Raw genomic sequence first — 57,671 nt, forward strand, 5'->3', positions numbered from 1 at the left:
CGCTGGCGAGTGGACCGCCCTGCCCGAATTCGAGCCCGCTTCGTGGTGGCAGCGTGAAGGCAGGTTGCCCGGCACCGACCCGGTCAGCGCCGCCGAGCCGGATGTTCCCGAACTGCCCTGGGCGCAGGCGCCACGCTTCACCATTGAAGAAGTGGCCTTTCGTGGACCGGAAGAGCTGACCGTACCGGAGTCGGCGCCGCCGGTGGAGGGCGTCGGCTACTACCGTATCCTGGGTCGTGGTACCGGCCGCCAGGCCGGTCTCGTCGCCGTCACCGAAGCCATTGTCGCCCGGCCATGGGTCGCGGGTACCGCACAATCGGAGCCGACCGACTGGGCCGCCTTCTGCGCACCGTTCCAACCCTGGTACGACTGTGGCGGGATGGCCTGGCGGGCGCGCCGCTGATGCCAGGACCGGGCTGGAAAGGTGCGGCGGGAATGAGCCTCATTGAACTGGTTATCGCCACCGGGCTGTTGGCCGTGCTGCTGGGTCTGGCCGTTCCCGGCTACCAGCGTCAGGCCCTGCGGGCTCAGCGTGCAGCCATTATCGAACGCCTGATTGAAGCTGCACACTGCCAGGAACGGATTCGCTCCCGCACCTTTCACTTCGATACCACGCGGTGCCTGCCGGCGAACATCGGGCGGCAGTACAGGATTCGATTCGAGCCTGAAAACACGGTTGCCGCAACGGCCTTCAACGTGATTGCCGAACCGCGCGGCCGGCAGCGGGCGGATCCGTGCGGGAGTCTGAGTCTGCACTCGACCGGGAATCGATCCATCAGCGGGCCGGACGAACTGCGGCGACGTTGCTGGGCGGGACGCTGATTCAACCAGTGGCCTGCCCGGGGCGAAAGCCCGGCAACCGTGGGGTTGGAGGTCCGGGGTGGCGTCAGGCGGAGTTGCGTACCCGGATGCGCAGTTCGCGCGGCAGGGCGAAGCGCATGTTCTCTTCGATGCCGTCGAGTTCGCGCACACTGGTGCCGCCTTCCTGGCGCAGACGCTCGATGACTTCGGCGACCAGGCTTTCCGGTGCCGAGGCGCCGGCCGTGACCCCGACGGATTCGATTCCGTCCAGCCAGTCGCGGTGGATGTCGTCGGCCCCGTCGATCAGGTAGGCCGGAACGCCCTGCTTCTCGGCCAGCTCACGCAGGCGATTCGAATTGGAACTGTTGACCGACCCGACCACCAGCAGCAGTTGCACCCGCGCGGCCAATTCCTTGACGGCATCCTGACGGTTCTGGGTGGCGTAGCAGATGTCGTCATGCTTCGGGCCGACAATCGCGGGGTAACGACGCCGTAATGCGGCGATGACGCCCTGGGTGTCATCGACCGACAGAGTGGTCTGGGTGACGTAGGCGATGTCGTCGGGATAGCCGACTTCCAGCCCGGCGACGTCCTCGACTGTTTCCACCAGGTAAATCCGGTTGTCGCGCGGCGGCTGATTCAGCCACTGCCCCAGGGTGCCCTCTACTTCGGGGTGGCCGGCATGACCGATCAGGATCACGTCGCGTCCGGCCTTGCAGTGCCGCGCGACTTCCATGTGCACCTTGGTCACCAACGGGCAGGTGGCGTCGAAAACGGTGAGTTCACGCTCGCCGCCGTCGCGGCGCACGGCCTTGGAAACTCCGTGTGCACTGAAAATAACGGTCGCGCCGTCCGGCACTTCGGTCAATTCGTCGACAAAGACGGCACCTTCCCGGCTCAGGCGGTCGACCACGTTGCGGTTGTGCACCACTTCGTGGCGAACGTAGATCGGTGAGCCGAACAGGTCCAGCGCCCGTTCGACGATGTCGATTGCCCGGTCGACGCCGGCGCAGAATCCGCGCGGGTTGGCGAGCAGGATGTTCATGATTTCAATTTCCGGTGCCGCAGCGTTTGCAGCAATGCGTCCAGCAGCAAGAGTATCACGCCTCCGGTAATCGCCGAGTCGGCCACGTTGAACGCCGGCCAGTGCCAACCGGCGTAATGCACGTCGATGAAATCGACCACGTAGCCGTACTGGATCCGGTCGACCAGGTTGCCAATGGCGCCTCCGATCACCAGTGCCAGGGCCAACCCGGTGCGCCACTCGCGGCGCGGCAGACGCAGCACCCAGACAATCAGTGCCAGGCTGATCACCGAAGCGAGAACGGTAAAGAACCAGCGCTGCCAGCCACCGGCGTCGCTGAGAAAACTGAAAGCGGCGCCGTAGTTGTGTGCCAGGGTCAGGTTGAGCCAGTCGTACACGGCGCGCGGCCGGTACAGGGTAAGCACCTCGCTGGCCCACTCCTTGGTCACCATGTCGGCCCACACCACCGCCGCGGACACGAACAACCACACCCAGGAATATGGCGCGGGTGGCTCTCGCGACGGAGGGCTGGCCTGGTCGCCCGGTTCGTTCATCGGCTCACGCGGCCCGGCGCCGCTCGCCGGCGCCCGTCACATTTTCTACACAGCGCCCGCACAGCTCCGGGTGCTCGGCGTGGCTGCCGACGTCCGACCGGTAATGCCAGCAACGCACACACTTTTCGTGTTCGGTCGGGGTCACCCGGATGGCCAGCTCACCGTGCGGCAACTGCACCCGCTCGGCTTCCGCCGGCGCGGAATCCAGCGCGTGCGCGCGGGCATCCGAGGTAATCAGAACAAAACGCAACTCGTCACCGAGCCAGTCGATCTCGCCTTTCAGCTCGTCGCTCACCCACAGGTCGACTTCCACCGCCAGTGAGGAGCCGGCACGACCCGACCGACGAACCTCCTCGGTCACTTTGCTCACCGCTTCACGCACTTCCAGGATGCGTTCCCAGCGACCGCGTTCGGTGTCCGGATCGGCAAACGTGAACAGGCCGCGGTACCAGGTTTCGAACAATACGCTGTCCGACCGGTCGCCCGGCACGTGGGCATGGATTTCCTCCGCGGTGAAGCTCAACACGGGCGCGATCCAGCGTAACAGGGCCTCGAGGATGTGATACATGGCGGTCTGCGCGGAACGCCGTGGATGGCTGTCGCGCCCGGTGGTGTACAGCCGGTCCTTGATCACATCGAGGTAGAACGCGCCCATGTCGAAGGCGCAGAAATGATGCACCTTCTGGTAAACCTGCAGGAAATGGTAGTTGTCGTAGGCCCGCTCGACCTCGGCCTGCAGCAGGCTGGCCCGGTCGACCGCCCAGCGGTCGAGCGGCAGCAGTTCGTCCGCCGGCAGCGCATCACCGGGCTCGAATCCGTCGAGATTGCCGAGCAGGAAACGGGCCGTGTTGCGGATGCGGCGATAGGCATCGGACACGCGTTTGAGAATCTCGTCGGACACGGACATCTCGCCGCGGTAATCGGCGGCCGCCACCCACAGGCGCATCACGTCGGCGCCCAGGGTGTTCATGATCTTGATCGGCGACAGCACGTTACCCAGCGACTTGGACATCTTGCGGCCCTCGGCATCGACCACGAAGCCGTGGGTCAACACCTGGCGGTACGGCGCCTCGCCGTGCATCGCCACCGAGGTCAACAGGGAACTGTGGAACCAGCCGCGATGCTGGTCCGAGCCCTCCAGGTAGAGTTCGGCCGGCCGGCGCAGTTCCGCGCGCTCGTCCAGCACGCAACGGTGCGAGACGCCGGAATCGAACCACACGTCGAGGATGTCGGTGACCCGCTGCCACGCCTCGGGGTCCACGCCCAGGCGCTCGTAAATGTCGTCGCGGTACCAGCAGTCCACGCCTTCGCGCTCGACCAGGTCGGCCGCGCGTTGCATCAGGTCCGGTGTGTCGGGGTGCAGTTTTTCACCCGCGTGGTCGATAAACAGCGTGATCGGCACGCCCCAGGTACGCTGGCGCGAAATGCACCAGTCCGGCCGGTTCTGCACCATGCCGCGGATGCGCTCCTCACCCCATTCCGGCACCCAGCGCACGCCGCCGATGGCGGCCACGGCATTTTCGCGCAAGCCGGCCTGGTCCATGCTGATGAACCACTGCGGGGTCACGCGGAACGCGGTTGGCGATTTATGCCGCCAACAGTGGGGATAACTGTGTTCGAAGGCCTCGTTGTGCAGCAGCACGCCGTTTTCCGCCAGCACCGCGATAATGCTGTCGTTGGCTTTCCACACATTCTCGCCGCCGAAGCGCTCGGTGTCTTCGAGGTAGCGCCCGTTGCCGCCTACCGGGTTGGTAATCGGCAGGTCGTACTTGCGACCGACCGCGAAGTCCTCCTCACCATGACCGGGCGCCGTGTGCACGGCGCCTGTTCCTGCCTCGGTGGTGACGTGGTCGCCCAGAATCACCGGCACACTGCGGTCGTAAAACGGATGACGCAGTTGCAGGTGCTCCAGCGCGGCCCCGGCCACCGTCCCCAGCACCCGGGGCGATTCCAGCCCCAGTCGTTCAGCGACGGCATCCAGCAGGTCGGCGGCGATCACCAGCGCCAGCGGGTTGCCGTTCTGAGCGGCCGCGACCAGCACATAGTCCAGTTCGGCGTGCAAGGCCACGGCCTGGTTGGCGGGCAGGGTCCAGGGCGTGGTGGTCCAGATCGGGATGCCGACCGCTCCGCCCGGGTCCTCGACGCCGAAAGCGGCGAGGAGGGCGTCGCGGTCGACCGCCGGAAACAGCACGTCGATGGCCGGCGAGGTCTTGTCGCGGTATTCGATTTCGGCCTCGGCCAGCGCCGAGCCACAGTCGAAGCACCAGTGCACCGGTTTGGCACCCTGGGTCAGGTGACCCGCGTCGACGATGGCGGCAAGCGCCCGGATCATGTCGGCCTCGTAACGGCGCGCGCGAGTCTCGTACGGATGGTCCCAGTCGCCGACTACTCCCATGCGCCGGAACCCGGTCTTCTGCAATTCGATCTGCTTGCCGGCGTATTCCCGGCATTTGGCACGGAACTCGGCGGCATCGAGCTTTTTGCCGACCTTGCCGTGCTTTTTTTCAACCTGCAGTTCAATCGGCAGACCGTGGCAGTCCCAGCCCGGTACGTACGGCGAACGAAAACCGGCCATCAGGCGCGACTTGACCACGATGTCCTTGAGGATTTTGTTCACCGCGTGACCCATGTGGATGTCGCCGTTGGCGTAGGGCGGGCCGTCGTGCAGAATCCAGGTCGGCCGATCGGCGGTCACTTCCTGCAGGCGGGCGTAGAGACCCGCCTCCTCCCACGACGCGATCATCCCGGGTTCCCGGTTGGCGAGATTGGCCTTCATCGGGAACGCCGTTCGGGGCAGGTTGATGGTGTCCTTGTAGTCCATGCGTGTCGTTGTTCCGTTCATTCAATCGTTGTTCGAGTCGCTGCCGGGCTCTTGCCGCGCCAGAATAGCGCGCGCCGCCGCGTCGTCGGCGCGCATTTGATCGACCAGCGCGTCCAGGGTGTCGAATCGCGCTTCCTCCCGTAACTTTGCCACAAATTCCACTTCGAGACGGCGGCCGTACAGATCGCCGTCGAAGTCGAACAGGTGCACTTCCAGCAACGGTTCACGGCCGCCGACGGTCGGGCGGATGCCAATGCTGGAAACACCTCCGAGCCAGCGTCCCGGCGATGCGCCCTCATGGACCCGGGCCCGAACGGCGAAAATGCCGCTCAACGGACTCGGCCGCGCCCGGATTCTGAGGTTTGCCGTGGGATAGCCCAGGTCACGGCCCAGCCGTTCGCCGGCAATGACATGACCTTCCATGCGGAATGGCCGCCCGAGCATGTCTTCGGCGGCCGCAAAATCACCCGCGGCCAGCGCGGCCCGAATAGCCGTGCTGGATATCCGGCCGTCCGGTCCGCTGACCGGCGGCTCGACGGTGACCCCGAAGCCCAATTCGACGCCGAGGGCAGTCAGGCGTTCAACATCACCTTCGCGGCGGTGGCCAAAACGAAAATCCCCGCCCACCACGACTTCGCTTGCGCCCAGGGTGTCCGCCAGCACCCGGCGGGCGAAATCCACCGCGGAAAGGGTGGCGAATTGGTGGTCGAAACGCATGAGCCAGCACAGATCGACACCGGCGTCGCGCAACAAAGCCAGTTTCTGGTGCACGGTCGACAGACGGGCAGGCGGTTGCTCGGGCCGGAAAAACGCCTGCGGCAACGGTTCGAAAGTCACCGCGGCGACCTGCGCCTCAGCGCCGGCCAGGGCGCGGCAGCGGCGCAGCAGGGCCTGGTGCCCCCGATGGACGCCGTCCAGGTTGCCGATGGTAACCACACAAGGGCCGTGATGCCCCGCGCCGGTCGCGGCCGGCCTGTCCCGCATGACGCGCACGTTGCCCTCGATTTCCGTAGTGAAAGTCCGTTCAGGAACCGCCACACAGGGCGGCCATGGATGCTGGCTCAAAAGCAGCGGATTATACCGCACCTTTCTCCAGGTGACGGGGCCTCAGACCGGCGCCGAACAGCACCCCGAAATACACCAGGGCGCCGCCCGCGATCAGGATCGCCAGCCGGGTGACCCGCTGCGATGCCCCGGCGGCCGCCCAGCTTTCATCCACACCCGCCTGCCAGGCCAGCACGCCAGCCATGACCACGCACGCCACTATGGCGGCCCCGGCCACCCGCGACCAGCCCGGTTCGGGCTGGTAGGCCTGCTGGGCACGCAACCCGCGGTACAGCAATCCGGCATTGACGTAGGCGGCCAGCGAACTGGCCAGCGCCAGTCCGGTATGTGGCCCGGCGAAGCCAATCGCGACCAGGGTGCCCACGAACAGGAAATTGAGAACCATGTTGGTGACCATCGCGGTGATCGCGTACCGCACCGGGGTGGCCGTGTCCTGGCGCGCGTAATAGCCCGGCGCCAGTACTTTAACGGCAATGAAGGCCGGCAGCCCCAGCGCGTAAGCGGACAGGCTCAGAGCCGTCATCTCCACATCGCTCATTTCGAACGCCCGGTACTGGAACAGCGTGACCAGCACCGGGGTGGCCAGAACCACCAGCGCCACCGCGGCCGGCAATGTGATGACCACGGCGAGGCGCAAGGCCCAGTCGAGGGTGACCGAAAATGCCTGCGGGCTCTTCTGCGCGAACTTGCGTGACAGATTGGGCAGGATCACTGTCGACAACGCCACGCCGAAAACACCCAGCGGGAACTCCATCAGCCGATCGGAGTAATACAGCCAGGTCACACTGCCACTGACCAGGAAGGTGGCCAGAATGCTGTCGATCAGCAGATTCACCTGGGCGACGGAGGAGCCGATCAGGGTCGGCACCATCAATTTCAGCACGCGGCGAACGCCACTGTGGCGCCAGCCCCAACGCGGCCTCGGCAGCAGTCCCAGCCGCATCAGGGCCGGAATCTGCAGCAGCAATTGGGCGAAACCGGCCGCCAGCACCCCCCAGGCCAGCGCTTTCACCGGCACTTCCATGCGCCCCGACAGCAGAACGGCGGCCGCGATCAGCGATACGTTCAGCAACACCGGGGTCAGCGCCGGCACCAGAAAGCGATCGAAGGTGTTGAGAATGCCGCCGGACAGGGCCGTCAGCGAAATCAGAAGGATGTACGGAAACGTGACCCGCAGCATGTCGGCCGACAGGGCGAATTCCGGCCGGCCCTCGATCAGCCAGCCCGGCGCGAAGATTGCCAGAACCGCCGGCGCGGCGAAAATCCCGATGGCGGTGAGCACCAGCAAGATCGCCAGCAAGGTGCCGGCGACGTGGTCGACCAGGTCGCGCAGTGCGGCCTGGTCGCCGGTGGCCCGAACCTCGGACAGCACCGGTACGAAAGCGAGTGAAAACGAGCCCTCGGCGAACAGCCGGCGCATGAAGTTGGGGATTTTGAAGGCCAGGAAAAAGGCGTCGGTTGCGCCGCTGGCACCGAAGTATCGCGCGAATATGACGTCGCGAACAAAGCCGAGCAGGCGCGAGACGATGGTGGCCATGCCAACCGTCAGGGTGGACCTGAACAGTTTCAACGGACTTCGATCCCCTGCCCGGGAGCCGGCGGACCCGGCTCAAACGTTGACCCGACCGGCGAAAAATAAGAGAATAGCCGGCTCGATTTTCGAAACATTTGCTTGGAGAGTACCTTGGCCAACAGTTTATCAGCTCGCAAACGGGCACGTCAGGCGGAAGCGCACCGTCGCCACAACGCCAGTCAGCGTTCGCACGTGCGCACGACCATCAAGAACGTGCACAAAGCCATCGCCGCCGGCGACAAGTCCGCCGCCCAGACCGCGTACAAGGCTGCCGTTCCCGCGATCGACCGCTCGGTGTCCAAGGGCCTGATGGCCAAGAACAAGGCAGCGCGGCATAAATCGCGCCTGAATGCCCACATCAAGGCCATGTCCTGAGGGATCACCCCTCCGGGCCATGCCCGTGGCACCACAGTGTGCCGATGCAATATGCAAGAACCCCGCCGATGGCGGGGTTTTTTCGTGACGGCTAATCGTGTTCGTCGCCATGGGCGCCGGAATCCTCTTCGAGGTCAGCCCGCGCCTCCGCGGCTTCATCGACCGGCGGTGCCGCGGCCGCCGCTACCTCGTCCATCTCGATCAGCGCATCCGAAACCCGCTGCATCAATTCCCGCGTTCCCACTCCGGTCACCGATGACACCAGCGCCCAGGGCGCCTGCCAACCGAGTTCGTCGATTACTTCCCGGGCCCTGGCCTCCGCCTCGGCGGATTCCATCAAGTCGCCCTTGGTGAACACCAGCCAGCGGGGCTTGTCCAGCAAACCGGGATCGAAACGCTCCATCTCCGTTTCCAGCTGCCGTACCTGGTTCGCACAGTCGGTTTCCAACGCCACCGGCCCCAGATCCACCAGGTGCAATAGCAGCCGGGTGCGCTGCAGGTGTTTGAGAAACTGGATGCCCAGGCCCGTGCCCTGCGCCGCGCCCTCGATCAGGCCCGGAATGTCGGCAATCACGAAACTCCGCTCGGTGTCGATGCGCACCACGCCCAGGTTGGGGTAGAGGGTGGTAAACGGATAATCCGCCACCTTGGGCCGGGCCGCAGAGACCGCGCGAATCAGGGTCGACTTGCCGGCATTGGGAAAGCCCAGCAGACCCACGTCGGCCAGTACCTTGAGTTCCATGTGCAGTTCAAGCTTCTCGCCCGCGGTGCCGGGCACGGTCTTGCGCGGCGCGCGATTGGTCGAGCTCTTGAAGTGCACGTTACCCAGCCCCCCGCGGCCACCCTTCGCCACCAACAAACGCTCGCCGTGTTCGGTGACGTCACCCAACGCATCGCCGGTCTCCGCATCGGTCACCACGGTGCCCAGGGGTACCCGGATCACGATATCCTCGCCGCTCTTACCGGTCATCTGCCGGCCCGCACCAGACTGTCCGTTCTGCGCCTTGTACTGGCGCTGATGGCGGAAATCGACCAGGGTGTTGAGTCCGGAGTCGCCCTCGAGGAACACACTGCCGCCCCGCCCGCCGTCACCGCCGTCGGGACCGCCGAAGGGAATGTATTTTTCCCGCCGGAACGAGCCGGAACCATCGCCACCCTTGCCGGCGGTTACGGTGATGGTTGCCTCGTCAACGAACTTCATCTTGGGTTCTCTGTATGTGAGGGGGTTGTCGTGAAATAGTACTGCCTTCTTGCGCCTTTGGCGCAAACCGGCAGCACGATTTCACTCCTGTCCCAGCGGCTTTACTTCTTCCGGCGGGGCAGATTCTTTACGCGTGGTGCGGTGGCCAACTTTTGCACAAGGCGCAAACCGGCAGCACGATTTCACTCCTGTCCCAGCGGCTTTACTTCTTCCGGCGGGGCAGATTCTTTACGTGTGGTGCAGTGGCCGTCTTTTGCCCAAGGCGCAAACCGGCAGCATCCTTTGGCTCTTGGCCCGGGGTGAAACTAAAAAACCCCGCCGGGGCGGGGTTTTTTCAGTCGTTGGCGTTGGGTCTCAGGCGGACTTGACGCTGACGAACTGGCGTTTGGGTTTGCCCCGCTTTTCGAATTCCACTTTGCCGTCGGACAGCGCGAACAGGGTGTGGTCGCGGCCGACACCGACGTTGTCTCCGGCGTGGAACCGGGTGCCGCGCTGGCGGACCAGGATGTTGCCGGCGATAACGGCTTCACCGCCGTAGCGCTTCACACCCAGGTACTTGGGATTCGAATCGCGGCCATTGCGTGTACTGCCGCCCGCTTTCTTATGAGCCATGAGTCAATTCTCCTTGCCCGGCCGACTCAGGCGTCGATACCGGTGATTTCCAGCCGCGTGAAGTACTGCCGGTGACCGGCACGCTTCATGTGGTGCTTGCGGCGCTTGAATTTGATGATGCGGACCTTGTCGCCCCGGCCATGCTCGACCACTTTGGCCGTAACCTTGCCACCGTCGAGATAGGGCGAACCGATTTTGACGTCCTCACCTTCGCCGACCATCAGCACCTGGTCGAGTTCGACCGTCGCGCCCGTTTCGGCATCGATTTTTTCTACTTTGATTGTGTCACCGGCAGCGGCACGGTACTGCTTGCCACCAGTCTTGAATACAGCGTACATGGGAATCCAGCTCCGGTTTGAGAACGGCCCTACAAAAGGGCGAGAATGTTAGCGGTTTTGACCCCCGGGGTCAAGCCGCGCGGGCCGCTCCCAGCGGGGCTTTGGCATGCTCACTCAGGGCTGGCACCACAACCGCATCAGGTTGTTGTACACCTTGTTGGCCAGGCGTTCCTGCGGGGTGTCCGCCGCGACGTCCTGCACCCAGCGGGTGATTTGGGACACATCGCTGAACAGTTCGCGCCGGGTGACGTCCTGGATCCGGCTCTCGGCCACCGTCACGGCGGCCAGGCGCGAGCCGCGGGTTACCGGGTTCACCCGGTGCAGGGTTCCGGCCGGGTAGCACACAGCATGGCCCGGCGGCAGCTTGAAGGTCCGGGGTTCTCCGGACTGGCTGTTGACCACCAGTTCCCCGCCCTCGTATTCATCCGGCGCGCTGAAGAACACGGTCGTCGACACGTCGCCCCGGGCCGGCGGATCGCCCGCCAGCAAGGGGTGGTCCATGTGATCACCGTAGAACATGCCCTCATCGTAGCGGTTGATGGTCATGGGCCGGACGATGCGCGGCACCGCCAGAATCCGATACTGGGGATGGCCGGTGAGGCGTTCGTGCACCTGCCGCTGCACCTGCTGGATGCGCTCGTCCGACGGGTCGCCCTGCAGGTTGTTCTTGACGTTGCGCGAACCGGGGCCGGCCGTCTGGCGGCCATCGGAGAAGCGGGCCTCCGCGAGCAGCGTGCGGATTTCCCTGAGCTGTGCCGTATCGAGCAAATCGGGGATGATGAACATCGAAAGTGTATTCCCTGCGGTGGTCAGGTTCGAAGCCAGCCGGTAATCGCATAGCGGGCCCCGGTCGCGAAGGGCGCCACCAGCGACACGCAGTGGTCGGCGGGCACCCGGAACAGCGCCAGTGAGTTGTAGCGTGGCATCAGGGTGCGGGTGACCTCACCCTCCCCGTCCAGAAACTGCAACAGCCCGCCCCAGTCCGCCTGCCAGTCACGGGTGAGGTTGATCACGTAAGCGCACAGCCGGTCGTTTTCGTCGTTTTCGTCGTTGTGCCGGCGCAGGAAATGCCCCGCCACGTAACGGGTGGCCTGGGCGTCCGCGCGCCGGATTCGGGCGTAACCGGTTATCTGCCGCATGGCTTCGAGCCAGCCGCGGCTGTTGATCTGCTCGATGACACGGTGCAGAACCAGCTCCGGATGCCGTTTTTCCTTGTAGGCGGTTACCATCATGAAACTGTCGTAGCGAAACTGGAACGATTCCCGCGCGATGTCGATGATGTCTTCATCCAGCCGCGCGCGCTCCGCAGCGTCCAGTTCGGCCAGTTCCTCGGCCCACAGCTTGCGCGGTCCCTCGGCGTCGCGAAAGGCCAGCGACCAGGGCACCTGCCCGGCCAGGCAGTCGTGCAATGCATCCGCCACTGCGGGGCGCAGCGCGTCTTCGACCTGCAGCACGCCGTTTGCGGCGAATTCGACGGCCAGCGCAGACAAATCGAGATCCGGATTCACCAGTCCGCCACGCACCAGCGCATGGGCCGGCGATTCCGGCGCGGCGGCCGTTTTCGGGGCGTTTCGGACCTCTGCGGACATCATCGTCCAAGAATATCAGAATGGGGGAATATCGGTTTCCAAATGGCTTTTGCGGGCACCTCCGAACGAGGAGTATAGTTACCTGTTTGCTTCCGTATTTGGCGACCTATGGACAAGATTCTGATTCGGGGTGCGCGCACCCACAATCTCGACAATATCGACCTCGACCTGCCGCGCGATCAATTGATCGTGATCACCGGCATTTCCGGGTCGGGTAAATCTTCGCTGGCCTTCGACACCATCTACGCCGAGGGTCAGCGGCGCTATGTCGAGTCACTGTCGGCTTACGCGCGGCAGTTTCTGTCCATGATGGAAAAGCCGGACGTCGACCACATCGAGGGCCTGAGCCCGGCAATTTCCATCGAACAAAAATCGACGTCGCACAACCCCCGCTCCACGGTGGGCACGATCACCGAAATCTATGACTACCTGCGCCTGCTGTTCGCGCGGGTCGGCACGCCCTGCTGTCCGGAGCACGACATACCGCTCGAAGCCCAGACCATCAGCCAGATGGTGGATCACGCCCTGGCCCTGCCCGAGGACAGCAAGCTGATGCTGCTGGCGCCGGTGGTACGCAACCGCAAGGGCGAGCACCTGCAACTGTTCGACGAGCTGCGCGCCCAGGGTTTCGTGCGGGCGCGCGTGGACGGCGTGGTCTGCGACCTGGACGATGCGCCCGAACTGGAGCTCCGCAAGAAGCATTCCATCGAAGTGGTGATCGACCGTTTCCGGGTGCGCGAGGAGATGAAGCAGCGCCTGGCCGAATCCTTCGAAACCGCCGTGACCCTGTCCGACGGCCTGGCCCTGCTGGCCCCGATGGACGAAGACAGCGAACTCGAGGAAAAACTGTTCAGCGCGCGTTATTCGTGCCCGTTCTGCGATTACAGCCTGCAGGAACTCGAGCCGCGCATGTTCTCGTTCAACAACCCCAACGGCGCATGCCCGGAATGCGACGGTCTGGGCATCAGCCAGTTCTTCGATCCGGAACGGGTGGTCAGCAATACCCAGCTCAGCCTGGCCGGGGGCGCCGTGCGTGGCTGGGACCGGCGCAACGCATATTATTTTCAGATCATTCAGGCGCTGGCAAAACACTACGATTTCGATGTCGACACGCCATTTGCGAAACTGCCGAAGAAAATCCGCGATATCGTCCTGTTTGGCAGTGGCGACGAGGTTATCGAATTCCAGTATCTCGGCGAGAACGGCTCGCGCAAACGCCGCCACACCTTCGCCGGCATCATTCCCAACCTGGAGCGGCGTTACCGCGAGACGGATTCCCGCATCGTGCGCGAGGAACTGTCCAAGTACATCAGCCAGAAACCCTGCGGCCTGTGCGAAGGTCAGCGCCTGAACCGGGAAGCACGGCACGTTTTCGTGGCGGATACGAATCTGCCGAGCATCACGGCCTGGCCGATCTCCCGCTGCCTGGAATTCTTCGACGAACTCGACCTGGAAGGCCGGCGCGGCCGGATTGCGAATAAAATCGTCAAGGAAGTCCACGAGCGCCTGCAATTCCTGGTCAACGTGGGGCTCGACTATCTGACCCTGGATCGCAAGGCCGACTCGCTGTCCGGCGGCGAAGCGCAGCGCATCCGCCTGGCCAGCCAGATCGGAGCCGGCCTGGTCGGCGTGATGTACATCCTCGACGAACCCTCCATCGGCCTGCACCAGCGCGACAATGCGCGGCTGCTGGCGACCCTGACCCGGCTGCGTGATCTGGGCAATACCGTCATCGTGGTCGAACATGACGAGGAAGCCATTCGCGAGGCCGATTACGTGGTCGATATCGGTCCCGGCGCCGGCGTGCACGGCGGTCATATCGTGTTCAACGGCACGCCGGCGGAGTTGATGGCGGATCCCGATTCGCTGACCGGGCAGTTTCTTGTCGGAACCCGCAAAATCGACATTCCCGACAAACGCACCGCTGCCGATCCCGAGAAGGTGCTGAAGGTCGTCGGCGCCAGCGGCAACAACCTCAAGGCGGTCAACCTGGAGGTTCCCGCCGGCCTGTTCGTGTGCGTGACCGGCGTGTCGGGCTCGGGCAAGTCGACGCTGATCAACGACACCCTGCACCGCCTGGCCGCCCGTGAACTGTACGGCAGCACCGCGCAACCCGCCCCGTTCGAGTCGGTTGAAAACCTGGACCTGTTCGACAAGGTGGTGGATATCGACCAGTCGCCGATCGGCCGCACACCACGCTCGAACCCGGCGACCTACACCGGCCTGTTCACGCCGATCCGCGACCTGTTCGCCGGCACCCAGGAAGCCCGGGCGCGCGGCTACAAACCCGGCCGCTTCAGTTTCAACGTCAAGGGCGGCCGCTGCGAAGCCTGCCAGGGGGACGGATTGATCCGGGTGGAAATGCACTTCCTGCCGGATATCTACGTGCCCTGCGACGTCTGCCACGGCAAGCGGTACAACCGGGAAACCCTGACGGTTACCTACAAGGGCAAAAACATCCACGAAGTGCTGGAAATGACGGTCGAGGACGCGCTGGAATTCTTTTCCTCGGTGCCGGCCGTCGCCCGCAAATTGCAAACCATGGCGGACGTCGGCCTGTCTTACATCACCCTGGGCCAGAGCGCGACCACCCTGTCAGGCGGCGAGGCCCAGCGCATCAAGCTGTCCAAGGAGTTGAGCAAGCGCGACACGGGGCAAACCCTGTACATCCTCGACGAACCGACGACCGGCCTGCATTTTCAGGACATCCAGCAACTGCTCGGCGTACTGCACCGCCTGCGCGACCACGGCAACACCGTGGTGGTGATCGAGCACAATCTCGACGTGATCAAAACGGCGGACTGGGTTGTCGATCTGGGACCGGAAGGCGGCGACCGCGGCGGACAGATCATCGCCACCGGAACACCGGAGGACGTCGCCCGCGCCAAGCACTCCCTTACCGGCCAGTTCCTGGCCCGGATACTGGGCACGCCGGCACGGCTGAAATCAGCCTGACGCCACCACGGATCAGCGCCCCTCCACCGGCAGATCGAACTGGAAGCTGCGGCCGCTGTCCGATATCACCGTGAGAACCACGGAATCGCCGGCTTGCAGCGGCCGGGTGGATTTCATCAGCATCAGGTGCAAACCACCCGGTTCCAGGCGCAGCGATTCTCCCGGATCGATGGCCGGTTGCGGTACTGCTTCCATGCGGCTGACCCCGTCGCGACGCACGGTTCGGTGCAGACTGACGTCGGCGTGGGCATCGCTGAGCCACTCGCTGATCACCAGCGGTTCGCGGCCGGTCCAGGTCAACTCACCGTAGGCCGCGGTCATGCCGGCGCCCGGTGGCATGGCACGCACCCAGGCATCGGACAGTTCCAGCGTGGGGGCCGATTGCGGTGCGCAACCGGCCAACGCCGCAAGCAGGGCACAAACGCACAGCAGACCGGCACGCGATTCACCAACACGCAATTGACCGACACCCGATTGACCGACACGATGACGGACGGGACTGAAGAGGAAACCGAACATGAATAAACTCCTGATCGCGATATTGTTTCTCAATGGCGGCGTTGCCGTGGCGCTCGAAGCGGCACCCGAAAGCGATGACTCCATCACGATCTACTCGCGTATGCAACCCGGCGCGGTCGCGCCCGAATGGTACCGCCCCAGCGGCGGGCGCAACCAGGGCGGCAACGTTCCCGGCTACGCCATCATCCGGCACGACCGCCCTTACCGGATCGACCGGGGCACCAGTACGTTACGCGTGACCGACGTGGCCGCGCTGATCGACCCGACCACCGTGACCTTCACTTCCCTGGACCGCCCGCAGACGCGAGTTCTGGAACAGAGTTTCCAGTTCGACCTGGTCAGCCAGGCGAAACTGCTGGAGCGGTATCTCGGTCAGCCCATCACGGTGGAGCAGGTGCGGGGTGATACCGTGGACCGGCTCACCGGGCGCCTGCTGGGGATTGGCGACGGACTGACCCTGCAACTGGACGACGGCAGCGTGGCGGCCGTGCGCGAGTATGCCAACGTGGCGTTTTCGGAGTTGCCGGGCGGGTTGATCACGCGACCGACCCTGGAGTGGCTGCTCGACAGTCCGGCCGCAGGGGAACAAGAGGTCCGCATCGCCTACGAAACCCAGGGCATGACCTGGTGGGCGGATTACAACATCATCCTCGACGAGGCGAACGGGTGCTCCATGGACCTGTCGGCCTGGGTCAGCATCATCAACCAGTCCGGTGCCTCGTATCCCGCCTCGCGGCTGAAGCTGATTGCCGGCGACGTGCACCGCGCCGAGCCGCCGCGGCAACAACGCGAGGTGATGTACCGGGTGGCCATGGCCGAGGATTCAGCGGGATTCGCGGAGAAATCCTTTTTCGAGTACCACCTCTACACGCTGGGCCGACGCACCGACCTGCCGGACAATTCGACCAAGCAGATCGAACTGATGCCGACCGCCGCGGGGGTGGACTGCGAGAAGGAACTGGTGTTCGCGCCCACCCTGCAGATTCCGTACCGGGGCCATCAGCAACTCGACCAGCAGTACGGCCGCCAGGGCCAGGGCGAGGTGAACGTGTTTCTGCGCTTCGCCAATGAGGCCGGAAACGGACTGGGCCGCCCCTTGCCGGCCGGACGCATGCGCGTCAATCAACTCGATACCGACGACGGCAGCCTCGAATTCATCGGCGAGGACGTGATCGATCACACACCGCGCAACGAGGACGTGTTGATCCGCATGGGCAATGCATTCGACGTGGTGGGCGAGCGGACGCAAACGGATTTTCGGGTTGATACCCGCACCCGCAACCTGTGGGAGACGTTCGAAATCAAACTGCGCAACCACAAGGACGAGGCCACGAATGTGGTCGTGCTCGAAAACCTCTACCGGGCAGCCAACTGGACCATCGAGGACGCGACGGCGGAATTCAGCAAGGAAAACAGTAACCGCATCCGGTTCGATGTGCGGATTCCGTCTGAAGGCGAAGCCGTGATTCGCTACACGGCGCACTACACCTGGTAGACGGGCGGGTTGCGGCAGGCAAAAAAAACCGGCGGAGCGGTAAGTCCGCCCCGCCGGTCCCAGGCCGTCACCTGGAGCACATCAGCGAATGTTAGTGATGACGACCGTGGTGACTTGCATGGTGCTTGCGGTGTTTCTTGTGGGCCTTGTAATGGCCATGAGCGTAACCCTGTCGATACGCATGCCGGACCGTATGCCGGAATCCGCGGGCATGCCAGTGTCCGCAATCGCGATAGTAAAGCCGTTCGCGGTAACGTGGCGCGGGTGCGTAGATCGGTCCGCCGAAATTCACGGTGCCGGCATAAGCCACGCCAGCGTGTGGCCCGGACCAGATGGTGACGCTGCCGGAAAGGCCGTCGTCGTGGCGGCTGCCATGAGCCATCGCGCTTGCGGAAAAGGCCAGTGCCGCCAGGCCGGTTGCGAGAATGATCATGCGGGTTTTCATGGGTGTAACCTCCTTTTGCGCTCCATGGGTGCAAAGTCTAGACTGGCGTGTCTGAACTTAGGCTGAACGCTTTGCGGAGTCCCCCAGATGTTGCAAATCACCGATCACGGCCGGGTCCGAGAGATCCGGCTGGACCGCCCCCCGGTCAATGCCATGAATCCCGAACTGGTCACGCTGCTGACCGACAAACTGGCCAAGGCGGGGGACCAGGCCGATGCCGTGGTTATTTCGGGCCGGCCGGGGCTGTTCTCCGCCGGGTTGGACATCACCGCCCTGTTACACGAGAACCGCGAAGGCATTACCCGCTTCTGGGGCTCGTTCCTGCACCTGCTGCGCACGATCGCAGAGATGCCGGTCCCGACGGTGTTTGCGCTGACCGGCCACGCTCCCGCCGGGGGCATCGTTATTTCGCTGTTCGGTGATTACCGGATCATGGCCAGCGGCGACTTCAAAACCGGCCTGAACGAGGTGCAGGTGGGCCTGGTGGTGTCCTCGGTCATCAAGAACGCGCTGGTCCGCCTGGTCGGGCCGCACCCGGCCGAGAACATCCTGGTGCCGGGTCGCCTGCTCAGCCCGGACCAGGCGCTGGACATCGGACTGATTGATGAAATCGAATCCGACCCGGAAGCCACGGTGGACCGGGCCATTGCGTGGTGCGAAAACCTGCTGGCGCTACCGCGCCAGCCCATGCTGTTGACGCGCGCGATGTTCCGCCGGGACCTGATCGGATTTTTCGACGAATCCAACGAATTCAGTGTGGAAACCTTTACCGACATCTGGTTTTCGGAGACCACGCAGAACACACTCCACGCCATGCTGGAGCGCCTCAAGAAGAAATAGGCGGTGCGTCCCCGGACCGGGGACGCGGGGTTCATCCCGAGCGGCCCGCCACGAGCAATCAGTCCCGGCCGGTCTCCACCGGCCGTGCGGGGTCCCGCGTCCACTCGCTCCATGAGCCCGGGTAGACCCGGGCCCCCTCGATGCCCGCCAGTTCCATCGCGAACTGGTTGTGGCAGGCGGTCACGCCGGAGCCGCAGTAATTGACCACGGCGCGGGGATCCGCGTCGCCGAGTAGCTCACGAAATTCCTCACCGAGGCGATCCGCGGCCTTGAAGCGGCCGTCGGCTTCCAGGTTCAGGCCCAGCGGGCGGTTGATTGCGCCGGGAATGTGTCCTCCCCGGGAATCCAGCGGCTCCACCTCGCCGGTGTACCGCTCCGGCGCGCGAGCATCCAGCAGGGTCAGCTCACGCCGTGGCACCGCGTCCAGAACCTGAGCCGCCGAGACCGTCATGGCCCCAGCCGGACTCAGCTCGGGCGGATCGGTGGGCGCATAGTCGGGCTCACCCGGCTGCAGGGGGAATCCCGCGCGCTGCCAGGCCTCCAGCCCGCCGTCGAGCAGGGCCGCCGGCAAACCGAAATAACGCATCAGCCACCACAAACGCGAGGCCATCGCGTTGTTGCGTTCGTCATAAGCGACCAGCCGGGTTTCGGGGTGCCATCCGATACGCCCCAGAAAGGCGGAGAAGCGGCCGGTGTCCGGCAACGGATGGCGGCCGGAAGCGGGCGTGACCGGCGAGGACAGGTCATCGTCCAGATGGGCGTAACGGGCTCCGGGCACATGACCTTCGAGGTAGACCGCGCGCCCCCGATTCGGGTCGGAAAGATCGAAACGGCAGTCGACGGCAAGCAGGCGGCCCTGCCCCAGACCACGCTCCAGCGTGGCGGCATCGACCAGCAGATCAGCGAACATTGGCACTCTCCAGGCGGTGGGCAAGGTTAAGCAGCATGGCGGCGGTCGCACCCCAGATGGTGTACTCGCCCCACTGCAGGGAATGAATCGTGAATCGCTCCTGGTCCCGGGTCACGATGCGCGATTCGTAGCGATTGCGGTCCAGGGCCACCGACACGGGCACGCTGAAGACTTCCGCAACCTCGCTTTGGTCGGGCCGCCACACCGCCGGCCTGCGCACGAGGGCGACGACCGGCAATACCCGGTAATCGGAAATCGTATCCATGCGGTCGAGAAAACCAATGGGGGTGACCCGCTCGGCCGGCAGGCCAATCTCCTCCCAGGCTTCGCGCAGGGCCGTGTCGACCGCCGTGCGGTCGTCTTCTTCGGCGGCCCCGCCAGGGAAACTGATCTGTCCGGCGTGGGTGGGGAGATGATCGGCGCGGCGGGTGAGGACGACTTCGGGCTCGTCGAGGTCCAGCAGGGGAACGAGCACGGCAGCGGTCCGATTGGGCCGCCAGCCGGTGGTGCCGCTCGGCCGGTAACCCGCCACTTTCAGGCTGCGCACCCCCGAGGCCAGCGGCGTGACCGCGGCCCTCAGGCGATCATGCCACTGAGGATCCCGGACCGGCGCCATCCCGGCCGTCACATCGAAAACAGGGCTTCGAGCCGGCCGGGCAGCTCCGCGGTGATGCGTTTGCGTTCCGCCTCGCTGTAGCCGAGCCAGTCGCCGATCTCCCGGGATGTTCTCATGCAACCGATGCACAGGTCGTTGGGCCCCAGGGTACAGACCCCGATACACGGGGACTGCACGGGATCCGAGATGCGTGCGGCATCGGCCATCGTGGAGTGAGGTTCGGGCAGTAGCGGAAAACCGTTACTGCTCGACGATTTCCACCAGCTTGAGATCGAAGGTCAGTGCCTCGTTGGGGCCGACCGGCGGATTGCCACGGGCACCAAACGCCATTTCCGGCGGTACGAATACCTGCCAGGTGGCACCGGTCTTCATCAGCGGCAGAACTTCCTGCCAGCCGCGCAATACGGCATTGACCTTGAATTCCTCAGGCACGCCGCGCGCAAACGAACTGTCAAACTCGTGTCCGTTCATCTTGGAGCCGCGGTAGTGAACCTTGACGGTGCTTTCCATACCAGGGCGGGAGCCCTCACCTTCTTCGATCACCCGGTACTGAACACCGCTGGGCAACGCCACGATGCCGTTCTTCTGCGCATTCTTGGCCAGAAAATCGGCGCTCTTGGCGGCATTTTCCTCGGCCAGCTTACGGAATGCCTCGGCCTGCTCCTGGCGGACCTTCTGCTGCAGTTCGGTCAGCAGGGCGACCATTTCTTCGCTACCGACCTGCGGGTCGCGTCCGGCGACGGAATCGCGAATGGCGGCAATAATCGATTCGACGTCGAATTCCGCGCCGCGCCGCTTGATGTCTTCGCCGATGTCCCAGCCCACGGAGTAGCTGAGTTTGCCCTTGGGCGATGTAACGTCCTGCGCCATGGCCGAGGTGGCCATGAATGGCGTCAGAACGAAGAGCGCGAATAACAATCGCATCGAGAATTCCTCCTGGTGTTTGTGGTTTCCGGCCAGCCGCCGGCGTGCCAAAAGTCGGTCATTTTACAGGACCCCTCAACGCCACGCCATGAAACCCTCAAGCTGGTCAAAATGCGACCGGTACGAACGGCTAACGGTGCGCTCCATGTGACCGCGCGGCGAGCGGCAAGTTTCCACCACCATTTGGCGGATCTGGCCAACGCACTGGAGGTCACACAGGAAGAATCCCAATAATAATATTTTTTCAATTTAAATATCAATGGCTTGAAATTACGCGAACCGATGGCATGAACCATGCATTACTCCTGGGCAGAAACCATCGTACTCAGGAGATCGGCCCATGGGCATCTTTTCGCGCTTCAGCGACATCGTCAATGCCAATATCAATGCGGTCCTCGAAAAAGCCGAGGATCCGGAGAAAATCATCCGCCTGATGATCCAGGAAATGGAAGACACCCTGGTGGAAATTCGTTCGGCGGCCGCACGCTGCATTGCCGACAGCAAGGAGAACCGGCGCCACGTCGAGTACCTGGAGCGGGAAATCGGCGAATGGGAAAACCGCGCCGAACTGGCCCTGCGCCGCGATCGGGAGGACCTGGCGCGGGCCGCACTGGCTGAAAAACAGGCGATCGACGACCAGGTCAGGCAACTGCGTGAAGAGGCCGGACACCTCGACGCCCAACTGGAGAAATTCAATACCGACATCACCCAGTTGCAGAGCAAGCTCAACGACGCCAAGGCACGCCAGCGCAGCATCGTGATCCGGCACAAGACCGCCACATCCCAACTGGCCGCACGCAAGCACATTCACAGTGACCGCATCGACGAGATGCTGTTCCGGTTCGAGAACGCCGAACGTCGAATCGACCGGGTGGAATCCGAAGCCGAAGCCGAGTCCATGGGCCACAACCGCACCCTGGCCGATGAAATCGCCGGCCTGGAAGACGAAGACCGGGTCCGGGAGGAACTCGAAAAGCTGAAAACGCGGATGCGCGGCGGGAACGATGCGGCAAACGCCGGAGCGTCCGAAAAAGCCGCGACGCGGGAAGCTGACAGCGGCAAGGAGAACGATTGATGCCTGATGCCATTCCCATTCTGCTGGTCACGGTCTGTCTGCCACTCTGGATCGTGTTCCACTACATGACCAAGATGAAGACGTCCAAGGGTCTCACGAGGGAAGACGAGAAAATGCTGAGTGAAATCTGGGAGTCCACCAACCGGATGGAAGAGCGTATCAAGACCCTGGAACGGATTCTGGACATCGAAGCGCCCGACTGGAGAAGCCGTACATGAGCGAGATTTACCAGAGGGAAAACCCGCACCGGCTTTATCGCGACAAGAAAAATGCCGTATTGGCCGGGGTGTGTGCCGGTATCGCGGACTACTTTGGCTTCAATCGCAAAGGCGTGCGGGTCGCGGTGGTGCTGACTTTTCTGTTTCCGCCATTCATCCCGTTCGTCATCGTGTCCTACATCGTGCTGGCCATCGTGATCCCGGTGAAGCCGCAAGAACTTTATGTGGATAACGACAAGGCCAATTTCTGGCGCGGCGTCAGCAATGCCCCGGCCGAGGTGTTCAGCGCCCTCAGTCACCGTTTCAAGAGTCTGAATCTGCGGCTGGAAAAAATGGAGGCCTACGTGACCTCGAAGGAATTCAGCATTGACCGGGAACTGGGCCGCGGCCCGGGACGGAGCCGGTCATGAGCACAAGCGTCGCGGACGAAAAGCGCCAGAACGAGACCTTGTGTCGCCAGACCGTCGGCATCGACGCCCGAACGACGCCAACTTTCACGTGTTTGGCCGGTCTTTATAGGCAACAGGACAATGATGGTCCGGACCACCGGGAGAACCGGCAGGAGTACGAGATGAAAAAACAACCCGCGGAATCAAGCCAGTCCCCACCACGCCGGGCGCCGGTATTTTCATCCCCCTGGGCCGCCCTGTTCGCCCACTTTCTCGCCCAGCGTCCGCAGGCTCCGTTTTTTCGGCCCGGAACGGCCCCCGATGGTCAGGGGTGATAATCCTTCTCGCCCGCCCGAACCGCCAAATCCAGGCGATTCGCCTGCGGCGGTAACGGACAAGTCGAATACTCGGTGAATACGCAGGGCGGGTTGTAGGCCTTGTTGAAATCCACCACCAGGTGACCTTCGCGGGGCATCCCGTCGCTGTACACGAAGCGTCCGGCGCCATAGGTTTCGTGGCCACTGGTACGGTCGGCGAAAATGAACCACAGGCTGTCGGAATCGGCCTCGCCCACGCCGACCAGGTGATGTACCCGCCCTTCGCGTTCAAATTCGATCGTACCGAACACCGGGTTGGCGGTGACGTGCCCGAGCACGTCTCCAATGTCGATGGTGGTTCCGGACGGAGCCGGCTCGAAGCGGGCGTCAATGCGCCAGTCCGGTGCGATGGGATAGGTCGGAACACCGCGAAAACCGGTTCGCGTCTCCGCCTCGGAATCCTGGACGCGCAGGGCGTAGGATTCCCGGAATATCACGTGAAAGCTGAGAGTGCCGCTGGCCACCACGGTCGGGTCACCGGCGTTGTCGGCCACCAGCGGCACCGACCCGCCAACTGCTTTCGCGAGCATCACTTCTAGCGGTTCGCCATCGATGGTCAACGGCACTCCCGGAGCCGGCTCGAAGCGAAGGCTGTCACCGTCCAGCACCACCGAGCCCCAGGCTTGCGGTCCGCCAGGCAGGCGAATGCGATTGTCCGAACCGCTGCCGATGGTGTTGGCGCCCGGCTGCAGCCAGTCCAGGCCCACCAGGGTCAACCAGCCGTCCGGAGAACGCAGGCCCGCATCGCGCCGCTCGCGCCAGTCCTCGATGGCCGCCGTGTACGCCGCCTCGCCGGACGATGCCGGGCGGGTCGATACGTTACTGCAGGACGCGAGACCCAGCGTGGCGATGAATCCGGCAGTCCAGGCGACGATCAACATGGCCGGGGACAAAATTCCGAACCTGCCTCCCCTGCCTGTCCCGGCCGCGACGCTCACGCCTGTACCCGTCCGTAAATGTCTTCATAACGGACGATGTCGTCCTCGCCGAAGTAGTCACCGGTCTGCACTTCGATCAAATGGACATCGCCGGTACCGGCGTTTTCCAACCGATGCAGCGTGCCGGTGGGAATATAGGTCGACTCGTTCGCCTCCAGCAGAAATTCGCGGTCACCCAGGCGGACCTTGGCCGTGCCGCGTACCACCGTCCAGTGCTCGGCCCGGCGGTGATGCTTCTGCAGGGACAGCACCTGTCCGGGCTTGACCACCAGGCGCTTGACCTTGCAGTCGTCGGCATCTTCGAGCACGGAATAGCTGCCCCACGGCCGGTGCACCGTCTGGTGGAATTCGGCCGCCTCGTCTTCGAGATCAGTCAACTGGTTGACCACTTCCTTCACATCCTGGGCACGCTCGCGGTCGGCCACCAGAACCGCATCGCCGGTATCGACGATGACGAGGTCCTTCACCCCGACGGCGGCTACCAGCCGCTTGTCGCCCTGCACGAAACAGTCGGTGCTTTCCACCAGCACGGCCCGGCCGTGAATGCGGTTGCCCGCCGCGTCGGATTCGTACAACTCGCTGATCGCCTTCCACGAGCCGATATCGCTCCAGCCGAAGTCTCCGGCCACGACCGCGCTGCGATCGGATTTTTCCATGACCGCGTAATCCACCGAAATGGCGGGGCATTGGCCGAATTCCTCGGCGGGAATCTCCAGCGGCTGGCGGAAGCGGTCCATGCCCGCCCAGCAGGCCGTCACAGCCTCGTGCACGTCGGGGGCATGCTGTTCCAGCGCCTTGATGAAGGCACCCGCCTGGAAGCAGAACATGCCCGAATTCCAGTCGTAATCGCCCGAAGCCACGTATTCACGCGCTGTCTCGGCGTCCGGTTTCTCAACGAAGGCCGCCACTTCGCGGCCCGAGGAGTTCTCGATGCGCTGACCCTTGCGAATGTATCCAAAACCCGTTTCGGGCTGGGTCGGATGAATGCCGAAGGTCACGAGGTAGTCCCGCGCCGCCAGCGCCTGGGCCTCATCCACCGCCGTCCGAAATGCCGCCTCGTCCCGGATCAGGTGATCGGCCGGCAGAACCAGCAAACTGGCTTCCGGTCCGAACTTGCGTTCCAGATACAACGCGGCCAGCGCGATCGCGGGCGCGGTATTGCGGCCTACCGGCTCCAGCAGAAAGGGATGTTCGTGATCCTCGCCCACGATGCCGTCGTAGAGGTCGCGGGTGTAAAAATAGTAATCCCGGCTGGTGACCGTGAGCACGGGGCCACCGGCGGCAACGGACAGTGCCCGGCGAAACGTCTTTTCCGCCAGCGATTCGCCGTCCACCAGGCGCATGAACGGCTTCGGGTGCGCGCGCCGTGACACCGGCCACAGGCGCGTACCCGCCCCACCGGACAGAATGACGGGGATCAGCGGCATCGCGCCACCGCGGTCAAATTGAATTTCACGGTTCGAGTTCCTCCAGGCAGGTCCGCAGCGAAGCCGCGAGTTCCGGCGGCTGAACGCCGAAAGCCGCGCGGATGGCTGTCGTATCCAGCACCGAATTGGCCGGTCTGCGGGCAGGTTGCGGAAACTCCGCGGAAGCGATGGCTTGCAGCCGCGGCATGGCCTGCAGGTGCCCCAGAGTGACGGCCTGTTCGAATATCAGTCGCGCGAAATGATACCAAGTCACCGCATCGTCGTCGCAGTAGTGATATATCCCGTGCGGCGCTGCGCTCGTCTCCTCCTCTGCCGGCGCCACCAGGCGACCGAGCAGATCGGCCGAAACCCGGGCCAGGTTTCGAGCCCAGGTGGGGCAACCGCGCTGATCGCCGACGATGCTCAGGGAGGGACGCTCACGGGCGAGTTTGAGCATGGTGAGCACGAAATTGCTGCCGTGGGTGGAATACACCCACGAGGTGCGCAGCACCAGGTGGCGGCATCCGCTCGCGGTCACGGCCCACTCCCCGGCCAGCTTGGTTTCACCGTACACGCTCAATGGATTGGGACGGTCCTGCTCGCGCCAGGGCCGATCCAGACTGCCGTCAAAAACGTAGTCCGTCGAATAGTGCAGCAAGGCCCGATCATTGCGCGCACACCAGCGGGCCAGGGTATCGGGCAGGCCGGCATTGAGCCGAAACGCATCGTGAACGGCGGATTCGGCCTGATCGACCGCCGTGTAGGCGGCCGCGTTGACCACCGCGTCCGGCCGCCGCTCGTCCAGCAGCCTGCCGACCGCTTCGAAATCCGTCAGGTCCATTTGCACGGTACCGGGAAGCCCCGGCGCGCGGTCGACGGGAATCAGCCGCCCCAGTGCCCCCAGCAGCGGAGCCAGTTCCTGGCCCAGTTGCCCCGACGCACCGGCGAGCAGAATGTTCATACGGCCATCCGCGGCAGATCTTCCGGGGCCACCTGGCGCAAGCGTGGCGCGGCCCGGTCACGCTGTGAGATCTGCGTGGGTTCGATCGGCCAGTCGATGCCGATGTCCGGATCGTCCCAGGCCACGGCGGCGTCGGAGTCGGCGCGGTAAACGGTGGTGCACAGATAGGTGATCAGGGCGCTTTCGCCCAGCACGCAGAAACCGTGCGCGAAGCCCTCGGGCACGTACAACTGGCGGTGGTTGCCCGCTGACAGCTCGACCCCGGCCCAGCGGCGAAAGGTCGGTGAATCCGCACGGATGTCCACCGCGACGTCGAAAATGCGTCCTTCGAGCACCGAGACCAGCTTGCCCTGCGGATGGGGATACTGGTAGTGCAGACCCCGCACGACGCCGGCGCCCGAGCGTGACACGTTGCTCTGGGCGAAGTGCCCGGGCAGGCCTGCATCGCGGAACCGTTCGGTATTCCAGAGTTCCTTGAAATACCCCCGGTCGTCACCGTGCACGTCGGGCTCGATCACGACCAGACCCGGAATGCCGGTCTCGATGCAGTTCATGCCTCGCGCCCGCGACTGATGAGTTGCAGCAGGTAGTCGCCGTATCCGCTCTTGCGCAACGGCTCGGCCAGGCGCCGCACCTGGGCGTCGTCGATCCAGCCCTTGATGTAAGCGATCTCTTCCGGACAGGCGACCTTCAACCCCTGGCGCGCCTCGATGGTTTCGATGAAACTCGCGGCCTGCTGCAGCGATTCGTGGGTGCCGGTATCCAACCAGGCGTAGCCGCGCCCCAGGCGCTCCAGGCGCAGGCTGCTGTCTTTCAGATAACAGCGGTTCAGGTCGGTGATTTCAAGTTCTCCACGAGCCGAGGGTTTGAGTTCGCGGGCAAATTCGCTGGCCCGTCCGTCGTAGAAGTAAAGACCGGTCACCGCATAGTGTGAGCGCGGTTTCTCGGGCTTTTCTTCAATGTTCCGGACGCGCAGATCGCGGTCGAACTCGACCACACCGTAGCGCTCGGGATCCTTCACCCAGTAGCCGAACACGGTCGCGCCGTTTTCCTGCAGGGTGACCCGCTCCAGCACATCACTGAGTCCTCCGCCGTGGAAGATGTTGTCACCCAGGATCAGGCAACTGGGCGCGCCCGCGATGAATTCCTCACCGATGATCAGAGCCTGTGCCAGGCCCTCGGGCTCGGGCTGCACCGCGAACTCGATGCGCAGCCCCCAGTCGCTGCCGTCGCCGAGCAGTTGCTGAAACAGCCCTTGCTCGTGCGGGGTCGTGATCACCAGGATTTCGCGGATATCCGCCTGCATCAGAGTGGCCAGCGGATAGAAAATCATCGGTTTGTCGTACACCGGCAGTAACTGCTTGCTGACCACCCGGGTCAGCGGGTAAAGCCGGGTGCCACTGCCGCCCGCCAGAATGATGCCCTTGCGCTTCATCAGGAGTTCCTCCGCGGCCGCCGCTCAGGCCTCTGCGCCGGCCAGCCCGAGCCGTTCACCCTGGTAACTGCCGTCGCGTACCCGCTCGACCCAGCGTGTGTTTTCCAGGTACCAGTCGACAGTCTGCGCCAGCCCCGTCTCGAAGTCGACCGAAGGATTCCAGCCGAGCTCCGTGCTCAGTTTGCTGCAGTCGATGGCGTAGCGGCGGTCGTGGCCGGGCCGGTCGGTGACGTGTTCGATGAGCTGGGTGCGATCGCCGAATCCGCTATCGGGCACCCGCGCATCGAGTGCCGCGCAGATGGCCCTGACCACCTGTAGATTGGTGCGCTCCGCGCGACCACCGACGTTGTACACCTCACCACAGCGCCCGCCGCGCAATACCGTGGCAATCGCGTCGACATGGTCGTGCACGTGCAACCAGTCGCGTACCTGCAGACCATCGCCGTAAACCGGCAGGGGCTGGAGCGCCAGCGCGTTCAGGATCACCAGCGGAATCAACTTCTCCGGAAACTGGTACGGGCCGTAATTGTTGGAGCAATTGGTGGTGAGTACCGGCAGGCCGTAGGTGTGATGGAAAGCGCGCACCAGGTGGTCCGACCCGGCCTTGGACGCGGCGTACGGCGAATTCGGCGCGTACGGCGTGGTTTCCCTGAAGCTGCCTTCCTCGCCCAGGCTGCCGTAGACCTCGTCGGTGGAAACGTGCAGAAAACGGAATGCGGCGCCCTGCTCCGCCGGCAGTTCGCGCCAGTATTCCAGCGCCGACTGCAGCAGGTTGAGGGTGCCGACGATATTGGTTTGCACGAATGCGGCGGGTCCGTCTATCGACCGGTCGACATGGCTCTCGGCGGCGAAGTTGACGATCGCGTCCGGCCGGAATTCCCGCAGCAGGCGCTGGACCAGCGGGGCATCCGCGATGTCGCCGTGTACGAACTCATGGCGTTCGTCCTGCAGCACCGGCGCCAGCGTATCAAGATTGCCGGCGTAGGTCAGCAGGTCGAGATTGACCACCCGCAGTTCGGGATCGCGCTCCAGCGAGCGCAGAACAAAGTTGCCGCCGATGAATCCGGCGCCGCCGGTGACCAGCAGTGTACTCATGGCCGGGGCAAGCCGAGACTAGAACGGAATGTCGTCTTCAGCGAAACCGTCATCGGCCGGGGATTCGGAAACCTGCTGCTTGGCGGGCTGTTTCTGCGGGCGATTTTCGCGAAAACCACCCCCCTGGGACGACTGATCGTAATTGTCTCCGCCGCCCCCGCGGCCGCCGAGCATCTGCATTTCGTTCGCGACCACTTCGGTGGTGTACCGATCCTGTCCGCTCTGGTCCTGCCACTTGCGCGTGCGCAAGGTGCCTTCGATATACACCTGGCTGCCCTTGCGCAGGTATTCACCGGCGATTTCCGCCAGCCGATTGAAAAACACGATGCGGTGCCACTCGGTACGCTCCTGCTGCTCGCCGCTCTGCTTGTCGCGCCAGGCTTCGGTGGTGGCGACCCGAATGTTGGTGATGGCCGCGCCGCTCGCCGTGTAGCGGGTTTCCGGGTCCGCGCCCAGATTACCGACCAGGATGACCTTGTTGATACCACGTGCCATCAGGCATCTCCTTGCGGGTACCGCCAGGCACCCTTTTTATCCGTTCAGTGAAAGGTGTTTCAGGGCGGGGAGTTTAGCACAGTCAATCCGGACGCCTTGTGAGAAATCAACGCGACCTCACCACCGCGATGACGGCGCTCCAGAGCAGGCTCAGACCGGCCGCGATCAGCAAAGTGGAGGCCGCCCCGGAGCGCTGCAGCACCAGACCGCCGCCCGCTCCGCCCACAAAGGCGCCGAGAAACTGGAACGTGCTGTACAGACCCATGCGACGGCCGCGCCCACGGGTTCCCGAAAGCCGCGCGACCCGCGCCGGCATCGCCGCTTCGAGAACATTGAAGGCACTGAAGTAAACGGCCAGAGCCACGGCGGCCCAGGTCACATCGCTGGCGGCCTGCAGCAACAGCAGCGCCGCCCCCAGGACCGCGAAGGCCCACGGCAGCACGGTACGCTCGCGACCGGTTCGCCCGGTCCAGGCCAGCACGGGCAGCGCGAAGATCAGCGAACCCAGCATCGCCGGCACATACAGGTGCCAGTGCGCGGCCAGCTCCAGCCCGTAGCGAACTTCGAGCCGGCCGGGCAGCACGACGAACAGCGCCGTCATCACCGCATGCAACAGGAACACGGCCGCCGCCAGGATGCGGATCTCCCACCGGCTTTCCGGGGTGGTGGTCAACGCGTCGGAGGCTGCATCGGTCGCCACCGCGCCGCCGCGGGGGGTAGTCAGCACCAGCAACATACCGACTACCGCCAGCCCCACGGTCAGCCAGAAAAGGCCGGACAGGCCCAGGCGGCTGGCCACCGGCACCGAGGCGAGCAGCGAGAGCAGGAACGCGGCACCAATACCGATGCCGATCACGGCCAGCACGACCGGCCGGCGTTCCGGGCGAGTGTAATCAGCGGCGAAGGCCATGGCCACACCGGCCACCGCGCCGCAGCCCTGCAGCGCGCGCCCAACCACCAGACCGGTCATGGACTCGGCGGTCGCGGCAACCACCCCACCGAGCGCGAACAGCACCAGACCGCCGAGCAGCACCGGCCGGCGCCCCAGGCGATCCGACAGCCAACCGAAAGGCTGCTGCAGCAGGGCCTGGGTGAGGCCGTAAGCGCCCAGGGCGAGACCACCGAGCCAGGGCGTGAACCCCGGTACGTCCCGCGCCAGGACCATGAAAACCGGCAGAATCAGGAACAGGCCGAGCATGCGCAGGCCGATCACGCCCGACAAGGTCGCGGCCAGACGGAACTCGCGCCGGGTTTCGGGGGTGAGCGCCAAAGAAAGATCCTCGCTGAAACCGCGCATTATAGAAAGCCGGCGACAGAAAGCGAACGAGGGAATAACCCGGCCAGCGCACGTGGCGGTTTGTACCCCGCGGGCCTCAGCCTATAATTGCCCGACAGCCCGACCCGACCGCACCCCAGGAACCGCATGCCCGCAATGGAACAGGCACACGCCAAGACCCCCGACTCCCAATCCGGCCGCCCGGCCATCGACGCCATCACGGCGCTGTGCCAGGCCGACATGGATGCGGTCGACATGCTGATCCGCGACAGCCTGGATTCCAACGTTGTCCTGATTCGTCAAATCGCGGAATACATCATCGGCTCCGGCGGCAAGCGGCTGCGGCCCATGCTGGTCACGCTGGCGGCAAACGCCTGCGGCTATGACGGCCGCCACCACGTGACCCTGGCCGCGGTCATCGAGTTCATTCACACCGCCACGCTGCTGCACGACGATGTGGTGGACGAGTCCGAGCTGCGCCGCGGCCAGCGTTCGGCCCACGCCGTCTGGGGCAATGCAGCCAGCGTCCTGGTGGGCGATTTCCTGTATTCACGGGCTTTTCAGATGATGGTCGACGTGAATTCGATGCCAGTCATGGACCTGCTGTCGGATACCACCAACCGCATCGCCGAGGGTGAAGTGGAGCAATTGCTCAACATGCACGACCCCGATGTCTCCCGCGAACGCTACTTCAGCGTGATCGAGAAAAAAACCGCCCAACTGTTCGAGGCCGCGTGCCGGCTCGGCCCCCAGTTGGCCGGAACCGCGGCCCATGAACCGGGGCTGGGGCGTTACGGACGCGAACTGGGGATAGCCTTTCAGATTGCCGACGACGTGCTCGATTACATGTCCGACGCGGGCACCCTGGGCAAGAACGTCGGTGACGACCTGGCCGAAGGCAAGCCCACCCTGCCCCTGATCGTTTGCCGGGAGCGCCTGGACGAAAACCAGCGGCAGCGGGTGGACGCGGCCATCCGCGACGGCGACACCCGCAGCCTGCCCGACATTCTGCGGCTGATCCACGACACCGGCGCGGTGGAGGCATCGCTCGCCGAAGCACGGGCGCGCGCCGACGCCGCCCTCGAGGCGATCGGCGGACTGCCCGAATCCCGCTGGAAAGAAGCGCTGGCCGCACTGGCCGAGTACGCAGTCGACCGGCGGTTCTGAGCCGGGGCGGCCGGACATGGCCGCCGCACACCCGCAACGGGCGCGGCAGCCCGCGGGATTACTGATCCAGTGCCGCGTTCCAGGTCTCGATGCGAGCGGCCTGGTCGGTCAGCAACGGGTCCACTCCGGAAATTTCGATCGATTCAATGGTGTCGCCGACCTCAATGGCGTCGACCACGGCCTGATCCGCTTCGTCCACCACCGCGCCAAATACCGTGTGGCGGCCGTCCAGCCAGGGGGTTTCCACGTGGGTGATGAAGAACTGGCTGCCGTTGGTGCCGGGACCGGCATTGGCCATCGACAACACACCCGGACGATCGTGGCGCAGATCGGGCGAACATTCGTCCTCGAAACGGTAGCCCGGCCCGCCGGTGCCGGTGCCGTTGGGGCACCCACCCTGCACCATGAAGTCCGGAATGACGCGGTGAAAGGTCAAATTGTCATAAAAACCCCGGCTTGCGAGGTTGACGAAATTCGCCACCGTTACCGGCGCCTTGTCGGCATGTAGCCGCAGCTTGATGACGCCCTTGCTGGTGTGCATGACCGCGCTGGCGGCCGTCGATGATTCAGTCACAACTTTCTCCTGATTTTTGAAACTTTTTTGCCGCCTTGGCGGTCTATGTTACTGAGGCCGCGGGATGGTCTCTCCCTCATACCTTACAGGGCGAATTCTGCACTCCTCACTCCCTGACCCGCGGCCTCTTTTCATTTCCTGATCCGACCCCGCCCACGGCCCGTCCGTTCATTGACTGCGCGCGGAAAACCCGGCCGCCCGGCCAAACGCCAATCCGCGCGCCCGATAGTCCTCGAACCGTGGAAAACTCGGCGCGCCGGGCGACAACAGCACGGTATCACCCGGCCGGGCCAGGGCAAGCGCGCGGTCGACCGCCTGGTCCAGGCCGGCCGCAATGTGCAGGCCGCCGGCGCAGTTCAGGCCCGCGTTCCGCAAGAGGTCCACGATGGCGGCGCCGTTGTCCGGCAGGCCGATGACGGCATGCGGAGGATAACGCAAAAATTCCGCCACGTACGGCTTCCAGTCGACGCCCCGGTCAAAGCCGCCAACCAGCAGGATCACCGGCCGCGGAGCCAGCGCTTCCAGGGCGGCGGCGGTGGCGACCGGCGCCGAGGCGATGCTGTCGTCGATGAAACCCACGCCCTGGCGCTCACCGAGCACCTGCAGGCGGTGCGGCAATCCGGTAAAGCTCTGCACCGCCGCGGCCGCGGCCTCGACATCGCCCCCCGCCAGGCGTACCAACGCCAGCGCGGCGGCGACATTCTCACGATTGTGCCGACCCGGCAACGATTGCGGCATTGTTACCGGCAGGCTTCGTGAACCCATGCGGATGCCGGTATCCGTGGCGTGCAGGCCTGCGGCCGTACCGAACCAGGTGATGCCCTCACACCCTCCGAAACGCTCCCGCAGGCCGGGATCCGCCGCATTGACCAGCAGGCCGCCGGGCCGCACCCGGTCCGCGAGCCTGAGTTTGTCGCGCACGTAGTTGTCCACGCCGGCGTGCCAGTCCAGGTGCTCGGGCGACAGGTTCAGCACCACCGCCAGGTCGGGCTGGCCATCGAAATCGGCGATCTGGTAGCTGGAAAGCTCGATCACCCACCAATCCACTTCGTCCTCATCACAGGCCAGCAGCGGCGCACCGATGTTGCCGGCCAGACGAACGCGCTGCCCGCCGGCCTGCAACAGGTGGGCCAGCAAGGCCGAGGTGGTGCTCTTGCCCTTGGTGCCGGTCACACACACGGCGCGGGCCGCGGGATGCGCCGCAAACCACAGGTTGGTGCCGGTGGTGAAGCACACCCCCTGCTCCCGCGCGACGCGCAGCGGCTCGCGGTAGGGGCTGACGCCGGGTGAGCGCACGACGAGGTCGAACGCCGCGAGGCGGTCGGCGCTGAACGGCTCCACCCACAGTCGTTCTGTCCCGGTCAGCGACGCGGTGAACGCGGCATCGGGCGCCTGTTCCGCAATGACGGTCAGACGGGCACCGGGTTCGTGGCGACGCAGCCATTGCAGCGCCGCCTGACCCTCCCGGCCGGCGCCAAGAATGGCGATGTGCCGCGCAGCGCCGCAGCGGTCACTCATCCCGGAACGCCTTCCATCCGGGCAGCGATGTCCGGCGGAATGCCGTGCCGCGACGACGGCTGCAGCAAATCCTCCAGAGCCGGCATGGCGACGTCATCGAGGGCCGGCGCGAGCCGGCGCACGATGGCATGCTCGCGCCATTCCGGCTGCCCGGACAGCGCCCGCAGCGCGGCGCGGCATTCGCCGACTTCGCCGACGCACTCGAAGGGCTTTTCAGCTCCCAGCCCGCACAGGGCCCGAAACCCGGCTTCCTGGGCCGGGTCGTCCAGCAGGTCGGCATCCATGATGGCCCGGACCCGCCGCGGCGGCAGGAAAACCGCCAGGGACAGCGCCGCGAAACGGCACTTGGGACAGTTTCCGCACCAGCGGCCGCGGATCACCGGTCCGTCGAGGTGAAAATTGCGGTTGCAGCTCGAGTACACGCCGTGAAAGCGTTCCAGGCCCGTAAACCGGCGCACGATGTCGAGTTCCGAAAACGGGCGCAGGATGGAAAAGTACTCGAGATCGGCCGCCACCCAGGAACGAACCACGGCGCGAAAGGCGGCTTCGAATTCACTGCTCTTGCTGTACTGATGGTTCACCGCTTCGCCGCCGGGGCCGGTCAACGTGGCCTCATCGGCGGAACGTTCATTGGAGAACACCACGTAGCGGCAGCCGTAAAGCAGGGCGGCGCAAACACCGATGGCCGAGTTGATGGCCGTCACTGGAACGTGCCCGTTCCAGGCGCCGGCCTGGTTCATCGCTTTCAATTCCGGGGCCAGGCGACGGCCAATGCGCAGCAGGTCCAGACCGGCGGCCGCAGCGGTGTCGCCAATCAGGCGCGATTCACCCACGCACCATGGCCGGACCTGGAGGCCCGCCCGAGCCGCCAACTCCAGGCCAACCAGGCTGTCCTTGCCGCCGCCCAGGGCGACCAGCGCGGTTTCGCCAAGCCCGACCCGCCGCGGCTCGGACGGCTCCCCGGGACCGGCCGGAACGGACAGGCGGCCCGCCACGTCCACGTCGTTGACGAAGCCGAATTCCGCCAGCCCCTTGACGTACACGTCGGTGAGAAAGTGAGCGATGGCCGGTGGCGGCGGCCGGTTAAGCCGGATTTCGGGCGCCAGCCCGGCCTTCCAGTAGCTGACGCCGGCCAGCCAGTGCAGCAGTTGCAGCGCCGCGTCGAACGCGGCTCTGCGCTCGGCGCCGGCCGGTTCCGGCGCGCCCGGGAACACGATCCGCTCGATCAGTTCCGGACCGTCGTCCACCCGCCAGGCCAGCCGTGCCTCGCCACGCGCTGCATCGTAGCCGCAGTCGACAAAGTGAAACACCCGGGCCGCACGGGGATCGGCGACAGCGCCGCTCACACCACTCCCTCCAGGTCGGCCCAGGCGGGACCGAACACGCCGCCCGAATCCTCCGGCCCGGGAATCAGAATCGCGTGAGCCCGGCGCATCAGTTCCTCGTCGGCGCCGGCCTTGACCAGCAGACTCAGGCACTGATCGTTGGCCGACTGCGACAGCATCAGCAACGGATGATCGCGGAACAGCGCCAGCGCGCCGGTCAGGTTCGCCAGTGCGGTGCGCACCTCGCGGCCGACCAGATTGACGCAGGCGCAGCGCCGGTGCACCGTGACGGCGCACTGCGATTCGAGGTCGCTCACCAGGCCTTGCAGCCCGGCAGCGTCGACGTGGTTCGCCGCGCCGTTGATGGCAACGGAGGTGGTGGTTTCCGAGGTGGACACCAGGTCCACCGAAATTCCGTGCCGGCCGACGATTTCGAATACTCGGGCCAGAAAGCCCACCTCCCGGCGGTGGTCGCGTTTACGCAACAACAGCACAATCATGTCGGCCTGGCAGGTGATGGCCTTGACCCCCGGCACCGGGTCGATGTGACGGGCGATCAGGCTGCCGGGCAGTTCCGGCCGCGTGGTGTCCAGCACGCGCAACGGCGTGCAGGTGACCTGCGCCGCGCGGATCGCATTGGGGTGTACCACGCGAGCGCCGTTGGACGCCATTTCCAGCGCTTCGTCGTAGCCCAGCCGGGTAATCAGCCGGGCTTGCGGAACCCGGCGCGGATCGGCGCTGAACAGGCCGGGCACATCGGTCCAGATTTCCACCCGGTCGGCGTTCAAGCGGCCACCCAGCAAGGCGGCCGACGTGTCCGAGCCGCCACGCCCGAGCACACGAGTGCGGCCTTCTTCATCGCGGGCGGCGTAACCCTGCGTGATCACCACCGGTTCCAGTTGCGACCAGCGCCGTGCCAGGCCGGGATCGGCTCCGGGCTGACACGTGGCCGACAGCCAGCGGCGCACCGGCGACAGGTCCGGTTCATCGACGACCTGCAACGCCTCGCGGGCGTCGGCCCAGCTTACCGGCAGACGCTGGCGCAGAAAGGCGGCGCCGAGTTGCGTGCTCAGCCACTCACCGGTGGCCAGCAGGTCGGCCCGCGGTGCCAGGCTGTCGCCATCGGCCAGGCGTCCCAGCGCGGCGCGGATGCGCTTTTGCGCCTCCGCCAGGCAGGCTTCCGCGTCCACCTCCAGTTCCCGGGCCAGTCGCCGGTGGCGCAGGTCGATGTCAGCCAGAGCCCCTGTGTCACCGGGATTGTCAGCCAGTGCCGACAGGGCGGAGGTCACTCCCGATGCCGCGCTGCACACGAGCAGCACCCGGAAACCGGCCTCACGGCGCTGGGCGGCCAGCCGGGCAATGGTTTCCCACTGCGGCCTTCCGGCAACGCTGGTGCCTCCGAATTTGAGAATGATCCAGTCAGCGGGCATGTCGTACCGCCATGATGCGGCTCCGGGCGAAAAGGGGCCGGGCAAGTGGCTGCAACTTAGCGAACTCGCCACGGCTTGTACAGGCACACCGGATCAGCGCCCCGGCTTTGCCCGAATCCGGTCCTTAAAAAAACGGCGCCCGGGAGGGCGCCGCCAAGAGGGAGTGTTAAGACAACCTGACATTCCGGAGGGAATGTCCAGAGCGGAAACCGGCAAGGCCGGCCACATTCCGACGTCTGTAATTCTATGACCCCCAAAATCGCCCCGGGTTCCGTACTCCTGCTTTCTGTACTAGGATGATTATCCCACCCGCGACAGCAGAGGAATACGCCGATGCCGAACTACCGCACCGAAGATATTCGCAACATCACGCTGGTCGGACACACGGGTGCGGGTAAGACAACGTTGGTGGAAGCCCTGCTGCAGAAAGCCGGCGTGATCGGCGAGGTCGGCACCATCGAACGTGGAACCACCACCACGGACCACGATCCGATGGAAAAAGAATTCCAGCACTCCCTCGATTCGGCCATCGCCAGCCTGGATTTCGAGGGTGTGCACATCAACCTGATCGACACCCCCGGATTCCCCGACTTCCGCGGCCCCACCCTGACGGCGATGGCGGCGGCGGAAACCACCGCGATCGTGATCAACGCCAGCAGCGGCATCGAGCTTTCCACCCGCCGCATGATGCGGCGGGCCAAACGCCGTCGGCTGTGCCGCATCATCATCGTCAACAAAATCGACCAGGAAGGCGCCGAGCTGACCCGGCTGATCAAGCAGATCCGCGAAGAGTTCGGCCCGGAATGCCTGCCGATCAACCTGCCGGCCGACAATCTCTCCACCGTGCGCGATTGTTTCTTCCAGGAAGATGGCGAAACCGACATCTTTTCGCTGGGTGAAGCGCACGAAGCCATCATCGACCAGGTGGTGGAGACCAGCGAAGACCTGATGGAGAAGTACCTGGAAGGCGAATCGCTGAGCCGGGAGGAATTGCACGACGCCTTCGAGCGTGCCCTGCGCCAGGGCCACCTGGTGCCGATCTGCTTCACCTCGGGTGTGACCGGCGCCGGCCTGGGTGAATTTCTGCGCCTGTGCAAGCGCCTGATACCCAACCCCACCGAGGGCAACGCCCCGCCGGTACTGAAGGGCGAAGGCGAGGATGCCGAGAAAGTGGATGTGACCCCCGACCCGAACGCGCACGTTGTCGCTCACGTGTTCAAGATCAGCAACGACCCCTTCGTCGGCAAACTGAGTATCTTTCGCATTTACCAGGGCACGGTGAAGCCGGATACCCAGCTCTACATCGGCGATGCGCGCAAGCCGTTCAAAGTGGGCCACCTGTTCAGCGTGCAGGGCGGCAAACACGAGGAGATCGATGCCGGCATCCCAGGCGACTATTGCGCCGTGGCGAAAGTGGACGACATTCACTACGACGCCATCCTGCACGACTCGCACGCCGAAGATAACCTCCACCTCAAACCACTCGATTTCCCGCAACCCATGTACGGCCTGGCGATTCAGCCCAGCAGCCGCGGCCAGGAGCAGAAACTGGCGCAGGCCCTGCACCGCCTGACCGAGGAAGACCCGTGCTTCAACGTGGAGCACAACCAGGAACTGAACGAAACGGTGGTGCGCGGCCTGGGCGAACTGCACATGCGGGTGATGCTGCAACGTATGAGCAAGCGCTACAACGTGGAAGTCGACACGCGCCCGCCACGCATCGCCTACCGGGAAACCATCACCCGCCCCGCCGAAGGCCACTACCGCCACAAGAAACAGACCGGCGGCGCCGGCCAGTTTGGAGAGGTGTTCCTGCGGGTGAAACCCCTGCGCCGCGGCGAAGGCTTCACCTTCAACAACAAAGTGGTCGGCGGCGCCATCCCCACCAGCCTGATCCCGGCGGTGGAAAAAGGCATCCGCCAGATCATGGACGAAGGCGCCATCGCCGGCTATCCGCTGCAGGACATGGAAGTGACCGTGTACGACGGCAAGTACCACCCGGTGGACTCCAAGGAAATCGCCTTTGTGATCGCCGCCAGAAACGCCTTTCTCGACGGCATACGCAACGCCGGCCCGCAGATCCTGGAACCCATCGTAAACGTGGACGTGACCGTGCCCGAGGCCCACATGGGCGACATCACCGGCAACCTGGCCAGCCGCCGAGCCCGGATCAGCGGCACCGAGAGCCTGAGCGGCGGCTTCGTGACCGTGCAGGCCGACATGCCACTCAGCTCACTTTCGGACTACCACACGGAATTGAAAAGCATGACCCAGGGCCAGGGCACCTTCACAATGGAGTTCAGCCACTACGACCCGGTGCCGCACGATGTGCAGGAGACCCTGAAGGCGGAGTACAAGCCGCGGGATGCGAGCTAGCGATGCGGAGCAGCCAGCATTGCTGGCGAAATCTTCAAGAGGTTTATGTTACGCGACGGACGCAACCTGCTCCGCCACGGCGGCTGGAAGATCGACACGCACGAACAGGGATGGGGGATAGAGATAGTCCTCACCAGACTCGTCAATGACGCGAATCTGGCCGGATTTCTCAGCCGCAGGATCAGGCACAACCTGGTAAAGCTTGCGAACCTCGAGCGACACCTCGTAACCGGCGTTGTTCGTGCATATGACGAATTGTCGATTCCTGGCTGTCATCCGAGTAAGCGCCTGAGTTTGAATTCCCTTTTGCCGATTCCGGTAGCTTCATACCAATGTATCTCAGCCTGGTGTACGGAACCATCCGGGAACTGAATAGTGGCAAATCCCTTTCGCTTTCTCCAGCTACCCGTGCCATATTTCTTGCACAAGCGTTTCAGATCACGAATACCATGCCCCCGGGCAATGGTCTTGATCCCCTGTAGTTCACTCGTGATCTCAAAGTGCACGAGTTACGCCTGGTAACCGGGAGAAGACCCGACAAACTGTTAGTCGGCAATTGACGGAAACCGGGCACGTTCCTCGGTGAAGCGAACCTGCCCTGGCGGTCGGGACGACCGCAGCGGCCCCGACACGCGCAGCATGAGAAGGCCTCCCTCCTCTCGGGTCATCCAGGTTCTGCTCTGACCGCTGAGTATTTGCCCTTCGAGCCCGCCCTCAAACGAACGGACTGGAAAAACGATAGCCCCTGCTTCGCACTGGAAATCGCCCTGGACTTGCGAAAATGTGTACCGCCTTGGAGGTCTATCATCCCCCCACACGATAGTCAGGCTCAGCTTTGCTTCCGTGCTTTGTGAAACAATCAGTTGCCCGATCGTGCGGATCAAATTTTGTTCGCTCGATTGAAGCTCTTCAAATTCTGCGCGATGCAACGGCACGAACTCGAAGACCGCATATTCGCCCAAGGCTATGCTTGACGGGTGCTCGTCCGGGAAATTCTTTTCCCTGGGCAGAAGAGCAAATTTGCCCGAGACATTCGGACATCCATGTGTCTTGTGATGGGTGGTTTTGCTTGCGAGTTTCCCATCGCTGATTGCGTCAGGACGCGGAATTGTCAAATCGGGCGGTGCCGAGCAGGCACATAGAAGCGGCAGGGTCACTGCGACCACTGCGTTCACCGCCATCTTCCCGAAGCGGATTTCAGCGGAGTCTCTCCCCCGGGATTTTGTTAACAAATCACTCAATAGACACCGAGTCGATGATTTTCTGAACAATGAGCTGACGACTTGCGAACCATGACTTGTCAGTCTTCCAACGCTGGCGGTCGTAGACAAAAACCATATTCAAATAGATGTCATGCACGAGAGGCGTACGATAAAGATCATATACGCTGCTCAGAACCCCTTCAGAAAAGTTACGCTCCCAAACACGCCCTTCGCTCTCATAAATTTCGTACTTGTGAAATGATTTGCGATGCAGTTCTTTCCAGTATTTCGATGACTCCTTCGAGTCATCAAACATAGCCCAAAAATCTGCTTCCATTTTATCCAGGGCATCCTGAGGCGAGCGAGAAAAAAGGTTCACGCCTGGAACCATATCAACGCCTACACGAACACTAAAATCTGACTGCATCCTGTTGCCATTATCTTTTCGCCTTTGATCAAAGTTGAGGATAACCGGAAAAACAGCGCCTTTTTCCAGGCCGAAGCCTCTGTCTGCCAATTGCTCTCGACTCAATTCGATGGGGTTGTCAATTAATCCTTGTAGTTTGCTTATCGGAACTGAGACCTTGGCTGACACATCATCAATCAGTAGTACGACTTCGTCCCAGGAGCCGGAGTCAGATTCCGGCAAGATTGGCGCAGGAGCACAACTAGGCAGACTAACCAACCCCAAGAGAAGTACTATATTCAATATCCTTTGATTCATGGTTGATCCCCTCACGGCGCACATAGTCCAGCTCTTCCACCCCCACATGGTACGGTATGGGGGCTCCATATGGGATCGCCCCCAAACATGTGCGGAGCTCTCAATAACGCTGCGGGTATCTGGAGCGGGTTTGCGATATTCAACCCACCAAAGACATGCACAGCATCACCAAATTGCGCTCTCGAGGTGACTTGAAATCGCCCTTCGCTCCCCAAGAACCTGCGAGCGAACGCAGCATTGATCGGCGCACCATGCAATGCAACCCGACTGACACTCGACAAGTTCAGACCTGTAGCCTTGGCCAACCTGAGCGCACTCGCCGTAATAGCCCCTCCCTGACTATGGCCAACAAGTGTCAACCCGGTTACACCATTTTCTGATGCCACATGAAGGGACTGAGCCAAACTCTTGGCGAGATCTGAATGAGCAATACCCGTATGGGCACCAATCACATCCAGTGCCGCTTCTCTCAGATCACCCATGAAGCTGACCGACCTGTTGAAATTTAAAATATACTGCGATTCAAGCAGTTTAATTTGATGGAGATGCGAGGTTGCGTTGCCAATTCCATCCTGCAGAGTATTGAGCATTCCATTGCTGAATAGAACGTCCCCATCTCGGAAATCTGCCATAGACATTGGACTGATATCCACGAACTTTCCGGTTGCAGGGTCTACACTTACCCGATAGAAACCCTCTCCTGGACCACCAGGACCGTATAAGTGCTTCAGTGAGTCTTCTGAGGGTATTACTTGGGAAGAATCCAAGGCTCCAGTTCCGCCATACTGTGTGAACACCCTGTTTAAGCCGAATAGGGCAGCGCCCACAAATGCCCCGACCACGGCTCCCTTCATGCTTCCACTGCCAATCGCTCCTGTGATGAACCCGGTCAGCACCGCCTGGGCGAAGGAATTGGTAATGCCCATCGCTGCCAACCAACCACCACTTCCGGGCAGCATGATGGAGAGACCCACCGCAGCAATCACCCTCCCCCAGCGCTTGAAGAAGCGCTTCAGGCCGAAATTTCCGGTCGGGTCCGTGTAGGAAAGGGGGTTATTGAATACGTAGGTGTAACGATTCAGGCTTTGGGAGTTCCGCGGGGCCTGAACCAGGGGGTCGGCCTGCAGAAAGCGGCCCAGTTTCGGGTCGTAGATCCGGCCGTTCATGTGGACGATACCCATGCCGTCCGCGTGCTCGTGCCCGGTAAAGCCGCGGGTCGAGAAACGATTCAGGGTCTGTAGTGTGGACACCGACGGCCGGGTTCGCCCGTCCGGATTACGGCGTTCACCGAAAGCACTGAAGTACATACTGAACGAACCACCAGCGCGTTCGGACTCGTCGACCACCGTATGAATCGAGCCCAGGTGGTCACGCAGCAGATACCAGACGTGTGAAGCACCGGTCGCGGGGTAATAATCGACCAGGGCGACCCCGTCGATATGCCGCTTGAAATAGGGCTGTGCGCCGGGTTCGGAAATGCGTTCGACACTGCCGAAATACCAACGGGTGGTAGCGCCGTCCACGTTGTTCTGATCCTCGCGGCGAATGCGTTTCTGGCCGGTGCCGTAGACGAACCGCGTCTCCTGACTTCCATCTCTAATCCATTCGGCACGATCCGAAACCGTGTAGTCGATCAGCCGTCCGTCTGTGGAACCGGTCTGGTTGCCGTTGGCATCATAGGTGTAGGCTGTCCCGCCTGCCCGGGTGACGGCATGCGGACCGGCCCCATTTGCACCGTACAGGTATTCACCCACATCGGATTTGTGCACAATGTTTCCGGACGCATCGTATTCTAGGCGCAAGGTCTCCACAGCCTCCGCCCCTTCAGAGCTCAGCATCACCGACTTCAGCCGATTCATCAGGTCATATCGAAAGGTTTCTTGCAGGTCGCGGCTGCCCGACGTGTCGTGCCGGCCCAGCAAATTGCCCAGGCTGTCGAACTCGTAGCTGAGCCGCTGAATCTCCACGCCATCGGATCCGTATGCATCGAGCGCCACCAGCCGACCCGAAGCCGTGTCGTACTCGGCGTACGCTTCCAACCCGTCTCCGAGAATGACCTGGGTGGCATTGCCGCGCGCGTCCTGGCCACGCACCCATTGATAGGCGGCGCCGGCGACACCTTCACGCGCTTCCTGCCGTTTCTCCAGATAGCCGTAGGCATTGTAGTGATATCGGATTCCCCGGCTGTCGCCTGAGGCATCGAACTGTTGAAAGACCCGCCCGTACTGGTCAAAGGTAGTACGTTCGGTCAACGCAAGCGCACCTTGAGATGATGTATTCGCGTTCATACGACCGAGCTCATCGTAGGCAAACTCCTGAGCATGAACCCACTCACCCGCAGTGCCGTTGCGCAATTTTCGTGAGCGTAACTGGCCTTTGCCTTTCACACCTGATGTCGAGTCGTTAATCCATTCGGTCTGCTCGGTGGTCACGGTCTGGTAGGACTCATCCTCCAGACTGGATACCCCAGTGCGTTCATAGCGCCGTGTAACCCGGCCCATCAGGTCGTGTTCCAGGTCGATGGCCTGGGACTTCGCATCGAGCTGGCGAGTGACTTCACCCAGGGCGTTGTAAGCGTAGTGCGAGATTCCCTTGTCCGGATCGGACAGCATCGTGCGATGGCCGGCAAGGTCATAACTCATGCTGACCTGCACACCATCTGCACCGACCAGCCGGACCAGATTTCCCACCGCGTCGAAGTGGTAATCGATTCTGCCGCAATCGGCATCGACCACGGATACGACTTCCCCCAGAGCGTTGCTGATTTCAAGCCTGCGTTGTCCCAGCCCGTTGCGGCTGAGTACTTGCCGAGGACCTCCCGGCACGCCGCAGAAGGTCGCGGCTGCATCGAAGTCCATGATCAAGTCGTTACCATCGGCAGCCTGCACAGCCCTGACGCGACCGGCCGCATCATAGGTGGTTTCAGTCCAGTAAGGCGTGGCGCCAGCGAAGTAAGGCACCGACTCACGCACCTTGCGGCCTGCCTGGTCGAACTCCGTATCGACGCGGACCATCGTGCCGTCGAACCCGGGGTTCGCCTGGCGAATTATCTGACCTGTTCGATCGAAACATGTATAGCGCGCGCCGCTGCCGCCAGCCGTCTCAATGGTGTGCCAGGCCGTGTTGGACTGAGGACAATGAACCCCCGACCCGAAGGACATCCGGGTCTTGCTCCACGCGCCGGTTTGGTTCCAGGTTACGAACGGCCGCCCCAGGTCGTCGGCGGCCGATACCGACAACACACCGTCGATGTTGCGCGACTGCATGATGTTGCCGAACACATCGCGCCGCAGCACGACGAGCGTGGACTGGCCATACGAGTTGAAGGTCTGGTTCACAAACCGCCCCAGACTGTCATACGTGTCCCTGCGGGTGCGGCTCGCCATACCCGCCCCGGTTACAGTCGTCACAATCCGGTTGCCAAACGAGTCGAGTACATAATCAGTGTTCACTTCGAGCGCTGCGTTACCGGGCTCGAGCGTCTCCCCGGTCAACTGGGCCGTGGCGGTTGAATAGGTATAGGTCACGTTGCGGGTCGTGGAAGAAGCGACTGGTCTCTGGTGCACCACGGACTCGGCAAGAACTCGTCCGATTCGCCAGTTATCGCGATCATTGAACCAGGTACGTCGGGTCGTCAGGGTGGACACCGGCATGCCGGCATCCTGTTCCCAGGTCTGCACCACCGTGCTATCGGGGTTGCCGTAAGGATTCGCTACCGTGGTCGTCGACAAAATCTTGTGACTGAAGTCACCCGCCAGGGTGTAAAAGCGTTCCAGTCGCCTGGCTGGATAAATGAACCGGGCAGGTGCCGCCGATCCCTCCGATCGCGAAGCCCACTCGTTGACCGCATGGCTTACCAGCACACCGCTGGTCCCGGCGGGAACTCCAGAATCGGAGGTCACTGCTCCCCAAACTATCGGTGCGCGGGACCAGGGATCGTTGATCGGATCAAACCTTTCGCTGTCGCCAGACAGATAGCGGGTTTCACTGCCCACCATTCCCACGAAAGGGAAGTCCTGGCGATAGCGCGTGTGCGAGCGGATCTTCAGGAGCGGATCCCAGGCGATGACTTCGGCGAACCCGAGAAAACCCCGTCCCGAGGTCTGTAACCGGGCACCCACGTAGTGATAACGGGATATCCGTGTGGCGTTCGCATTGGCAGCCTGCGGTGCGCTGACGGCCACTTCACTGACCACGTACAACGGGGCGATGAAGTCATAGGCTGCGAAGCCACCCCAATCCATAGAAGCCGCGTTGCGCAACCGCGTGTAAACCTGGGCATCAGTCAGCGGCCGGTAGTCCAGAATTGTTTCGGCGCCGAAACCATCGGTGATACGGCTGAGCCGATTTACCGCCAGTGACGATGATCCATCAGCCGAGTTGACTCCGGCATAGAATCGGGTGGTCGTCGATCGTACACGGCCGCGGGAATCGAGATCGATAAACAGGTTATCCAGCATGCCATCACCGTCGAAGTCCGCCAGCAGACTCTGGTCGAACTCCTCGGCGTTACCAAACCGGATTCCGGTATTCCGCGCGGATGCGAAGGCGTGGCCAAACTGATTGTCATGCTGCTGCCAGGTGGCGCCCGAGGAACTCAGGGAACTTGGATAGATCAGCTCGGGGAATCCATCGCCGGTCATGTCGACAAAGCCGGCCCGACTGCTCTGGGCGAAGTCGGAGAATTCAACCAACGGCACCGACTGAGGAAGAAAACCCGCACCGGAATTCAGCCGATACCGCCAATCGTAGAATGCATCCAGAAACGCAAAATCAGCCAGCCCGTCGGCATTGATATCCGCCGGCATTGCCCGGCGCACGGCCGGCAGGTCACTGAATGGTTCACAGGCGTCGGCAACGGTGCAATCGGTACCGGTGCCCACCACACCGGCTTGCACGAAACCGTTCTGGCCATCGGCCAGCAACACAAGGTAGAAGCTGGCCCAGGCCTCGGAAGTCGATTGAATGGATTTCACATCACCATTCTCCGGTTGCTCGATGGCAAACCGCGTCAGCACCGTGGTCGATCCTGCGGGCGTGTCCACCGCCGCACTGCAGGAATTACCACAGCCGATGTAGCGGCGGCTCAGCCGCACGAGCAGATCCACCCGGCCATCCCCGTCGTAATCGAACGGGCGCGCAAGGGCCGCGCCGGAGGCATTGGTATTCTGCAACCGGGTTAAAGCGTCATCCCGCTGCCACCCACCGGACGATTGCGCCGGAAACAGGGATGTATCCACTGCGACCGCCAGGGGAACCGGCGCATCGAACTCCACGGATCCGGGAACGGCGGGGGAATAGCGATTGCGCAGCCAGACCAGTTCGTTTTCACCGGAACCATCTGCCCGCTGGGTTAGCAGGTCACTGAGGCCGTCACCGTCGAAATCCATGACGCGAACCAGGGGCGGATTACTCAGATTGCAGCAGCCACCACCCACACTGATTTCCTCCGACAAGCGTGTTTCGTCGGACAGTCGCGCTCTCCAGCCATTGGCGGTGGGATAGACCAAATCCTGAAACCCGTCTGCGTTCAGATCGATGGCGTGAACCCGGACCGGCGCGTGATCAGTGCCGTCCGATGGAATCGGATACCCCTGTCCGCGGGCACCGAAGCCCCCGGAAGGCAACGCCGGCGCCACTTCGAGAACAAAGCCCTTGCCCTGTCGCCGGGTGAGCAGCAAATCGGGGCGGCCGTCGCCGCTGACATCGGCAACCGCGGTGGCTACGTGCTTGCTGTCAAACAGGCCGCCTACCGAGACTCCACTGCCATTGATCGCGTGGCGGCTCGGTTTCCAGTCAAAACGGGTGGGCGGGAAGCACCGTGAAGCGCCAGAGTCACGGCATTCCGTGAGCGAGGTCAGCACTCTGCGCCCCTGACCGTCATCCGCGTAATTCAGCAGATAGCTGCGCAGAGATTCGAGCGACCTGTTGGCGTTGACCCGGGCACGTGAGTCGACGCGTGTAATCAGCCGCGTCTGACTCTGGCTCGATCCCGCCAGATACGCAGTCGTCGCATCCGGCCTGCCGGCACCGTAATGAAATTCGATCTCGGCGTACGCAGCCGTGTTCGCCCGTTCATTTCCGGTATAAGTGACCTTGTCGAGCGTGAACTCCACAGGCGACGTTGAAGCCCCTCCGAGCTCATCGTAGTGATAATCGATGTAGTTGCCGGACGTATCGGTCATTCGGTTTCGTGCCCATAAAAGCGCCGTGCCGCCATCGCCCGGTCTGCGCGCTTCGATGAACGAATCGGACGTACGACCGAAATCTTCGCGGGTCCCATTCTTGCGCCAGACGGTAAAGTAGGCGGGACCGCCGCCAACATCGCCCATCGATACGATACGGGCGATTCCATCCACTTCCGTGCGGTATTCCGCGCCATTCTCTCCATAGGCGCCACTGACTACGACCAGTCGCTCGCCATCCAGGCAGAAGCGATCGGCGCCGGTCAAGGTCACGCCGCGAGTCGCTTCGGGCCCATCCACTGCAATCGTGGCCGGACAACGGGTGATCATTGAGGTCCCGGACAGGGTCCAGCCCATTCCCAACGGCCCATTGCCGTGGCTGCTGGAATAGACGAAAGCCAGATCCGGCGCGAACCCGCCCGAACCGGGTGCGGCAAGAATGGGTATGCGGTACTGGGCATTACCGGTTTCATCGACGGCAAACGCGCCGGCCGTGCTACCCACGCGTGATGACGCCGCTGAAGGTGTCATCGACGGCATGGCAGCAGGAGCCGGCGGCACCTCCGGGTTGGCGTCACTGCCCGGCGCGGTTACCGTCCACATGAAATGCGCCGGCTCTGAATCCTCCTGACCGTCGTTGGCGACAACCCCGACCGTATAGTTTCCCGCCGGTGCCGTCAGTTCGCCTGCCAGCGTACATTCCTCAGGCTCGGAGATTCCGGCCGGCAGACCACTGAAGGAGCAGGTCACCGGATCACCGTCCGCATCGGCAACGGCGATCGAAAAGGTTGCCACGGCCGTGCCGGCCACATGTTCCTGGTCTTCCGGCTGCGTGATGACCGGGGGCGTATTGGGCGAAGACACGGATTGGACCGTCCAGTTGAACGCGGTCTGTGCGGTCAGACCATCGTCGTCAGTCACGGTAACCGTAACCCGGTACGGACTGGCGTCGGCCGATCCGGGCGCGAGGGTGCCGGAAATAATACCGCTGCTCCCGATGACCAGATTGGCCGGCAAATTCCCACCCGCGCTGTAGGAAACAATGCTGCCGTCCGCATCGAAGGCAGAAACGGAAAGCGACACGCTGTCGCCTTCCTCGTGGCTTTGGTCGTCGATGGGATCGATCACCGGCGGCTGGGGTGGCGTTCCACTCGAAGGCCGAAAACCGATATCCGCCTGACCGTAAATGATCCACGAAATGCTGTTGGTGGGGATGGCATCCCAGTTCGAGGAGGTGTTGGCCGATGTGCCCCCGAGGATGGTGATGTCGCCGAAGGTCTGAGGCAGGCTCACACCGTAGCGGTACGATGCGCCACTCCCCTGCAGATAGGCTGCGACCGTGTACTCGACTCCCGCGCGGACTGGCACCGGTTCAATCGCAACATGATTCCAGCGGTTGTCTGAACCGATCCACACGGACGCGAGGCGCCGGCCGCTTGAACGCTCGTACAGCCGGACCAGCCTGACGCCCGAGAAATATCCTCCCAGACGCACGATTGCACCATCCACCGCGGGTACGAAATGGTAACCGAGCGCGTAATCCCAACTCTGATTCTCCCCCAGCGTGCCGTACGCGTTTTCCGACCATGGAAACTGAATGTCTTCCGGATCCTCTTCGATCGGCGGTACCGTCCATTCGAGCCCGGGCGCCGGCGCGCTGCACACGCCGTCCGCTTTACAGGCCGCGACACGATACACATGAGTGCCGAACGGACCCGATGACTTGCTGAATTGACGGCTGCGGTTGCTACCCGGCGAGACGGAGTAAGTCGTACTGGCACCTGCCGGATCGACTTCCGTGAGTTCGTAATGATCGACTTGAGCCGACTGGCTGTGCTGCCACGACAACTGGTAGCGGCGGGCGGAAAAATCGAGCCATTCGACAACCAGGTCAGTGGGTGAGACGAGGGTTGGTCCGGCTTGCTCGACGGTAAACGGGCCGGTCTGGGCCAGCAATGTGGACTGCGAAGTCCCCTTCATGCGCAACTCGAAACGGTAAGTGCCCGCCTGGGTCAGAACGGCTGAAAAGTCCTCAACGGCCGGAAATGCGGAACCGTTTACCAGGTTGCTTTGCTGATTCTCCAGATTTCGAACATGCACGGCCGCTTCGGGATAATGACCGTCGGTGAACCAGGTCAACGGCACCTCGCATTCGGCAACCGCATCACTGATCTGGCAGCGGTCACTGCCCCTGAACCAGATGCGGTGAAAGCTGGCGCGCTTACGCAGCAGGAATGGAAAACTGGCGCTTCCGTAACGAACCCGGTGCCCGTCGGGAAGAATGTAGTCAAGCCACAGTTTCGCCGCTTCGGTGCCGCTGAATTCCCGATAGCCATTGCGGTTCGAGAGACTGGCAGTCCTATCCGCGTCACACCCCGACTCGTGAAAAAATATCCGGCCCGATTCGTTCGGCGCATACCCCTGATAAGGATAGTAAAAGCACAGACTGGTCCTCGCCGGATCAGGATCCCCATAGTACGAAGCCTGCATCCAACCCGGATCACCCGCCGCATCGAAGAACACCACTTCGACGGCTTCACTGATGGACCCGACATCCGCGGCGACCAGAGCCGTATCGGACGAAAGTGCAGACCACAGGCCAGCAAAATGGCTCGCGAGGTCGTCACCCGACCCGTCGGTTCCGGCGAGAAGCCGTATGGTGTCCTCCCCTTCGAGGTGTTGCCGCCCGAAATCCATCGCCCAATCGACCTGTGCCGTCGTTCCAGCGGAATCGAAGGTCACCGTTACATTTCCAGAGTCGAACTCACCCCCCGCACGTGTGATGCGGGCGCTCCCGCTGTAAGTGCCGGCTGATGTCCGAGCCAGATTCAGTCGCGCAACGACTGGCCGATAGTCGTCGTAGACCCAGTAGCACTCGCTCCCTCCGCCACCTTCGCCACAATCGCCAGGGCCGTCGAGATACCGTGCTTTGGCCTCATAGGTGTACCAGAACCCCACCAGGTCGTAGCCCGGTCCGTGCAATTCGTGTGATTCAGGCAAACTCAGGCGGCTGGTCCAGTAGAAGCTCCAGCCGTGACCCGATCGATCCGGGTTGCTCCAAAGTCCCGGTGTCAGCAGGCCCGGACCCTCCGCGGCCGTGGATACCCGGAGGCTTTGCGAATGCATCGGCCTTGGCGTGCTCAAACCGGCTTCGATCGCATCACTGATGATGAGCTTGAGTGGTTTGGACGGTTTCCCGCAATCCGGGTAGCCGGAGGCGTCTCGGGTACACGCCTGGACCCGGAAAGTGTAGGTGCCGGGCCGAACCCGATAGAGGCGCGCTTCAGCCACATCGGTGAATCCAAGCCGGCGCGCGCCGGCGTGGTCCTCGGTCAGCCTAAACAGGGGGACCCGCCCATTGCCGTCCACCGTCCAGCGCAACACGGCATGGCCATCGTCCGACACCACCGGCTGAGCGTTGATCCAGCGAGGCTTGGGCTGCGCCTGTGCCGCGGCAGTCCTGACGAACAGACTGGAGAACACAAGCAGAACCATCGTGGCAAAGAGCACACCGACCCGAACGATCGAAGCGGTACCCGAGTTCGAAAAGCTGACTGCAGACATGACTCCCCCTTGCACCCCTCCGAGCCTGTAATCGGCTCGCCGGGTATGTGCGAATGCATTGGATCAGGGCTGCAGAAATAGCTCGCCGGACAATGGCGAATCCATGGGTGATTTACCCGAAAACGGGTTTTGGGGAATTGTCTGACAGCGGCCCGCGGAGATGTCCTACACGGCCGCGGCCACCGGCGGGCGGAGGCGATTGAGCAACCGCCACGCCGGCGCTTCGCTGACGAACCAGTTGGGGTGGTCGGGGTCGATGCGGCGGCGCTCGGCGCACACCGCCAGGGTGTTGGCCAGGCGGGCGGCGACCAGGCCGGGAAGCAGCGCGCGCTCCTCATCGCTCAGCGGGCGAACGGACTCGAAGCCGGCGATCACCGGGGCGGCGGCCGCCCAGGGATCGGGCTCGTCCATCATCTGGTAGGTGATGGCGATGGCCAGTTCGCACACCGAGGGGTTCCAGCAGCAGTCGCCGAAGTCGACCAGTCCGATCAGGCGCTCGCCTCGGATCAGCAGGTTTTCGCGGTTGGCGTCGCCGTGGATGAACTGGTCCGAAAGACGATTCAGAACAGGCGAAATGTCATTCGTAAATTGATGGAATGCCCAGTTCAGAAGCTCGCGCTTCTCCGGCTCCCCGATCAGCCTCACGGCGTCGCGGTGCTGGTCGGCCCGGGCCAGTTCCCAGCGGTGATGACGGTGCGCTTCGGGATGGTCGAAATTGGCCATGATCGCGTCGAACCGAGCCAGATTCCGCCCCAGGTCGAAGCGCAGATTTTCTGATATATCAGTTGTTTCGGGCCACACCGTTCCGTCAATAAAATGTATGACTCTCAACCGCTTGGACCAACTTTCGCAAAGCTCCAACACCGTCTCCAGTTCACCGAATTTATTTTCGTGTATATGAGGGAGACCGAGCCTGATTTCGGATCGGCTGGCGTGTTGCAGGGCGGCGTGCTCGAGGGCCGTGAACTCGGGCGGCTGCTGATCCCCGGCGACTTTCGCCACCCAGCAGCGGCCGTCATCGGCGACGACCTCGAAGTTGAGGTTTTCGCCCGGCAATCGCTGCAAAGTTGCGTTGATCCCGTAGGCCTGATCGAGCGCTTCCCGCACGGCTTTGTCGATGGTTCGCTGCGGGGGTTCGGTCATGACGGATTAGGCGCGATTGGAGGAGTGGGTCGGATCAGAGGTCGGCGCAATTGTTGGCGGAATGTTCGGGTTGACCCGGCGTGCCGGCCGGACTTTCGGTCGACATCACACACACGCCGCGGCCGCCAGATTCAGAAGGCCGGACCGGTGCCAACGCCCAGGCGGCGCAGGATGATGGCCAGCGGACAGAAACCGGTGAACGAGGCCTGGAAGAGATTGAAACCGACAAAGGCCGTCAGCCACAACCAGTACTCGCTGTGCAGCACCGACAAGCCCAGGCTCAGCAGCACCAGCAGACCGGCGATGCGCAGGACCCAGTGGTCGCGGAAGTTGTGGGCGGGCGGCTGGACGGGCGCATTGGTGGGCGAATGGTTGGGCGTGTTGGCGGACATGGGGATTCTCCCTGGTTGCTGTACACTACTTCAGTAATTTCTAATATAATATCAGTACGGCTTTTTTCCAAGTCTCCAGCGAGGTCAACCATGCCAGGCAGTCCAAGACACTCCGCACCGAATCCTTCCGCTCTCCCCGCCCGCACGGATGCCCTGCGTCGTTTCGGCGGGAGCAGCCGCTACCGCATCATCGGCAGTGCGCTGTTGCTGGCGGCCGGGCTGCTGATGCTGACCGCCGCCCACGCGGGCGACGATCCGCGAAAGGCCCTGTCGAAAAACTATGCGCTGCGCCTGCAGTCCGAGCTGGGCGCTCGACTCAAGGCCGCGATGACCACTGGCGGGCCGGTGGCGGCCATTGATGTGTGCCAGGTCGAGGCGCCCGTGATCGCGGCGAAGATGTTGACGGAAAACGGGCCGACGAAAATCGGCCGCACCGCGCTGCGGGTACGCAACCCGATGAATGCACCCGATGAGGAAGCCCGCGTGGTGCTGGAGAACTTCCGCCAGGCCATGGCGGCCGGTGAGACGCCTGCGGCGCATTTCACGGTGCGGGAAGACGGCAGCGCCCGCTACATGCAGGCCATCGGCACCCAGCCACTGTGCCTGGCCTGTCACGGCACCGAGCTCGCGCCGGAGGTGCGCGAGGCGCTGGCGCGGCACTACCCGGAAGATCAGGCCACCGGCTTTTCGGTGGGTGAACTGCGTGGTTCCTTCCTGATCGAGTGGCCGGCCACAGCGGCTACCCCCTGAGTTTCCCGGGCGCCGGCCGGTGCCGTTCAGGTCTGCCACTTCCCCAACGCCCGGCACGAAAAAGGGGCCAGAGCATATGCCCTGGCCCCTGTTCCGTTGCGGTGCTGACTGACGGTTCAGGCTGCTTGGCAGCCCCTTAACCGGTCAGCCCGCCGATCAGGCAAAGCGGCGGAAGCCGACGAAGCCGACACCCAGCATCAACATGGCCAGGATGGCCAGGCCGTACTGGCTCAGGGTCGGAATGCCTTCGAAGAACACCGTATTGGTGATCGTGCACGAAGCGCTGCCGCCGGCGGCGACGGTCAAACTGCCGCAACCGTTGTCGACTTCGACCGCGCTGTCATACACGGTTTCGACCACGTAGCAGTTCGAATCCGGGTATTCCGGAATCACTTCGGCATTGAAGACATCATCGCCTTCACCGTTGAAAGACAGGCACCAGTCGTAGATGGGGATGAGTTGGTTGCTTTCCCCGCCCTTTACGAGAAAGCCACAGCCCGGCGGGCCGATGATGATGTTGTCCGAACCTCCGGCCTGCATCACTTCGAACAGGTTGATACCGCCGATGATTTCGGCATCGCACCACAGGGTCAGGCGGTAGTCGGTGCTGACGTCCTGGGACGTGTCTGAACCTTCGATGATCCAGTCCTTGGTGATCTCGATATCGGCCGGGGCCGGATAGTTGCGGATCACGCAGAGGTTTTCCCAAGGGCTTTGCGAGCCGTTGGCGTTGTCGATGTCCTCGAACACGCAGGGGCCTTCATAAAAACTGTCGTAGTTAATCCCCGACGGATCGCCGACATCGCAACTGCCGCTGACCGCGACGTCGCAGTTGTACGACGCCAGGTACCCGGGAACCGGGGTTTCGGCAATGGTGCAGTCCAGTTCGCCCTGGTCGTACTGCTCGACCACAAACTCCACTTCATACGTCGCCGGGGAACCCAGCGGGCCCGGGACGAGGGTCGCGGTCTTGGACTGATCCAGCGGAATACCGGTGTTGCAGGAGATGTTCAGTTCGACATCGGTATCATCGTTGCCGTCCATGAACAGTTTCTGCACCGTGAAGGTGACGCGGGTATCACCGGGTTCCGGCTCCTGCGCCCACAGTGATCCCGGCAAAGCACACAGCACGAAAGCTGCGAGAAGAATACGATTCAACATGACTCACTCCTCAGTTCGGGGAAAAATTCGCCCACTCAGGCGGCACCCATGCCATTCTCGTGAACCAGCCTCGGCCAGTATGCCGCAGCGGAAATTATGCGCGAAGTGCCGGAATTGTTCAATTTTACGGCCACTTGGCAGCCCCGCGTTCCCTGTCGGAGAACGCAAATGTGTGCTTCCTCGCACAAAAAAACCCCGCGGCAGTCGCCTGCCGCGGGGTTCGATGGGTAGATCAGAGTAAGGGACTTAACCTGACCCCGACGTCGGTCTCAGTGCCTCAGGCGAAGCGCCGGAAGCCAATGAAGCCCATGCCTAGCATCAGCAGCGCGAGCAGCGCCATGCCGTACTGGTTGAGGGTCGGGATGCCTTCGAAGAACACCGTGTTGGTGATGGTGCACGAGGCGCCCTGGCCGGCACTCACCGTCAGGCTTCCGCAACCGTTGTCGACTTCGACCGCGCTGTCGTACACGGTTTCGACCACGTAGCAGTTGGAATTCGGGTATTCCGGAATCACTTCGGCGTTGAACACGTCGTCTCCGTCACTGTTGAACGACTTGCACCAGTCATAAAGGGGAACAATGATTTGACCGCTTTCCACGCCCGGCACAACAAGACCGCAGCCCGGCGGGCCGATGATGTTGCCCGTTCCCGCTCCCTGCGTCATTTCGAACAGGTTGATACCGCCGATGATTTCAGCATCGCACCACAGGGTCAGACGATAGTCGGTGTTCACGCCCTGCGAGCCGTCGGCGCCTTCGATGATCCAGTCCTTCTCGATCACCACGTCCACCGGTGCCGGCGTATTGGTGATGTCGCAGGACAGCTCCAGACCGCCCTCCAGATCTTCGTATGAGCAGCTGGTGTCACTGGTGGTGACCCCGTTGTCGTATCCGGCATCGTAGCCAACGATCCCGGCTTCGGTGATTGCGCAATCCAGTTCACCGCTGTCGAATTCGGTGATCACGAACTCAACCGGTTCACTTTCACTGATGATTTTGGTCTGCTCGAGCGGCAGGCCGGTGTTGCAACTGATCATCACCTCGACTTCGCCCGGGTTGTCGTCGCTGAAGTCCTTGGTCACGTTGATCGTGGTGCGGTTCTCGCCGGCATCGGCGGGGCAGTCGACGACCTGGATGTAGGCTGCGCCACCACCAAACGGGTTGGCGGTCACTTCAATCGTGATGGAATGACTGCCCGGCCCCACCGGAAACACGCCGCTGCTATACGCGGGGTCAGCGAAAGCAACATCCGGATCACCGGTAAAACCGTCCCCCCCCGCCACTGCCGAAGTATTGCCGAGCAATTCGCCATTGTCGTACACCGCAAACTCATCGCCAGTAGCATAGGCGTCGGTCACGTAGACACAATAGCTGCCGTCGAACGTGAAGGGTCCGTCATCCGCGAAAACCGGTTCGCCGTCACCCCAGTTAAATGCCGGCGGCACATCATTGGTTTCATACCATGCCGCCCCCGGTGTAATGGGTCCGCTGTAAAACCCGCCCTGGGGCTCTTCACCATCGCCCAGACCGTCATTCTCGCCAGCCAATACCTGACCCGTCGCACCAAAAAGAACAGCGACGGCGGCCATCGCGGCGCACCGTGCTCTGGAAACAGTCCGTGCTTCCCCAGCCCGAAAACTCATGTGAATTCTCCCTCTTGAAGCGGACCCGGTTACCCGGCCCGTGTTCGAATGATTTCTGCGTCCGCGGAAACGCCCGCTGGCGAAACTGCATTGATGCAAGCGCGAATATACATAAGTTGACACTTCGAGTCCATCGACTGACTGCATTGCAGAGCCTGCGCTTCAGCGTGCTGATGCCCGGATTGTTCAGTGGCATGTCCTGAAATGAAAAAACCCCGCGGCAGTGACCTGCCGCGGGGTTGGAAGTGTGAGATCAGAGCAAGGGACTTACTCTGACCCCGGTTTTACCAATGACCTCAGGCGAAGCGCCGGAAGCCGATGAAGCCCATGCCCAGCATCAGCAGCGCGAGCAGCGCCATGCCGTACTGGTTCAGGGTCGGGATGCCTTCGAAGAAGATCGTGTTGGTCACCGTGCACGAAGCACCCTGACCCGCACTCACTTGCAAACCGAAGCAGTCGTTGTCGACTTCGATCGCGCTGTCGTACACGCGCTCGATGACGTAGCACTCCGAGTACGGATACTCCGGAATCACCTGCGCCTCGTAAAGGTCCGGCGCACTGCCCGAGAAGCTCTTGCACCATTCCGGCTGCACCACGATGATGCCCTGGCCCGATTCCTGTACCGGCTTGAACAGGCCGCAGCCAGGACCAGGCTTGCCGGCCGGCGATTCGACGTTCTCGTCCAGGTTGTAACCGCCGATGATCTCACCCGAGCAGTACAGGGTCAGGTCGTAATCGGTGTCCACCCCACTGGGGTTGCCTTCGAGCACGAAGTCCTTCTCGATCACCACGTCCACCGGATCCGGGTAGTTGCGGATCACGCACTTCATCTCGGCTCCGTTCTCACCGTCGGCGGTGATGTCTTCCCACACGCAGGGACCTTCGAAGAAGTTGTCGTTCGGGATCCCCGAAGGATCACCCACGTCGCAGTCGGTGTTGGCGTTACCGGCGCAGTTGTACGAACCGCTGTAACCCGGCGCCGGCTCTTCGGTCACCGTGCAGTCCAGCTCGCCGTCGGTGTAGCTTTCCACCACGAACTTCACTTCGAACTGACCGTTGCCGAAGTTGCCTTCGTTGTCCGGGAACACCGTGCGGCTCTGATCCAGCGGCAGGCCGGTGTTGCACGAGAGGTTGAGCGTTACCGGCACGTCGTTGTTGCCGTCCATGTAACGCTTCTGCACCTCGAAGGTCGCCCGTGTCGGCGTATTGGTGATGGTGCAGGCGTACGGGTCGGAATCGAAGTTGTCCGCGGTCGGGTCGACGTCGCAGTCGGCCGAGCGCGCAGCTTCGGCGAATCCGTCCGGCACATCCTCGACCACCGTACAGCTGGTGCCGGCACTGGCCGGGTCGATGTCGAAGCGGCGCACCGTCAACGTGGTCGTCGTGGAGCCCTGCTGCGGCGCATAGACGAGCAGGCCGCTGGTGTCGGAACACTCCAGGGTCACGTTCACCGGACCGCCGTCACCCGAGGTGTATTCCTTCATCACATCGAAGCTGGCTTCCGGCCAGCGGATCGACGTGGCCTGGGTGGCCGAGTCATTACTGCTGTTGACGATGGTTTCACCACCGCCACTGCCCGTCACCGAGGCGGTATTGCTCACCACATCGGTGCCTTCGTCCGCGGTCAGCGGCACGTCGAGCACCACGGTGAGTGTTTCCGTTCCACCGGCCGGAATGCTCACCGTCCAGTTGGGGGCTACCCACGAACCCGAACTCGGAGTGACCGAATCGATGGTCACGTTGGCCGGCAGGGTCGTGGAGTCGTTGATCACCAGGTCGGTCACGTCCGAAAAGCCGGAGTTGGTCACCGTAATGGTGTAGGTCAGGTTGTCGTCACCCGAACCGGCCACCACCGCGTCGATGGACTCGGTCTTGGTCACCTCGATGTCCACTTCGCGAGCAATGGAAGTCTGCTGCGCTGTGCTGTTGTTGCCCGTGTTGGTCTCGGTCTGGTCCAGGGCGGAAACATTGGCGCTCAGACTGATGGCGTCCGTGGATACCTCCGCGCTCGGCCCGGCGGTCAGCACGACGGTCAGGGTCTCGTTGGCTCCATTGGCCAGATTTCCGATGGTCCAGGTGCCAGGCCAAGTGCCACTCCAGGTACCGGAACCGGACGGGGTCACGGAATCAACCGTCACTCCTGCCGGCCACATGACCGTGACGCTAGCTGCAACTCCGGTGGCATCGACGCCGCTA

The 57,671-nt window shown here is 63.1% G+C and carries 50 protein-coding genes (2 of these 50 cut by a window edge); 13 read left to right on the forward strand and 37 right to left on the reverse strand.

Translation table 11 applies throughout. The features are described 5' to 3' along the window. Together V3330_RS14640 and V3330_RS14645 are read left to right on the forward strand one after the other, a co-directional pair. Positions 1-403, forward strand: the 3' portion of a protein-coding gene (locus tag V3330_RS14640; protein WP_354696186.1) for a pilus assembly PilX family protein. The gene continues 296 nt to the left of window position 1, outside the view; the window shows 403 of its 699 coding nt (coding positions 297-699); its start codon lies beyond the left edge, outside the window; its stop codon occupies positions 401-403. Positions 404-435: 32 nt separating this feature from the next. Continuing rightward, positions 436-822, forward strand: coding sequence for a type IV pilin protein (locus V3330_RS14645; protein WP_354696187.1), 387 nt, complete (start codon positions 436-438; stop codon positions 820-822). Between the two features lie 64 nt (positions 823-886). On the opposite strand, the gene ispH is transcribed toward V3330_RS14645, so the two are convergent. From ispH to murJ, 5 genes are all read right to left on the reverse strand, one after another. Then, positions 887-1,846 carry a 4-hydroxy-3-methylbut-2-enyl diphosphate reductase gene (gene ispH / locus V3330_RS14650; RefSeq protein ID WP_354696188.1) on the reverse strand — a complete coding sequence of 320 codons (960 nt, stop codon included), beginning with the start codon at positions 1,844-1,846 and terminating at the stop codon, positions 887-889. Continuing rightward, positions 1,843-2,379 (reverse strand): signal peptidase II, encoded by a 537-nt coding sequence (gene lspA / locus V3330_RS14655; protein ID WP_354696189.1) that lies wholly within the window; start codon positions 2,377-2,379, stop codon positions 1,843-1,845. The genes ispH and lspA overlap by 4 nt, the downstream gene beginning before the upstream one ends. A 4-nt stretch (positions 2,380-2,383) precedes the next feature. Beyond that, complete coding sequence (gene ileS, locus V3330_RS14660; RefSeq protein WP_435791833.1) at positions 2,384-5,221, reverse strand: isoleucine--tRNA ligase; 2,838 nt, start codon at positions 5,219-5,221, stop codon at positions 2,384-2,386. Then, positions 5,222-6,184 (reverse strand): bifunctional riboflavin kinase/FAD synthetase, encoded by a 963-nt coding sequence (locus V3330_RS14665; RefSeq protein ID WP_354696190.1) that lies wholly within the window; start codon positions 6,182-6,184, stop codon positions 5,222-5,224. Positions 6,185-6,275: 91 nt separating this feature from the next. Continuing rightward, entirely contained in the window at positions 6,276-7,835 is a 1,560-nt protein-coding gene (gene murJ, locus V3330_RS14670; RefSeq protein WP_354696191.1) for a murein biosynthesis integral membrane protein MurJ, read from the reverse strand. Positions 7,836-7,949: 114 nt separating this feature from the next. Between murJ and rpsT the strand changes: the two genes are divergently transcribed. Then, entirely contained in the window at positions 7,950-8,213 is a 264-nt protein-coding gene (rpsT, locus tag V3330_RS14675) for a 30S ribosomal protein S20 (protein WP_354696192.1), read from the forward strand. Positions 8,214-8,304: 91 nt separating this feature from the next. Here rpsT and cgtA read toward each other — a convergent pair whose 3' ends face one another. The 5 genes from cgtA to V3330_RS14700 form a co-directional block, all read right to left on the reverse strand. Then, positions 8,305-9,414 carry an Obg family GTPase CgtA gene (cgtA, locus tag V3330_RS14680; protein WP_354696193.1) on the reverse strand — a complete coding sequence of 370 codons (1,110 nt, stop codon included), beginning with the start codon at positions 9,412-9,414 and terminating at the stop codon, positions 8,305-8,307. Positions 9,415-9,768: 354 nt separating this feature from the next. Then, positions 9,769-10,026 (reverse strand): 50S ribosomal protein L27, encoded by a 258-nt coding sequence (gene rpmA / locus V3330_RS14685; protein ID WP_354696194.1) that lies wholly within the window; start codon positions 10,024-10,026, stop codon positions 9,769-9,771. A gap of 26 nt (positions 10,027-10,052) precedes the next feature. After that, positions 10,053-10,364: a 50S ribosomal protein L21 gene (gene rplU, locus V3330_RS14690; protein WP_354696195.1), complete on the reverse strand. Its 312-nt coding sequence runs from the start codon at positions 10,362-10,364 to the stop codon at positions 10,053-10,055. Between the two features lie 114 nt (positions 10,365-10,478). Next, complete coding sequence (locus tag V3330_RS14695; RefSeq protein ID WP_354696196.1) at positions 10,479-11,150, reverse strand: Fe2+-dependent dioxygenase; 672 nt, start codon at positions 11,148-11,150, stop codon at positions 10,479-10,481. A gap of 23 nt (positions 11,151-11,173) precedes the next feature. Beyond that, positions 11,174-11,953: a 2OG-Fe(II) oxygenase gene (locus V3330_RS14700; RefSeq protein ID WP_354696197.1), complete on the reverse strand. Its 780-nt coding sequence runs from the start codon at positions 11,951-11,953 to the stop codon at positions 11,174-11,176. Positions 11,954-12,061: 108 nt separating this feature from the next. Here V3330_RS14700 and uvrA point away from each other — a divergent pair, with 108 nt between their 5' ends. Beyond that, positions 12,062-14,908 (forward strand): excinuclease ABC subunit UvrA, encoded by a 2,847-nt coding sequence (uvrA, locus tag V3330_RS14705; RefSeq protein WP_354696198.1) that lies wholly within the window; start codon positions 12,062-12,064, stop codon positions 14,906-14,908. A gap of 12 nt (positions 14,909-14,920) precedes the next feature. On the opposite strand, the gene V3330_RS14710 is transcribed toward uvrA, so the two are convergent. Further along, entirely contained in the window at positions 14,921-15,427 is a 507-nt protein-coding gene (locus V3330_RS14710; RefSeq protein WP_354696199.1) for a copper chaperone PCu(A)C, read from the reverse strand. Between V3330_RS14710 and V3330_RS14715 the strand changes: the two genes are divergently transcribed. After that, positions 15,426-16,922 carry a DUF4139 domain-containing protein gene (locus tag V3330_RS14715; RefSeq protein WP_354696200.1) on the forward strand — a complete coding sequence of 499 codons (1,497 nt, stop codon included), beginning with the start codon at positions 15,426-15,428 and terminating at the stop codon, positions 16,920-16,922. The two genes, V3330_RS14710 and V3330_RS14715, sit on opposite strands and share 2 nt — an antisense overlap. 91 nt (positions 16,923-17,013) lie before the next feature. On the opposite strand, the gene V3330_RS14720 is transcribed toward V3330_RS14715, so the two are convergent. Further along, the gene (locus V3330_RS14720) at positions 17,014-17,367 is read right to left on the reverse strand and encodes a hypothetical protein (RefSeq protein ID WP_354696201.1); all 354 of its coding nucleotides are present in this window, start codon (positions 17,365-17,367) and stop codon (positions 17,014-17,016) included. A gap of 87 nt (positions 17,368-17,454) precedes the next feature. Between V3330_RS14720 and V3330_RS14725 the strand changes: the two genes are divergently transcribed. Next, entirely contained in the window at positions 17,455-18,207 is a 753-nt protein-coding gene (locus V3330_RS14725; RefSeq protein WP_354696202.1) for an enoyl-CoA hydratase/isomerase family protein, read from the forward strand. A gap of 58 nt (positions 18,208-18,265) precedes the next feature. On the opposite strand, the gene V3330_RS14730 is transcribed toward V3330_RS14725, so the two are convergent. From V3330_RS14730 to V3330_RS14745, 4 genes are read right to left on the reverse strand one after another with little or no spacing between them, the layout of a single operon-like run. Continuing rightward, positions 18,266-19,117, reverse strand: a complete 852-nt coding sequence (locus tag V3330_RS14730) for a sulfurtransferase (protein ID WP_354696203.1) — start codon at positions 19,115-19,117, stop codon at positions 18,266-18,268. Further along, positions 19,107-19,733 carry a CoA pyrophosphatase gene (locus V3330_RS14735; protein WP_354696204.1) on the reverse strand — a complete coding sequence of 209 codons (627 nt, stop codon included), beginning with the start codon at positions 19,731-19,733 and terminating at the stop codon, positions 19,107-19,109. Before V3330_RS14735 ends, V3330_RS14730 begins: the two co-directional genes overlap by 11 nt. A gap of 8 nt (positions 19,734-19,741) precedes the next feature. Further along, positions 19,742-19,939, reverse strand: coding sequence for a DUF1289 domain-containing protein (locus tag V3330_RS14740; RefSeq protein WP_354696205.1), 198 nt, complete (start codon positions 19,937-19,939; stop codon positions 19,742-19,744). Between the two features lie 34 nt (positions 19,940-19,973). Continuing rightward, positions 19,974-20,657, reverse strand: a complete 684-nt coding sequence (locus V3330_RS14745) for an FKBP-type peptidyl-prolyl cis-trans isomerase N-terminal domain-containing protein (protein WP_354696206.1) — start codon at positions 20,655-20,657, stop codon at positions 19,974-19,976. Positions 20,658-20,997: 340 nt separating this feature from the next. Between V3330_RS14745 and pspA the strand changes: the two genes are divergently transcribed. Genes pspA through V3330_RS14765 form a run of 4 tightly spaced genes read left to right on the forward strand, consistent with a single transcriptional unit; the run spans position 20,998 to position 22,674 of the window. After that, positions 20,998-21,732 carry a phage shock protein PspA gene (gene pspA, locus V3330_RS14750; protein WP_354696207.1) on the forward strand — a complete coding sequence of 245 codons (735 nt, stop codon included), beginning with the start codon at positions 20,998-21,000 and terminating at the stop codon, positions 21,730-21,732. Beyond that, positions 21,732-21,950, forward strand: a complete 219-nt coding sequence (pspB, locus tag V3330_RS14755; RefSeq protein ID WP_354696208.1) for an envelope stress response membrane protein PspB — start codon at positions 21,732-21,734, stop codon at positions 21,948-21,950. The genes pspA and pspB overlap by 1 nt, the downstream gene beginning before the upstream one ends. Then, positions 21,947-22,360, forward strand: coding sequence for an envelope stress response membrane protein PspC (gene pspC / locus V3330_RS14760; RefSeq protein WP_354696209.1), 414 nt, complete (start codon positions 21,947-21,949; stop codon positions 22,358-22,360). The genes pspB and pspC overlap by 4 nt, the downstream gene beginning before the upstream one ends. Then, complete coding sequence (locus tag V3330_RS14765) at positions 22,357-22,674, forward strand: hypothetical protein (protein WP_354696210.1); 318 nt, start codon at positions 22,357-22,359, stop codon at positions 22,672-22,674. Before pspC ends, V3330_RS14765 begins: the two co-directional genes overlap by 4 nt. On the opposite strand, the gene V3330_RS14770 is transcribed toward V3330_RS14765, so the two are convergent. From V3330_RS14770 to V3330_RS14805, 8 genes are all read right to left on the reverse strand, one after another. Beyond that, positions 22,665-23,597, reverse strand: a complete 933-nt coding sequence (locus V3330_RS14770) for a DUF1684 domain-containing protein (protein ID WP_354696211.1) — start codon at positions 23,595-23,597, stop codon at positions 22,665-22,667. The genes V3330_RS14765 and V3330_RS14770 overlap by 10 nt on opposite strands. 53 nt (positions 23,598-23,650) lie before the next feature. Then, positions 23,651-25,081, reverse strand: coding sequence for a mannose-1-phosphate guanylyltransferase/mannose-6-phosphate isomerase (locus tag V3330_RS14775; protein WP_354696212.1), 1,431 nt, complete (start codon positions 25,079-25,081; stop codon positions 23,651-23,653). 25 nt (positions 25,082-25,106) lie between these two features. Next, entirely contained in the window at positions 25,107-26,021 is a 915-nt protein-coding gene (rfbD, locus tag V3330_RS14780) for a dTDP-4-dehydrorhamnose reductase (RefSeq protein ID WP_354696213.1), read from the reverse strand. Continuing rightward, entirely contained in the window at positions 26,018-26,575 is a 558-nt protein-coding gene (gene rfbC, locus V3330_RS14785) for a dTDP-4-dehydrorhamnose 3,5-epimerase (RefSeq protein ID WP_354696214.1), read from the reverse strand. The genes rfbD and rfbC overlap by 4 nt, the downstream gene beginning before the upstream one ends. Continuing rightward, positions 26,572-27,456, reverse strand: a complete 885-nt coding sequence (rfbA, locus tag V3330_RS14790) for a glucose-1-phosphate thymidylyltransferase RfbA (protein WP_354696215.1) — start codon at positions 27,454-27,456, stop codon at positions 26,572-26,574. The genes rfbC and rfbA overlap by 4 nt, the downstream gene beginning before the upstream one ends. Positions 27,457-27,480: 24 nt before the next feature. After that, the gene (rfbB, locus tag V3330_RS14795; protein WP_354696216.1) at positions 27,481-28,551 is read right to left on the reverse strand and encodes a dTDP-glucose 4,6-dehydratase; all 1,071 of its coding nucleotides are present in this window, start codon (positions 28,549-28,551) and stop codon (positions 27,481-27,483) included. A gap of 18 nt (positions 28,552-28,569) precedes the next feature. After that, on the reverse strand, positions 28,570-29,046 hold the full coding sequence (ssb, locus tag V3330_RS14800) for a single-stranded DNA-binding protein (RefSeq protein WP_354696217.1): 477 nt from the start codon (positions 29,044-29,046) through the stop codon (positions 28,570-28,572). 106 nt (positions 29,047-29,152) lie between these two features. Further along, positions 29,153-30,343, reverse strand: coding sequence for an MFS transporter (locus V3330_RS14805; RefSeq protein ID WP_354696218.1), 1,191 nt, complete (start codon positions 30,341-30,343; stop codon positions 29,153-29,155). A gap of 126 nt (positions 30,344-30,469) precedes the next feature. Here V3330_RS14805 and V3330_RS14810 point away from each other — a divergent pair, with 126 nt between their 5' ends. Then, complete coding sequence (locus V3330_RS14810; protein ID WP_354696219.1) at positions 30,470-31,489, forward strand: polyprenyl synthetase family protein; 1,020 nt, start codon at positions 30,470-30,472, stop codon at positions 31,487-31,489. Between the two features lie 58 nt (positions 31,490-31,547). Here the strand turns inward: V3330_RS14810 and V3330_RS14815 are convergent, their stop codons facing one another. The 4 genes from V3330_RS14815 to V3330_RS14830 all read right to left on the reverse strand — a co-directional run bounded on the left by V3330_RS14815 (position 31,548) and on the right by V3330_RS14830 (position 36,336). Continuing rightward, positions 31,548-32,063 (reverse strand): peptidylprolyl isomerase, encoded by a 516-nt coding sequence (locus V3330_RS14815; RefSeq protein ID WP_435791834.1) that lies wholly within the window; start codon positions 32,061-32,063, stop codon positions 31,548-31,550. Positions 32,064-32,231: 168 nt separating this feature from the next. Next, positions 32,232-33,581: a UDP-N-acetylmuramoyl-L-alanine--D-glutamate ligase gene (gene murD / locus V3330_RS14820; protein ID WP_354696220.1), complete on the reverse strand. Its 1,350-nt coding sequence runs from the start codon at positions 33,579-33,581 to the stop codon at positions 32,232-32,234. Continuing rightward, entirely contained in the window at positions 33,578-34,927 is a 1,350-nt protein-coding gene (locus V3330_RS14825) for a MurL-like N-terminal domain-containing (RefSeq protein WP_354696221.1), read from the reverse strand. The genes murD and V3330_RS14825 overlap by 4 nt, the downstream gene beginning before the upstream one ends. Next, positions 34,924-36,336, reverse strand: coding sequence for an aspartate kinase (locus V3330_RS14830; protein WP_354696222.1), 1,413 nt, complete (start codon positions 36,334-36,336; stop codon positions 34,924-34,926). The genes V3330_RS14825 and V3330_RS14830 overlap by 4 nt, the downstream gene beginning before the upstream one ends. A 333-nt stretch (positions 36,337-36,669) precedes the next feature. Here V3330_RS14830 and fusA point away from each other — a divergent pair, with 333 nt between their 5' ends. After that, positions 36,670-38,712, forward strand: coding sequence for an elongation factor G (gene fusA / locus V3330_RS14835; RefSeq protein WP_354696223.1), 2,043 nt, complete (start codon positions 36,670-36,672; stop codon positions 38,710-38,712). 48 nt (positions 38,713-38,760) lie between these two features. Here fusA and V3330_RS14840 read toward each other — a convergent pair whose 3' ends face one another. The 6 genes from V3330_RS14840 to V3330_RS14865 all read right to left on the reverse strand — a co-directional run bounded on the left by V3330_RS14840 (position 38,761) and on the right by V3330_RS14865 (position 51,841). Next, positions 38,761-38,988, reverse strand: a complete 228-nt coding sequence (locus tag V3330_RS14840) for a hypothetical protein (RefSeq protein WP_354696224.1) — start codon at positions 38,986-38,988, stop codon at positions 38,761-38,763. 269 nt (positions 38,989-39,257) lie between these two features. Further along, positions 39,258-39,893, reverse strand: coding sequence for a hypothetical protein (locus tag V3330_RS14845; RefSeq protein ID WP_354696225.1), 636 nt, complete (start codon positions 39,891-39,893; stop codon positions 39,258-39,260). Positions 39,894-39,945: 52 nt separating this feature from the next. Next, the gene (locus V3330_RS14850; RefSeq protein WP_354696226.1) at positions 39,946-40,638 is read right to left on the reverse strand and encodes a hypothetical protein; all 693 of its coding nucleotides are present in this window, start codon (positions 40,636-40,638) and stop codon (positions 39,946-39,948) included. 11 nt (positions 40,639-40,649) lie between these two features. Next, complete coding sequence (locus V3330_RS14855; RefSeq protein ID WP_354696227.1) at positions 40,650-50,387, reverse strand: putative Ig domain-containing protein; 9,738 nt, start codon at positions 50,385-50,387, stop codon at positions 40,650-40,652. Positions 50,388-50,552: 165 nt separating this feature from the next. Continuing rightward, positions 50,553-51,530, reverse strand: a complete 978-nt coding sequence (locus V3330_RS14860) for a phosphotransferase (RefSeq protein WP_354696228.1) — start codon at positions 51,528-51,530, stop codon at positions 50,553-50,555. Between the two features lie 131 nt (positions 51,531-51,661). Then, positions 51,662-51,841, reverse strand: coding sequence for a YgaP family membrane protein (locus tag V3330_RS14865; RefSeq protein ID WP_354696323.1), 180 nt, complete (start codon positions 51,839-51,841; stop codon positions 51,662-51,664). Positions 51,842-52,012: 171 nt separating this feature from the next. On the opposite strand from V3330_RS14865, the gene V3330_RS14870 reads away from it, so the two are divergent. After that, positions 52,013-52,672 carry a Tll0287-like domain-containing protein gene (locus V3330_RS14870; RefSeq protein ID WP_354696229.1) on the forward strand — a complete coding sequence of 220 codons (660 nt, stop codon included), beginning with the start codon at positions 52,013-52,015 and terminating at the stop codon, positions 52,670-52,672. 156 nt (positions 52,673-52,828) lie between these two features. On the opposite strand, the gene V3330_RS14875 is transcribed toward V3330_RS14870, so the two are convergent. The 3 genes from V3330_RS14875 to V3330_RS14885 all read right to left on the reverse strand — a co-directional run. Further along, positions 52,829-53,833 (reverse strand): IPTL-CTERM sorting domain-containing protein, encoded by a 1,005-nt coding sequence (locus tag V3330_RS14875; protein ID WP_354696230.1) that lies wholly within the window; start codon positions 53,831-53,833, stop codon positions 52,829-52,831. A gap of 277 nt (positions 53,834-54,110) precedes the next feature. Then, entirely contained in the window at positions 54,111-55,475 is a 1,365-nt protein-coding gene (locus V3330_RS14880) for an IPTL-CTERM sorting domain-containing protein (RefSeq protein WP_354696231.1), read from the reverse strand. Positions 55,476-55,771: 296 nt separating this feature from the next. Beyond that, a protein-coding gene (locus tag V3330_RS14885) for an IPTL-CTERM sorting domain-containing protein (RefSeq protein WP_354696232.1) crosses the window boundary here: on the reverse strand, positions 55,772-57,671 show its 3' portion. Its footprint extends 536 nt past the window's final position; 1,900 of the gene's 2,436 nt are visible here — the last part of the coding sequence; its start codon lies beyond the right edge, outside the window — the gene reads right to left on this strand; its stop codon occupies positions 55,772-55,774.

Source organism: Elongatibacter sediminis (assembly GCF_037892215.1).
Taxonomy (GTDB): Bacteria; Pseudomonadota; Gammaproteobacteria; order Xanthomonadales; family SZUA-36; genus Elongatibacter; species Elongatibacter sediminis.

Excerpts from the sequence above, each read along its gene's own strand:
- V3330_RS14645 (WP_354696187.1), top strand. The coding sequence starts at position 436 with ATGAGCCTCATTGAACTGGTTATCGCCACCGGGCTGTTGGCCGTGCTG.
- ispH (WP_354696188.1), bottom strand. The coding sequence starts at position 1,846 with ATGAACATCCTGCTCGCCAACCCGCGCGGATTCTGCGCCGGCGTCGAC.
- lspA (WP_354696189.1), bottom strand. The coding sequence starts at position 2,379 with ATGAACGAACCGGGCGACCAGGCCAGCCCTCCGTCGCGAGAGCCACCC.
- ileS (WP_435791833.1), bottom strand. The coding sequence starts at position 5,221 with ATGAACGGAACAACGACACGCATGGACTACAAGGACACCATCAACCTG.
- V3330_RS14665 (WP_354696190.1), bottom strand. The coding sequence starts at position 6,184 with ATGCGGGACAGGCCGGCCGCGACCGGCGCGGGGCATCACGGCCCTTGT.
- cgtA (WP_354696193.1), bottom strand. The coding sequence starts at position 9,414 with ATGAAGTTCGTTGACGAGGCAACCATCACCGTAACCGCCGGCAAGGGT.
- rpmA (WP_354696194.1), bottom strand. The coding sequence starts at position 10,026 with ATGGCTCATAAGAAAGCGGGCGGCAGTACACGCAATGGCCGCGATTCG.
- rplU (WP_354696195.1), bottom strand. The coding sequence starts at position 10,364 with ATGTACGCTGTATTCAAGACTGGTGGCAAGCAGTACCGTGCCGCTGCC.
- V3330_RS14695 (WP_354696196.1), bottom strand. The coding sequence starts at position 11,150 with ATGTTCATCATCCCCGATTTGCTCGATACGGCACAGCTCAGGGAAATC.
- V3330_RS14700 (WP_354696197.1), bottom strand. The coding sequence starts at position 11,953 with ATGTCCGCAGAGGTCCGAAACGCCCCGAAAACGGCCGCCGCGCCGGAA.
- uvrA (WP_354696198.1), top strand. The coding sequence starts at position 12,062 with ATGGACAAGATTCTGATTCGGGGTGCGCGCACCCACAATCTCGACAAT.
- V3330_RS14715 (WP_354696200.1), top strand. The coding sequence starts at position 15,426 with ATGAATAAACTCCTGATCGCGATATTGTTTCTCAATGGCGGCGTTGCC.
- V3330_RS14710 (WP_354696199.1), bottom strand. The coding sequence starts at position 15,427 with ATGTTCGGTTTCCTCTTCAGTCCCGTCCGTCATCGTGTCGGTCAATCG.
- V3330_RS14720 (WP_354696201.1), bottom strand. The coding sequence starts at position 17,367 with ATGAAAACCCGCATGATCATTCTCGCAACCGGCCTGGCGGCACTGGCC.
- V3330_RS14725 (WP_354696202.1), top strand. The coding sequence starts at position 17,455 with ATGTTGCAAATCACCGATCACGGCCGGGTCCGAGAGATCCGGCTGGAC.
- V3330_RS14730 (WP_354696203.1), bottom strand. The coding sequence starts at position 19,117 with ATGTTCGCTGATCTGCTGGTCGATGCCGCCACGCTGGAGCGTGGTCTG.
- V3330_RS14735 (WP_354696204.1), bottom strand. The coding sequence starts at position 19,733 with ATGGCGCCGGTCCGGGATCCTCAGTGGCATGATCGCCTGAGGGCCGCG.
- V3330_RS14740 (WP_354696205.1), bottom strand. The coding sequence starts at position 19,939 with ATGGCCGATGCCGCACGCATCTCGGATCCCGTGCAGTCCCCGTGTATC.
- V3330_RS14745 (WP_354696206.1), bottom strand. The coding sequence starts at position 20,657 with ATGCGATTGTTATTCGCGCTCTTCGTTCTGACGCCATTCATGGCCACC.
- pspA (WP_354696207.1), top strand. The coding sequence starts at position 20,998 with ATGGGCATCTTTTCGCGCTTCAGCGACATCGTCAATGCCAATATCAAT.
- pspB (WP_354696208.1), top strand. The coding sequence starts at position 21,732 with ATGCCTGATGCCATTCCCATTCTGCTGGTCACGGTCTGTCTGCCACTC.
- pspC (WP_354696209.1), top strand. The coding sequence starts at position 21,947 with ATGAGCGAGATTTACCAGAGGGAAAACCCGCACCGGCTTTATCGCGAC.
- V3330_RS14765 (WP_354696210.1), top strand. The coding sequence starts at position 22,357 with ATGAGCACAAGCGTCGCGGACGAAAAGCGCCAGAACGAGACCTTGTGT.
- V3330_RS14770 (WP_354696211.1), bottom strand. The coding sequence starts at position 23,597 with ATGTTGATCGTCGCCTGGACTGCCGGATTCATCGCCACGCTGGGTCTC.
- V3330_RS14775 (WP_354696212.1), bottom strand. The coding sequence starts at position 25,081 with ATGCCGCTGATCCCCGTCATTCTGTCCGGTGGGGCGGGTACGCGCCTG.
- rfbD (WP_354696213.1), bottom strand. The coding sequence starts at position 26,021 with ATGAACATTCTGCTCGCCGGTGCGTCGGGGCAACTGGGCCAGGAACTG.
- rfbC (WP_354696214.1), bottom strand. The coding sequence starts at position 26,575 with ATGAACTGCATCGAGACCGGCATTCCGGGTCTGGTCGTGATCGAGCCC.
- rfbA (WP_354696215.1), bottom strand. The coding sequence starts at position 27,456 with ATGAAGCGCAAGGGCATCATTCTGGCGGGCGGCAGTGGCACCCGGCTT.
- rfbB (WP_354696216.1), bottom strand. The coding sequence starts at position 28,551 with ATGAGTACACTGCTGGTCACCGGCGGCGCCGGATTCATCGGCGGCAAC.
- ssb (WP_354696217.1), bottom strand. The coding sequence starts at position 29,046 with ATGGCACGTGGTATCAACAAGGTCATCCTGGTCGGTAATCTGGGCGCG.
- V3330_RS14805 (WP_354696218.1), bottom strand. The coding sequence starts at position 30,343 with ATGCGCGGTTTCAGCGAGGATCTTTCTTTGGCGCTCACCCCCGAAACC.
- V3330_RS14810 (WP_354696219.1), top strand. The coding sequence starts at position 30,470 with ATGCCCGCAATGGAACAGGCACACGCCAAGACCCCCGACTCCCAATCC.
- murD (WP_354696220.1), bottom strand. The coding sequence starts at position 33,581 with ATGAGTGACCGCTGCGGCGCTGCGCGGCACATCGCCATTCTTGGCGCC.
- V3330_RS14830 (WP_354696222.1), bottom strand. The coding sequence starts at position 36,336 with ATGCCCGCTGACTGGATCATTCTCAAATTCGGAGGCACCAGCGTTGCC.
- fusA (WP_354696223.1), top strand. The coding sequence starts at position 36,670 with ATGCCGAACTACCGCACCGAAGATATTCGCAACATCACGCTGGTCGGA.
- V3330_RS14840 (WP_354696224.1), bottom strand. The coding sequence starts at position 38,988 with ATGACAGCCAGGAATCGACAATTCGTCATATGCACGAACAACGCCGGT.
- V3330_RS14845 (WP_354696225.1), bottom strand. The coding sequence starts at position 39,893 with ATGGCGGTGAACGCAGTGGTCGCAGTGACCCTGCCGCTTCTATGTGCC.
- V3330_RS14850 (WP_354696226.1), bottom strand. The coding sequence starts at position 40,638 with ATGAATCAAAGGATATTGAATATAGTACTTCTCTTGGGGTTGGTTAGT.
- V3330_RS14855 (WP_354696227.1), bottom strand. The coding sequence starts at position 50,387 with ATGTCTGCAGTCAGCTTTTCGAACTCGGGTACCGCTTCGATCGTTCGG.
- V3330_RS14860 (WP_354696228.1), bottom strand. The coding sequence starts at position 51,530 with ATGACCGAACCCCCGCAGCGAACCATCGACAAAGCCGTGCGGGAAGCG.
- V3330_RS14870 (WP_354696229.1), top strand. The coding sequence starts at position 52,013 with ATGCCAGGCAGTCCAAGACACTCCGCACCGAATCCTTCCGCTCTCCCC.
- V3330_RS14875 (WP_354696230.1), bottom strand. The coding sequence starts at position 53,833 with ATGTTGAATCGTATTCTTCTCGCAGCTTTCGTGCTGTGTGCTTTGCCG.
- V3330_RS14880 (WP_354696231.1), bottom strand. The coding sequence starts at position 55,475 with ATGAGTTTTCGGGCTGGGGAAGCACGGACTGTTTCCAGAGCACGGTGC.